Genomic DNA, 57,671 nt, shown 5'->3' with positions numbered 1-57,671 from the left:
CGGTCTCCTCGCCCGTGGTGACCTGCCAGCCCTCCGGGGTGCGCCGCAGTTCGGTGACCGGGGTCCCGGTGCGGATCTCGCCGCCACGCGCGCGTACCGACTCCGCCACGGCGAGCGGGAGCCGGCCGACGCCGCCCTCGATGCCCATGAAGACGGGGCCGGTCTGCTGGTTCTGCGCGGCGCGGGCCTGGATGGCGCGGACGCCCTCGGTGAGCGAGGTGTGCGTGCGGGCTGCCTCGAAGAGCTGCGGGACGGCCGAGCGCATCGAGATGCGGTAGGCGTCGCCCGCGTACACCCCGCCGAGCAGCGGCTCCACGAGGCGGTCGACGACCTCGCGGCCGAGGCGCGCGGCCACGTACTCGCCGACGGCGACGTCGTCGCCGACCTCGGTGGGCGGCAGGTCGCGGTCCTGTTCGATGCGGTGCAGGCCCTCGTCGGAGAGCACTCCGGAGAGGGCGGACGCGTCACCGGGCACGCCCATCACATGGCCCTTGGGCATCGGCCGCAGGGCTCCGCGGGTCCAGATCGCCGCGGTCGCCGTGGCGGGCGGCTGGAGCCGGTCGGTCAGGCCCACCTCGCGGGCGAGGGCGACGGCCTCGGGGCGGCGGGCCAGCATCGACTCGGCTCCGAGGTCGACGCGGACGCCCTCGATCTCGCCGGGGAGCAGCTTTCCGCCGAGCCGGTCGGAGGCCTCCAGGACGGTCACGCGGGCTCCGGTACCGAGCAATCGGTGGGCGGCGGCAAGGCCGGCGATTCCGCCACCGATGACGACGACATGGCCCCTACGTGTGTCCGTTTCGCGCATGCCCCCCACTCTACGAGGCGGCCGCTTCGAGCCGGACGAGTCCTGACCGTGACCCCATCGGGACCGGTCGGCAACCACCGTTCCGGCCCTCCCCGGCGTCAAAGGAGCATCAGCCACCACCAACCTCGGGGGGGTACGTCGAGATGCTCGCGTCCGGCACATCAAGGCACCGCACCGTCCAGGCACTCTCGGCCCTGCTGCTCGCGGCCGCCCTCGCGCTCACGGGATGCAGCGCGGGCGCGGGCGACGGCGACGACGCCGGCGGCAAGGCGGCGGGCTCCGCGCAGCAGGACGCGGACAAGTCCGGCAGCGGCGACGAGAAGGGGGTGGCCGGGGGCGGCCGCGCGGACCAGTCCGGCGCGAAGAAGCCGCCCGAGCTCACCGGCACGCACATCATCCGCACCGCCACCCTGACCGTCCACGTCAAGGACGTGCCGAAGGCCCTGGACGAGGCGCGCGCGGCGGCCGCCGACGCGGGCGGTGTCGTCGGCGACGAGACCACGGACCGCGACGGCCGGGGCCACGAGCGCTCCCGGATCGTGCTGCGCGTCCCGCAGGACCAGTACGAGGAGGTCCTCACGGCGCTCGAAGGAACCGGCAAGCTGATCAAGCGCAAGGCCAAGGCGCAGGACGTGACCGACCAGGTCGTCGACGTGGAGAGCCGCGTCAAGTCGCAGCGGGCGAGCGTGGCCCGAGTGCGGGAGCTGATGGACAAGGCGACCAAGCTGAGCGATGTCGTCGCCCTGGAAGGGGAGTTGAGCTCCCGCCAGTCCGAACTGGAGGCGCTGCTCGCACAGCGGTCCTCGCTCAAGGACCGTACGAGCATGTCGACGATCACGCTCTCGCTGAGCGAGACGGCCGTGAAGAAGGCCGTCCCGGACGATGACGACCCGACGTTCGTGGACGCGCTGTCCGGTGGCTGGAGCGCCTTCGTGACGATGCTGCGATGGGTGGCGGTGGCCCTCGGCGCGATCCTGCCGTTCGTGGCGGTGGCGGCGCTCCTTTTCCTGCTGTGGCAGCGCCTGGTGCGGCCCGGGCTGCGGCGGCGGCCCGCGGTGGCCGCGGCGCCCGCCGCACCGGCGCGCGAAGGCGACGACGACTAGCGGTCCGTCAATTGCCGCCGCGTCGTAGCGTGTCCGTATGAGTAGCGCGAGAGAGCGACTGGTGGTCATCGGGGGCGATGCGGCGGGCATGTCCGCCGCATCGCAGGCACGCAGGCTCAAGGTCCCGGACGAGCTGGAGATCGTCGCGTTCGAGCGCGGCCACTTCACGTCGTACTCGGCCTGCGGCATCCCCTACTGGGTCGGCGGCGACGTCCCCTCGCGGGACGAGCTGATCGCGCGTTCGCCCGAGGAGCACCGGGCCCGCGACATCGACCTCCGGATGCGTACGGAGGTCACGGAGATCGATGCCGGGGGCGGCCGGGTCCGCACCCGGGACCTGGAGTCGGGCGCCGAGGCGTGGACGGCGTACGACAAGCTCGTGATCGGCACCGGCGCCCGCCCGATCCGCCCGTCGCTGCCGGGCATCGACGCCCCCGGCGTGCACGGCGTGCAGACCCTGGACGACGGACAGGCGCTCCTGGACACGCTGGCGGACACGGAGGGCCGCAGGGCGGTCGTCATCGGCGCGGGCTACATCGGCGTCGAGATGGCCGAGGCGCTGATCCAGCGCCGCTACGACGTCACGGTCGTCAACCGCGGCCGGGAGCCGATGTCGACGCTCGACCCGGACATGGGCCGCCTCGTCCATGACGCGATGACCGGCATGGGCATCGAGATGGTCAACGACGCCGAGGTCACCAAGATCCTCACCGGTGACGACGGCCGGGTCAGGGCGGTGGCCACCGAGGACGCGGAGTATCCGGCGGACGTGGTGGTGCTCGGCATCGGCGTGCGCCCCGAGACGGAACTCGCGAAGGCCGCGGGCCTGCCCGTCGGCGAGTACGGCGGGCTGCTCACCGATCTGGCGATGCGGGTGCGGGGGCACGAGAACATCTGGGCGGGCGGCGACTGCGTCGAGGTGCTCGACCTGGTCTCGGGCCGCGAGCGCCACATCGCGCTCGGTACCCACGCCAACAAGCACGGCCAGGTCATCGGCTCGAACGTGGGCGGGAGTTACGCGACCTTCCCCGGTGTCGTCGGCACGGCCGTCAGCAAGGTCTGCGACCTGGAGATCGCCCGTACGGGGCTGCGCGAGAAGGACGCGCGGGCGGCGGGCCTGCAGTACGTGTCGGTGACCATCGAGTCGACGAGCCGCGCGGGCTACTACCCGGGCGCGGCCCTGATGACCGTGAAGATGCTCGCCGAGCGCCTCACGGGACGGCTGCTCGGCGTCCAGATCGTCGGCCGCGAGGGGGCGGGCAAGCGCGTCGACATCGCGGCCGTGGCCCTGACGGCCCGCATGACGGTGGACCAGATGACGGCGCTCGACCTCGGCTACGCACCGCCGTTCTCGCCGGTGTGGGACCCGGTCCTGGTGGCGGCGCGCAAGGCGGTCGCGGCGGTCAGGTCGGCGCGCTAGGAGATGTCCGGGTCCTCCGGGGAGCCCGCTCCGAAGAGGGTCTCGCGCCGCTCCCGCAGTCGCGCGAGGGTCTCGCGGGCGGTGGCGGCGGTGAAGGCGGGGCACAGGAGGGCTTCCGGCGGGGCTCCCCAGCCGCTGGACATGCGCTCGACGTCGTAGACCCGGCGTCCGGCGGGGCTGCTCAGGTGCAGGCCGACCCAGACGGCGTCGGAGCCGCTGCTCGGCAGTCCGGGGTGCCCCTCGTGCGCGCACCGGGCGTCGGAGAGGTGAGAGAGGGCGGCTTCGAGTCCCGCCGCCAGGGCGTCGAGGACCGGCTTCGACCGCATCAGGTCGGAGACGGCGTACCAGGAGACGGCCGCGGCGGCGATGACGAGCCCCGCGCGGTCGTCGGGGTCGGCGGCCCGGCCGAGCGCGTCACCGACGCGGGAGATCTCGGAGTCGACGTCCGTGCCCGGCCGGGGGCAGCCGTGCAGGACGGCGGCGAGGGACTCGATGTCCCGCTGGGTGTCCTCGGGCAGGCGCGGCGGGATACCGGTCGCCGATCCGGGCTCGATGAAGTCCATGGCGATGCGCGCGAACCCGGCGACGTTGCGCGGACAGAGCCACGCGTCGCGCGGGTGCTCGTCCTCGTCCCACTCGGCGCTCTCGTCGACCAGGTCCGCCACGAGGTCGCGGAGCCAGAAGAGGTGGTCCTCCAGCTCGTCCTCGGCGTACGGATGGGCTTCGTGGGCGCACGGCCGCTCCCTGAGCGCCCCGTCGGCCGCCCGCGCCGCGTCGAACACGGCGCCCGGTACGTCGTCGCCCGGCAGCCAGCCGACGTACGGCAGCATCATGACCAGTCCGAAGGTCCACTGATGGGCGCGCTCACCGCCGGGGTCCGCGGCGAGCGCCCGGGCGCATTCCAGGACAATCCGGTCCTTCGCCGCGTCGCGATGGCTCTGGTAGTCGTCCTGGACTCCGCCCCAGGCCTCGACGAGATCACCGATCTCCACCGCGGACACGGCCTCGCCCCCTCCTCACCCGGCATATTCAGGCGAGATTTTCAGCCAACTGTGAACCGGCTCTCTCAGCGGGCGGTCCGCGTGTGGACGTGCTCCACGAGCCGCGTCAGCGCCTCCGGGTCCGTGGTGGGCAGAACGCCGTGGCCGAGGTTGAAGATGTGCCCCTCGAGACCGGACGCGGCGTCCAGGACCTCGTCCGTCTTGGCCTCGATCGCCTCCCGCGTGGAGAAGAGGACCGCCGGGTCGAGGTTCCCCTGAAGGGCCTTGCCGGGACCGACCCGCCGCACGGCCTCGTCCATCGGCACGCGCCAGTCGACGCCGACCACGTCGGCGCCCGCCTCGCCCATCAGACCGAGCAGTTCACCCGTGCCGACACCGAAGTGGATGCGCGGCACCCCGTACGGGGCGACCGCCTCGAAGACCTTCTGCGACGCGGGCATCACGGAGCGCCGGTAGTCGGCGGGGGCGAGGGCGCCCACCCACGAGTCGAAGAGCTGCACGGCGCTCGCGCCCGCCTCGATCTGCACCTTCAGGAAGGCGCCGGTGATCTCCGCGAGCCGGTCGAGCAGGTCGGCCCACAGCTGCGGGTCGCCGTACATGAGCGCCTTGGTGTTCTCGTGGTTGCGGCTCGGACCGCCCTCGACCAGGTAACTCGCGAGGGTGAAAGGCGCGCCGGCGAAGCCGATGAGCGGGGTGGACCCCAGCTCGGCCGTCAGCATGCCGATCGCCTGCGTCACGTAACTCACGTCGTCCGGCGTCAGATCCCGCAGCTGGGCGAGGTCGGCGCGCGAGCGGATGGGGTTGGCGACGACCGGGCCGATGCCCGGCTTGATGTCGAGGTCGATGCCGATGGCCTTGAGGGGGACGACGATGTCGCTGAAGTAGATCGCGGCGTCGACCTTGTGGCGGCGCACCGGCTGCAGCGTGATCTCGGTGACCAGCTCCGGCATCATGCAGGACTCCAGCATGGCCGTGCCCTCGCGCACCTTGCGGTACTCGGGCAGTGAGCGCCCCGCCTGCCGCATGAACCAGACCGGCGTGTGCGGCACCGGCTCGCGCCTGCAGGCCTTCATGAAAGCGGAGTCGTACGTAACTGCGTTCTGCTGGCCCGCGGGGCTCGTGTTGGCACTCACCCGGAAAGTCTCGCACGGGCCCCCGCGACCCCGTCCCGAGGGACACCCCGCCTTGACCGGGGACCCCCTCACGGGTGTCTCTCCCTGCGCGAAGCCGCCGTTCCCCTTAATCTTCCCCGCATGGCTGCGGCTCAGGGACAACGGTCGGACGGCGCTGGCGAGATGGAAAGTACGGAGGGGAAGGTGGCGGAATCGGCTCCGTTGCCCTTTCGGGCGGCGGTCGATGCGCTGCGCGGGGCACGGCTTCGGCCTGAGATCGAGATCGACCCGACGAAGCCGCCGAAGCGCCTGGCCCCCCATGCGTACGCCCTGGAGGCGGCGGTGGTCGAGGGCGACGAGGATCTCGCGGACGGGCGTCTGGTCCTGCTGCACGATCCGGCGGGGCACGACGCCTGGCAGGGCACCTTCCGCCTTGTCACGCTCGTCCGCGCGGAGTTGGAGCCGGAGATGGCGGCGGACCCGCTGCTCCCGGAGGTCTGCTGGTCCTGGCTGACGGGCGCGCTCCAGGCGCGCGGACTGGCCTGCGGCGAGCCGAGCGGCACCGTCACGCGCGCGGGCTCGCACTATTTCGGCGGTCTTTCCGAGCGGACGCCCGCCTCACAGATCGAGATCCGGGCGTCGTGGACGCCGCGCGAAGGGGCGGGCGGGGTGCCGGACACGGCGTCGCATCTTGCCGCGTGGTGCGATCTGCTGTGCCAGATCGCGGGCCTGCCGCCGGTGAACCAGAGCTACGGCGAGGGGTCCGTGGTGTCGCTGCCGCAGCGGCGGGGGCCGCAGACTCCTTGACCTCGTGGCGGGGGCGGCAGATTCCGTCGCCCCTCGGTGGGGGCGGCAGATCCCGTCGCCCGCGGCGGGCCGAAGCGCGCCGGGCGGGGCCGGACGGTCACGCGGATGAGCGATTCTGAACGACTGCGATTCGGGTTGATCTTCGGATGATCGATCACGTGTCCGAATGGTCCGAATTGTTACTCACCAAATCGTGATCATTCTCTAAAGGCGGACGGGTTTGATGCCGAAGAGGTTGGTGACCTAGACAGCACGGTTCGTCCCGGCTTAATCCCCGAGCCGGCTCACGTCCCGCACCCCAGGAGGCCTGGTGTCCGTTCTCCTCGAGCAGCCTGCAAGCCTGGTCGCCTACCGCCCGAACAAGCCGACCGCCATGGTCGTCGTGGCCGACCCACGCGTGCGTTCCACCGTCACCCGCCACCTGTGGGCCCTCGGTGTACGCGACGTGATCGAGGCCTCGTCGATCGCGGAGGCTCGTCCCCGCATCGGCAACCCCCGTGACATCTGCGTCGCAGACGTCCATCTCCCCGACGGCTCCGGCCTGACTCTCCTCTCCGAAACCCGCGCGGCGGGCTGGCCGAACGGCCTCGCCCTCTCCGCCGCCGATGACATCGGCGCCGTACGCAACGCCCTCGCGGGCGGCGTGAAGGGCTACGTCGTCACCGGCACCCGCAACAACGTCGGTCTCCCCACCCGTCCCGGCGCCGCGCCCATCGGCTCGGCCGCCGCCCGAATGCACCGCCGCCCGCCGGGCGCCCCGAGCCACCCCGGTGGCTACCGCGAGCTGTCCGGCCGTGAGGTGGAGGTTCTCCGGCTCGTCGCGGAGGGCCAGTCCAACAAGGCCATCGGCGTCTCGATGGGGCTCTCCGCCCTGACCGTGAAGAGCCACCTCGCCCGGATCGCGCGCAAGCTCGGCACGGGTGACCGGGCCGGGATGGTCGCGGTGGCTCTGCGCACCGGAATCATCCACTGACTGATTTACACCCCTCGCTCGCCCGTCGACGGAACGTTCCGTCGACGGGCGCCGTGCATACACAGATACCCTTGACAGGTGACCGACGCCCAAGAGACCGCAGCAGACAGTTCACTGCGAACCACCGGAGGCGGCCCTCCGGACGACGTCGAAACGGCGCCGATCCCTTTGCTCGAGCCGCGTGATGGCATTCCTCCGGTGGTCGCAGACGAAACCTCGCTCGCCGAGGTGATCGCCGCATTCGCGGCGGGCAGTGGCCCCGTGGCCGTGGACGCCGAACGTGCGTCCGGCTATCGGTACGGCCAGCGTGCCTATCTCGTACAGCTGCGCCGTGAAGGCGCGGGCAGCACCCTGATCGACCCCGTCGCCTGCCCCGACCTCTCGGGGCTCGGCGAGGCGATCTCCGGAGCGGAGTGGGTACTGCACGCGGCCACGCAGGATCTGCCCTGCCTCCGCGAAATAGGCATGATCCCCACCAGCATCTTCGACACGGAGCTCGCCGGGCGCCTCGCCGGTTTCCCCCGGGTCGGCCTCGGCGCGATGGTCGAGGGCGTGCTCGGCTTCGTCCTGGAGAAGGGCCACTCGGCGGTCGACTGGTCCACGCGGCCGCTGCCCGACCCCTGGCTGCGGTACGCGGCGCTGGACGTCGAGCTGCTCGTGGACCTGCGGGACGCCCTGGAGAAGGAGCTCGACCGGCAGGGCAAGCTGGAGTGGGCCCGCGAGGAGTTCGACGCGATCGCCTCCGCGCCGCCCGCGCCGCCGCGCAAGGACCCCTGGCGCCGCACGTCCGGCATGCACAAGGTGCGCCGCCGCCGTCAGATGGCGGTCGTACGGGAACTCTGGACCGCCCGCGACAAGGTCGCCCAGCGGCGTGACGTGTCGCCCGGCAAGGTGCTCAGTGACGGCGCGATCGTGGAGGCGGCGCTGGGGCTGCCGCCCAACGTGCACGCGCTCGCCGGGCTCACCGGCTTCGGGCACCGCATGGGGCGGCGCCAGCTGGAGCAGTGGCAGGCCGCGGTGGACCGGGCCAAGGCCCTGCCCGACTCCGAGCTTCCGCAGCCGGGGCAGGCCGTGTCGGGCCCGCCGCCGCCCCGCTCCTGGGCGGACCGTGACCCCGCTGCCGCGGCTCGGCTCTCCGCCGCGCGGGCGGCGGTCTCGGCGCTGGCCGAGGAGCTGAACATGCCCCAGGAGAACCTGATCACTCCGGACACGGTCCGGCGCGTCTGCTGGGAGCCGCCGGCTCAGGTGGACCCGGATTCCGTGGCGGCGGCGCTGGCCTCGCACGGGGCGCGGCACTGGCAGATCACCCGGGTAACCCCGGCCCTGGTCACAGCCCTCACCGCCCCGGCGGCAACAGCTCCTCCCAAGTAGCCGCCACCCACCTGACGGCCGCACCGCCGCTGCACGATGGCCCCGCAAAGCCGCCGCTGCGCGGCGGATCTCCCCCACCCACCCACCCGTTCACCCCGCATCACGGGGCGAGGGGGCGGGTGGGTGGTTCGCGTTGCGGGGAGGCGCGGGACAGGGGCGGCAGCGGCACACGACGGAGCAGAAACGGGCAACTGCTCGACGCCGGGTGAACGGGTGGGTGGGCGGGAAAAATCCGCCGCGCAGCGGCGGCACAGGGCACGCCCCACCGGCCGGCAGCAGGCTCCCCGCCCGGACGGGCCCAGCAGCCCGACGCCGGGCAGCGGCACCCCCGGCGGACGCCGGGTGAACGGGCGGGCGGGTGGGGAAGATCCGCCGCGAAGCGGCGGGACAGGCACCCGCCCCGCAGATCCGCCGCGCAGCGGCAGGGCACGGGCCGCGCCCCCGGCGAGGGCAGACCCCCAGTGTGACCTTCGCAACCCCGCGGCACCGCGCACCAGCCCTTGGCCGTGTAGTTACCGGCAAGTAGCATGGATGAGGAAAAGCGCCTGCAAGCGCCCCGCACCCTGGAGGAGAGCCATCGTGCCTCGTACCGTCAGGGACGTCGTCTTCGTTGATGGCGTCCGCACCCCGTTCGGCAAGGCGGGCCCGAAGGGCATCTACCACGAGACCCGTGCGGATGACCTGATCGTGAAGGCCATCCGGGAGCTGCTGCGCCGCAACCCGGCCCTCGACCCCGCCAAGATCGACGAGGTCGCCATCGCCGCGACCACGCAGATCGGCGACCAGGGTCTGACGCTGGGCCGCACCGCCGGCATCCTGGCCGGGCTTCCGCAGTCCGTGCCGGGCTACTCCATCGACCGTATGTGCGCGGGCGCGCTGACCGCCGTCACCACGACGGCCGGTTCCATCGCCTTCGGCGCGTACGACGCCGTCATCGCCGGTGGCGTCGAGCACATGGGCCGCCACCCCATGGGCGAGGGCGTCGACCCGAACCCGCGGTTCGTGAGCGAGAAGCTCGTCGACGAGTCCGCCCTGTTCATGGGCATGACCGCCGAGAACCTGCACGACCGCTACCCGAGCATCACCAAGCAGCGCACCGACGAGTACGCCGTGCGCTCGCAGGAGAAGGCCGCCAAGGCGTACGCCAACGGCAAGATCCAGCAGGACCTGGTGCCCGTCTCCGTACGCCGGACGAACGAGGAAGCCGGCGAGACCGGTTGGGGCCTCGCCACCGCCGACGAGCCGATGCGGCCCGGCACCACCCTGGAGAACCTCTCCGGCCTCAAGACGCCGTTCCGTACGCACGGCCGCGTCACCGCCGGCAACGCCGCGGGCCTCAACGACGGCGCCACGGCGTCGATCATCGCCTCCGAGGACTTCGCGCGCGAGCACGACCTGCCCGTCAAGATGCGCCTCGTCTCGTACTCCTTCGCGGGTGTCGAGCCCGAGGTCATGGGCTACGGCCCGATCCCGGCGACGGAGAAGGCGCTCGCCCAGGCGGGGCTCTCGATCGACGACATCGGTCTCTTCGAGATCAACGAGGCCTTCGCCGTGCAGGTGCTCGCCTTCCTGGAGCACTACGGCATCGCGGACGACGACGCGCGCGTGAACCAGTACGGCGGCGCCATCGCCTACGGCCACCCCCTCGCCTCCTCCGGCGTGCGTCTGATGACGCAGCTGGCCCGGCAGTTCGAGGAGCAGCCGGACGTCCGCTACGGCCTGACCACGATGTGTGTCGGCTTCGGCATGGGCGCCACCGTCATCTGGGAGAACCCGAACCACAAGGACGCCGGAGGCGACAAGTGAGCAGCTCCACCACTGAGCTTCTGAAGGGCGCGGCCGAGCTGTTCCCTGACGAGGTCGTCACGCAGGCGCACGTACGCCACCTCGACCTGCCTGCCGGCGCCGGGCGCTTCGCGCTCATCACGCTGGACAACGGCTTCGACCACACCAAGCCGACCACCTTCGGCCCCGGCTCGCTGGCGAACCTGAACACCGCCATCGACCAGGTCGAGAAGGAGGCGGCCGAGGGCACGATCGTCGGTGTCGGTATCACCGGCAAGCCGTTCATCTTCGCGGTCGGCGCCGACCTCAAGGGCGTGGAGATTCTGGGGCGCCACGAGGACGCGCTCGCCATCGGCAAGGGCGGCCACGAGGTCTTCAAGCGGCTCTCGGGCCTTGCCGTGCCGACCTTCGCCTACTACAACGGCGCCGCGATGGGCGGCGGTGTCGAGGTCGGGCTGCACTGCTCGTACCGCACCGTCTCCAAGGCGCTGCCCGCGTTCTCGCTGCCCGAGGTCTTCCTCGGTCTCGTACCGGGCTGGGGCGGCTGTGCGCTGCTCCCGAACCTGATCGGCGCCGACAAGGCCGTCTCGGTCATCATCGAGAACTCGCTGAACCAGAACCGCCAGCTCAAGGGCAAGCAGGTCTTCGAGCTCGGCATCGCCGACGCGCTCTTCGAGGGCGCGGACTTCCTGGAGCAGTCGCTGATCTGGACGGCCTCCGTCCTCAACGGCTCGCTCACGGTGGACCGCCCCGAGATCGACCGCGGCGAGGCCTGGGACGCGGCCGTCGCGCGCGGCCGCGGCATCGCGGACTCCAAGGTGCACGGTGCGGCCCCGGCCGCCTACCGCGCCCTGGAGATCATCGCGGCCGCCAAGGACGGCGACCTGCAGCAGGGCTTCGACGCCGAGGACAAGGCGCTCGCCGACCTCATCATGGGCGGCGAACTGCGCAGCGGCATCTACGCCTTCAACCTCGTCCAGAAGCGCGCCAAGCGCCCGGCGGGTGCCCCGGACAAGAACCTGGCGCGCCCGGTCACCAAGGTCGGCGTCGTCGGCGCCGGTCTGATGGCCTCGCAGCTCGCGCTGCTCTTCCTGCGCCGCCTCGAGGTGCCGGTCGTCCTGACCGACATCGACCAGGCGCGCGTCGACAAGGGCGTCGGCTACGTCCACGAGGAGATCGACAAGCTCCTCCTCAAGGGCCGCGTCAACCAGGACAAGGCCAACCGCCTCAAGGGCCTGGTCTCCGGTGTCCTGGACAAGGCCGAGGGCTTCTCCGACGCCGACTTCATCATCGAGGCCGTCTTCGAGGAGATCGGCGTCAAGCAGCAGGTGTTCGCGGAGGTCGAGGCGGTCGCCCCGGCGCACGCGATCCTCGCCACCAACACCTCCTCGCTCTCGGTCTCCGAGATGGCGTCGAAGCTCAAGCACCCCGAGCGGGTCGTCGGCTTCCACTTCTTCAACCCGGTCGCGATCCTGCCGCTCCTGGAGATCGTGCGCGGCGAGCAGACGGACGACGCCTCGCTGGCCACGGCCTTCGGTGTCGCCAAGAAACTGAAGAAGACCGCGGTGCTCGTGAAGGACGCCCCGGCGTTCGTCGTGAACCGCATCCTCACCCGCTTCATGGGCGAGATCCAGAACGTCATCGACGAGGGCACCCCGGTCGCCGTCGCCGAGAAGGCCGTCGAGCCGCTCGGCCTGCCGATGTCGCCGCTGGTCCTCCTGGAGCTGGTCGGTCCGGCCATCGGTCTGCACGTGTCGGAGACCCTGAACCGCGCCTTCCCGGAGCGCTTCACGGTCTCGCCGAACCTCGCGGCGGTCGTCAAGGCCGGCAAGCGCGGCTTCTACGTCTACGACTCCGGCAAGCCGGAGCTCGACCCCGAGGTCGCCGCGCTCCTGAAGCAGGGCGACTCCGTCCTGACCGAGGAGCAGGTCCGCGACCGCGTGCTCGACGCCGTGGCGCAGGAGATCGGGCTCATGCTCGACGAGGACGTCGTCGCCGAGGCGCAGGACATCGACCTGTGCCTGATCACCGGCGCGGGCTGGCCCTTCCACCTGGGCGGCATCACGCCGTACCTGGACCGTGAGGGCGTCAGCGAGCGCGTCAACGGCAAGCGGTTCCTGGCGCCGGGCGTGGCCAGCGTTCCCGCGTAACGCCTCCGCATACGGCCGATGCCCGGCCGGCCTCCTGGCCGGCCGGGCATCGGCCGTTTCAGGCGCTTTCGGCTTACACCCGGGTCCAGGCGTCGAGCGCGAGGCCCGATTCCGCCTTCTGGCGTGCGACGCGGAGCGTGCCGTCGAGGCCGATCGTCGCCATGACCACGCGGCCCTGCGCGTCGAGGGCCAGCGCGGGGGTGCCCAGACAGGGTTCGCCCGTCTCGGCCCACCAGACGCCCGCCTGCTCGTCCTGCGTCGGGTAGGCCGCGATGACGGGCCGGCCGTCCTGGCCGCGGTGGGCGAGGACCGTGCAGTCGTGGCCCTCTATCGTCGCGCGCAGGGCGGACGTAGGGCCGGGGACGGGGGTACCGCCCAGGGGCCGCACGTCCGCCGTGGTCTCGTCGTCCGCGCCGGAGCGGTGGGCGACGACGCCCTTTCCGCGGGCGTCGGCCGCGAAGTACGTCAGGCGGTCCGGGGCCGTCTCCAGCGCCGTGCCCGAGCCGGGGGCCGGGGGCAGCGGGATGTCGTCGGTGCGCTGGAAGTCCGCGCCCTGCTTCTCCTGGGCCCAGTGCAGCGTCTTGTTCTCGGCGGGGCCGAAGACCTCGACGCGGCCGGTGGACGTGGCGACCGCCGTGATGCCGTCGAGAACCTCGCGGACCTTGAAGTCCTTCCACCCCTCCCACTTGCCGCCCTTGCCCTCGCGCCGCAGCCGGACGCTGTTCACCGCGTCCCGTACGAAGACGTGGACCGTGCCGGACGCGTCCACCGCGGCGGTCGGGGCGCCGAGGTGCGGGGCGCGCTCGACCATCTTGGTGTGGGGGTTGCCGAGCGAGCGCCAGTCCATGAGCGGGCGGCCCGACTGGTACTGGACGGCGTGCACGACGTCGACCTCGGTGCCGCCGCCCTCCTTGGGGCGCGTGCGCAGCGCGATGAAGTGCACGTACCCGTCGACGCCCTGGGCCAGGGTGAGGTGGGTCAGATGCGGCGCCTCGAAGAAGTCCGGGCCGCTCCAGTCCGGGCCGCCGGGGCGGTCCTGGGTCCAGCGCAGCAGGCCGTCGGCCGAGCGGGCGTACGCGGTGAGCCTGCCGTCCTTGCCGCGCAGCAGCCAGTTGCCGGTGGCGAGGGTGCCGCTCGCGGCCTGGCCGGCGGCGGGGGCCGTCGGGCGGGAGGGCTCCCGCCCGGGCCTGGGGGAGGATCTCAGCGGCATGTTTCGGCGCCGACCTTCCTACGAGCGTGCGTTTTCTCCGGCCCGCTCAGTCTACGGTCGCCGGGGACGGCTCCCGGCCGTGGCCCGGCGCCCGGCTGTGCCAGGCTTGCGCCATGAGAACTCTGCTCGTCGTGGACGCCGCCAATGTCGTCGGCTCGGTCCCCGACGGCTGGTGGCGCGACCGCCGCGGGGCCGCCGAGCGGCTGCGGGACGGGCTCGTCACGTACGCGGACGAGGGCCTGCCCGGTCATCCGGGCCCGCTTGAGGTCGTCCTCGTCGTGGAGGGTGCCGCACGCGGCGTGGAGTCCGTGCCCGGCGTACGCGTGGAGAGCGCGCCCGGCAGCGGCGACGACCGCATCGCGGAGCTGGCCGCCGAGGCCGGGGAGCGCCCCTGCCTGGTCGTCACGGCCGACCGTGAACTGCGCCGGAGGGTGGGCGAGTCGGGGGCCCGGTGCGTGGGCCCCCGGACCGTGCGTCCTCGGTAGCCGCCCCTCAGAGCCGCTTCGCGCTGCGCAGCGTGGCGGCGTAGTAGCCGTTCCCGTCGAGACGGGACGTGCCGCCCTTGTCGCCGATCGTGGGGCCGTTGACCTCCTCGCGGCTGGAGATGAAGATCTTGTGGCCGTCGGCGTCGTGGCCGAGGAAGATCCCCACGTGGTCCAGGCGCTCCTTGGTACGGGCGTCCAGCTTGAAGAAGACCAGGTCACCGGGTTGTACGACGTCGATGGACTTGGGGCGGTCCGCCTTGCCGACGCCCTTGAGCTTGATGACGTCCGTGCCCGCCTTGCCGCGCGCCATGCCGTTGGCGGTGCGGGGCAGGCCGTCGCCGGTCTTGTCGTCGGCCATCAGGGGATAGCGGGCGCGGTAGCCGAAGACCGTGCGGATGAACCCGGAGCAGTCCATGGAGCGGGCCCGCATGGTCTCGGGCTGGATGGTCGTACCGCTGCGGAACGTGTACGGGATGCCGAGGTAGTCGAAGAAGTCCGACTGCTCCAGACGCAGGTCGTTGCCCGCGCTGCCGTCGGGGTTGAGCGGACCGAAGTTGGCGTCGCCTGCGTAGGCGATGCCCTCGTCGTCCTTCTTGACCGGCGCGCCCTGCACGTACTGGAACGCCATCGCGAAGAGGTCGTCCTCCTCGCTGCCGGAGAACTCCTTGTACCAGTCCTTGAACCACTTCTCCTTCTCGGCGCCCTCGCGCCAGGTCTCCGGCATCAGCCGCGTCCAGTCGTTCGTGACGACGCGGGACTTGGTGTTCGCGGGCTCGGTGAAGGTGCGGCTCGGTCCGGTCAGCGTGGCGGTGCGGGCGTTGTCCGTGAAGGTGGCGAGGACCTTGCCGCTGTCGGTGCGCAGGACGGAGCGCGCGGGGTTCTTCAGGCGCTCCCACTTCTGCTTCCCGCTCCCCGGCTGCCCGTTGCTGTTCTGCAGGCCGCCGGGGGTGTCGGTGACGGCCTGCACCTTGGGTGCCTTGGCTTCTTCGTCCTTGCGCAGTTCCACGGTCAGGTACGCGCTGCCCGCCAGGAGGGCGAGCACGGTCGCCGCGTGCAGGACGGGACGCTTCTTCTTGGGCGGCATGAATGACTCCTGCGAATCAGGCGGACGGCATGAAGCCGAGGAGGATCCCGGCGGTGAGGACGACGTAGGCCATGAGCGTCACCGAGCCCGTGGCGAGCAGCGTGGGGCCCTTGGGCTGGCGCACCAGCTGGTAGGCGATCAGGCCGGGGACGATGAACCCGAGCGTCTGATTCGCGTACATGAGCGGGAACTCGATCGACAGGACGATCATCACGGTCGCCTGGAGGGTGACGCCGAGCAGCACGACCGCGGCGAACAGGCGCTTGCCGTAGAGGATCACGAACTTCTGCATCGTCAGGGTGCCGACGTAGGTCAGTACGGTCACGCCGAGCACCATGGCCGCGCGCTGCAGGTCCTCGACGAGGGTCAGCGCGAGCCAGCCCGGGGTGATCATGCCGCCGGGCGAGAGGTTGGTCGTCAGATAGCAGACCAGGGAGAAGAGCAGCCCGAGCGCGATGCCGACCGCGGCGATCTCGGGGGTGAGGACGGAGGGAATCAACGGGGCTCTCCTGGGCTGTGCCACTGCTGGTCGTCGTCTTGGGCGGGCGGTACGGGGGCGACCCTCGGCTCGAACATGCCGCGGGGCGCGGGGGGTTGGGGCTGCTGATGCTGTTGGGGCTGCTGCTGTTGGGGCTGCTGGTCCTGTTGGTAGTACTGGTGTTGCTGGTAGTGCTCTTGCGGCGCGTAGGTCTGGGCGTGCTGGTGCGGGGCCTGCTGATGCGGAACCTGCTGGTGCGAGGCCTGCTGGTGCGAGGCCTGCTGATGCGGGACCTGCGGGATCTGGGCCTGCTGGAGCTGGACCTGCTGGAGCTGGGCCGTGGAGTACCGCGACTCGTACGCCTCCGGGTAGTGCTGGTAGGGATCGACGTGCGGCTCGTAGAACGGGGCGGGCTCCTCGGGGGCCTGCTCCTCGCTCTCGTCCGGCGGCAGCTCCGCGAGGTGTTCGAGGAGCAGCTCGCCCTGGCCGTGGATGTTGCCGATCGCCACGAGCGAGGAGTCGGGGCCGAGCTGCGCGAGCATCTCGTGCATGAACTCCTCGGGGTCACGCCGGTCGCCGCCGAGGTCCACCGCGCGCCCGCGCCAGTCGGCGGGGATCGCGTCGATGGCGGACTTGGCGGGGTGACCGATGACGAAGACCTTCTCCGGCTTGAGGTCGGGGATGATCTCGCCCATCTGACCGTTGCGCTCGACGCGGTCGGGACGGCAGTTGATGACCACGTGGAGCGGGCGGTGGATGGCGCCGAGGTCGAGCAGCTGGTTGATGTTCATCAGCGTCGACTCGGGGTCGTTGGCCGCGAAGACGTTGGCGAAGCGCACCTTCTTGCCGTCCTCGGTGGCGTACCGCTCGACCGAGAGGACACCGGGGTCCGGCGGGGCGTCGTACATGCCCTGGAGCGCGACCTCGCGGCCGACGCCGAGGAGTTCGGCGACCTTGAGCGCGATCGACACGTTCTCCTTGAAGGTGAACCAGCTGAAGCCGCGCAGCTCGTCGTCCGTCACCGTCTCGGGGTCGGCGTAGATCAGCTCGCAGTTACGGGCGTCGGCCTCCTCCTGGAGGATGTCGAAACGATCCTTCTCGGCGGTGACGCAGATGCCGTTCTCCGGCATGGAACGGCACAGCGAGCGCGCCACGTCGTCGAGGGTCGGGCCCATCTCGGCGAGGTGGTCCTCACGGACGTTGCAGAGCACGCCGATGGTGGAGCGGATCAGCTTGGACTGGTTGATCTCCTGGAGCGCGGGCATGACCGCCATGCACTCGATGACCAGGGCGTCCGGGTCGTACGCCGCGGCCCGCCGCACGATGCCGATCTGCTCGACGACGTTGGCGATGCCGAACTTGCGGTAGACGGGCTCCTCGGTGGCGTCGGGGTGGATGAACCGGGCCGCGGTGCCGGTGGTCTTGGCGACCGTGTTGAGCCCGCCGCCGCGCAGGGCGCCCGCGCACAGGCGGGTGATGGAGGACTTGCCGCGGATGCCGTTGACGAGCACCCGCGACGGTATGTGCTCCAGGTTGGTGAAGTGCCGTCGCTGTTCGACGATCCCGGCCGCCAGCAGGATGGCGCCGCACACCACGAGCACGGTGTAGAGGAAGAGCACGGGGTTCAGTTCCTTCCGGCGAGGCCGGCCGTGACGCCGTCCCGCTTGCGCTGTGTGCCCGTCGGCAGTTGCTGCCTGATGAGTTCCAGGCTGCGGGTGACGGCGCCGACCTCGTCGTGGTGGCGCGGGTAGAGGACGGTGCGGCGGTCTCCGTCGGCGAGTGCCTCGGCCTGGTCGGCGAGGTGCCGCAGCGGCCGTACGACGACGATGTGCAGCCAGCCGAGACAGGCGGCCGCCGCGGTGATGCCGAGCAGACCGGCGAGGACGGTGCGGTTCTGGAGGCTGTACTCGGGGATGGCGAGGCCTGATGCGGGCTGCCAGGTGACCACGGTCCAGTTGAGGGACTGGGCGACGCCGCCGCCCGCGAACGGGGCCGCCGCCGCGATCCGGACGTCGCCGCCGTCCCGGTGCAGGGCTCCGTCGGCGCGCGGCTTCTCGACGCCCTTGCCCGCGACGGACTTCGCGAGCTCGGTGATACGGCCGCCGGGCAGGTCCTGGAACTCGCGGTAGCCGGTGTTGGCGCCGATCACCCTGCGCTTGTCGTCGACCACGCGGACCTCGCCGAGGCCGGGGCGGGCCAGCAGCGAGTTGAGGAACTCGATGCGGAACTCGCCGACCACGGCGGCGCCCTTGCGGCCCGGCACCTCGGCCGTGCCGAGGATCACCGGCTTCTTGCCGCCCTCGTCGATGACCCGGACCGGCTGCGTGGATGCGCCTTCGCCGGCCGGGCTGCGGGGGTCGTCGCCCGCCCGGGCGAGAACCTTGCCCGAGGCGTCGAGGACGTACAGGGACTCGTAGCGGGTGTGCTGGTGCAGGGTCCCTTCGAGGACCTTGGTCATGTCCGAGGCCTCGGTGCGGTCCCCGATGAGGGTGGCGACCGAGGTGAGGTCGGCGTGGCCCTCGTTGAGGGCGCGGCGCACCCGGTCGGTGAGGGTGTTGGTGCGCTCGCGCTGGTCGGCGACCATCTGCTGCGGGATGTCGACGCCGTCGCCCGCGCGGTTGAGCAGCAGCATGAGGGGCGCGGACCAGGCGAGCAGGAGCACCGCGCAGACCGCGAGGAGCGTGCGGCTGCCCCGCTTGCCCCGGCGGGCGGGCCTGTCCTGCTGGTCGGTGGGCGCGCCGAGCAGCTGGCGGCGCAGGCGTTCGAGGGCGGCGCCGATGCGGGCGGCCTCGCCGCTGCGCGGTACGGAGACCGGCCGTTCGAGGTCGCCGCGGGTGAGCCTGCGGCCTTCCAGGAACAGCTGGATCAGCGGGCGCTGCACGGTGCGCAGGAGCAGGAAGACCGTGACGCCGCCGATGAGCAGCAGGGCGGCCGCGGCGAGCAGCCCGAAGGCGGAGCTGTTGGTGGCCTTGCGGTCCTCGGTGACGGGGACCATCGCGACGACGGAGAGGCCGAGCTCGGTGGCCATGGTGGTCTCGCCCGCTTCGGGCGCGGCGAGGCTCGCGTACCCGGCGACGGTCCGTTTGCCGAGCTGTTCCTCGCCGGTGAGGTGGCCGCTGACGCCCGCGAAGCCGCCGGAGCCCGGCTCCTTGGACATGATCGGGTGCTCGCGGGTCTTCTTGGCGGCGGATGTGGCGAACGTCTTGAGCTGTTCCTCGGCCCGTTTGATCTCCTCGCGGCGGCCGTCGCCGCTGACCTGCTCGGGCTCGGGGATGCCGTCCTGGCTGAGGACGCTGCCGTCATGGCTGACGACGGCGATGGAGCGGGACGCGCCGAGGCTGATGCCGGGGAAGCGCAGGCTGCTCGACGCGACGAGGAGCTGCTGCGGCTCTCCCTTCCAGGTGAGCAGGGCGAAGGAGAGCAGGCGCGTCTCGCCGTTCTCCAGGCGCACCATGCGCGGGGCCAGGCCGTCCTTGTCCGCGAGCTTGCCGCGGTCGATGGCGGTCAGCGGCAGGTTCTCGCCGCGGGCGGCGAGGAGCTTGCCCGAGGAGATCTCGACGACCGCGGTGCCCATCCACTTCTGGTAGACGCTGCCGATCTTGTCGAGGACGGCGTCCGCGGGGACCGGGTCGCCGGCGCTGAAGAGCTCGGCGCTGCGGGTCAGGTCGGTGACGGACTCGTCGATGGAGGCGCGCAGCGCGATGGCGCCGTCCTCGGCGAAGTGCTGCTGGGACGACTTGACCGCCTTGGGCACGGCTTCCTGGCCTGCGCGGCCGAGAGTGAGGGCGGTAATGCCCGCGAGGGCGAGGAGCAGGACCGACAGCACGGCGATCGGTGGACGTATGCCACCGATCAGGGACATGTCGGTCCTTCGGCGGACCTTGTGCCGCCGCTTCGAACGCGAAGCGGCCAAGGGAGGCTCCTCTCCTGGAGTCACGCAGGAACGTGATGTGGTGCGGGGACATGAAGTGGTGCAGGGACGTGAGGTGACGCGGGGGCATGCGGTGGCGCGCGGCCGCGCAAGCGCAGAGTGATGCGTTCCGGAGAGCTTTGACTTACGAGGGAACCGAATGGATGCACGAGATACGGAAAATGTGAGCTAGGTCGCGTCGAACGTCCTACCTCCCTTACATCAGGAGACGCACGCCCCCTCCGCCGGGCGCCGCAGGCGCGCCCTTATCTTCGTAGGACCATGGAGCACCCCCGCACTCCCCCACCGAGCCGATGACGATCGCAAAGAAGCTCTGCGTCCTCGCCGTCACGGCGGCCGGAATCCTCGGCCTCGTGCGGTGCGCGGGCGACCCCTCGGACGAGGACCGGGAGCCCGCCGGCCGCGGCCTGGAGCGCCTGGTCACCGACTACGCCTCCGGCTTCGGCGAGGACAGCGGATACCGCCGTCCCACCCGCGACGACCGGCGCACGATGGCCGCGGGGATCGCACTGCTCCTCGATCGCGAGCGCGCGGCGGCCGAACGGCGGCTCGACGACGTGGACTTCGCGGTCCGTACGATCACCGATCCGGCGGGCGGGCGACGGTTCGCCGAGGTCGCCGATCGCTCCGAGGAGGGTTCGGCGCCGCGCGGCTGGGGGCGCGTCTACATCGACCTGGACTCGCCCGTCCGCTGGTCGGTCCAGGTTCCGCACCCCGTCGCCGACCGGCACACGGAACGGCTGGGCGCGGAGCTCCTGAGCCGCTCACCCGGCGGCGTACTGGTCGTCGCGGGAGCACATCGCAAAGCCGGGCGCGGTGACGAGGCGGATGTGGCGCACCGCAGGGACAGCGTCTTCCACGCCATCTGCGCCGAACTGGCGCGCCGCGGTCTGCCCGGCGTACAGCTGCACGGGATGGACGACCAGTCCGCGCCCAAGCACGATGTCGTCGCCTCGACGGGCCGGGGCAGGGAGGCCGTCGCCGAGGGCCGCGACCTCGCCGACGCGCTGCGCGAGCGGGGCTACGACGTCTGCCGCGCCTGGGCCAGGTCCTGTCCCCTCGCGGGCCGCTCCAATCTGCAGGGCCGGGCGGCGGCGACGCACGACGTGCCGTTCCTGCACATCGAGTTCGGGCTGCGGATCCGCGAGGACCGCGACCGCTCGGCGGAGGCCGTCGAGGCCCTTGCGGACGTCGCAGGCACCTGGCGGCGCGCAGACTAGCCTCCGGCCCGCCCCGGATCAGCCGTCCGCGCGTACACCACCGCTCCCCCGACCCGCAGCACCGGCCGGTAGTCCGCCGCGAGCACCCGCCGCAGCGACGGCACCCGGTGCGGGCCGTACGGTTTGCCCCGCGAGTCGTCGACCACGAGCGCCGGCGGATGGCGCCGCAGCTCCTCGCGGAAGACGGGCCAGGCGCCGTCGACCGCGTACTTCTCCCCCACCTGCGGCCCGTTGCGGCCCCCGCTGTAGTTGGTGAGCAGCCCGGCCGTGAGGTAGCGGCTGGCGGGGGCGCGGTCGGCGAGCCAGTACGTCTCCGGGTGTATCCCCCACACCAGGACCTTGTCCCCCGCTCCGGTACGGGACTCGACCGCGTCCGCGAGCCGTGCCGCATGCGCCAGTTCGGGCCGCGGCGCGAGGAACCCCCAGGTCAGGAACACCGCACACGAGCACCCCGTGACGACGACCGCCCTCGCCGTGCGCTCACGCGGCAGGGTCTGCAGCGCCGCCGTGCCCAACAGGGCGAGCGGCGGCATCAGTTGCAGGTAGTAGTGGCCGAAGAAGTGGAAGCCGACCAATACCGCGGCCGCCGATGAGGCGAGCCACAGCCACAGCTCCGCGGCCCCGGTGCGGGCGACGCGCAGGACACGTACGACCGGCGGGATGATCCCCGCGCAGGCCCCGGCGAGGACCGCCGCGTTCACCAGGCCCCGCCCGAGCACATGGAGTTCGGAGCCGGTGAAGGAGGCGTAGGCGCCCGAACCCGTCACCGTCCAGAACACGAAGCCCGAGGGGTTCGTCAGGACGGCAGCGGCGACGACGGGACCGCACAGGCCCGCCGCGAGGCGCGCCGCGCACCACCGGGCGGCCCCGGCACGCCACAGCAGCCAGGCCACCGGCAGGAGCACCGCTCCCCCGGTCTGCTTGGCGAGGAACGCGCAGGCCACCGCCGCGCCCGCGGCGCCCCATCTGCGGCGGTCCGCGCACCACATGGCGGCGGCCGTGCACGGCAGCATGAAGATCTCGAAGGTGGCCGCCTGGGCGTCCTGCGGGTTCAGGCCGATCGAGATCAGCAGGTAGAGCACGCCCGCGGTACGGCCCGCCCGGTTCCCCCAGCGCCGCCGGGCCAGCGAGGCCAGGAGCACCGCCGTCAGGAGCTGGGCGGTGACGGCGAGCGCCTTGAGCGGCAGGAGCGAGGAGTCGCCGAAGAGCGCGAAGGACCCCTCGTACAGCCAGGGGACGAGCGGCGGCTTGCGGTCGACGACCGTCTCGTAGAGCTCGCCGCCGTGCGCCAATATCCGGGCCTGTACGGCGAGATAGCCCTCGTCGGGGTTCCACAGCGGCCCCCGCAGTGAGGGCAGCCGGGTCACGCACGCCAGGGCGGCGAGCAGCGGGAGCAGACGTGCCCAGTAGGCGCCCCTGCCACCGGGGGCGCGCCCCCCGGACACACCCGGCCCCCGAAGGGTGTTTACGGAACGTAGCGATACGGCGGGCTCGACGAGCATACGGTGCACGCTATCCGGCCCCGCAGTTCCCGCCGGAACGGGACATACGGGGCCGGATGTGAAGGAGTACCGAAGAGTGCCGGAGAGCGGCGACTACCGTGCGTTGTCAGCGTGCGGGTCACGCCGGTGCAGGCGGCTGTGCGAACGCCCGTACGCGAAGTAGATCACCACGCCGATGACCATCCAGACCCCGAACCGCAGCCAGGTCTCCGCGGGCAGGTTCAGCATCAGCCACAGCGAGGCGAGCACCGACAGGATCGGGACGAAGGGCACCAGCGGGGTGCGGAAGGCGCGCGGCAGGTCGGGGCGCTGCTTGCGGAGCAGGACGACGCCGATGGCCACCACCACGAAGGCGAACAGCGTCCCGATGTTGACCAGTTCGGCCAGTTCGTCGATGGAGGTGAAGCCCGCGACGATCGCGACGATCCCGCCGAGCAGCAGCGTCGAGCGGTAGGGGGTGCCGAACTTGGGGTGGACCTTGGAGAAGGTCAGGGGCAGCAGTCCGTCGCGGCTCATCGCGAAGAAGACGCGGGTCTGGCCGAGCAGCAGGATCATGCAGACCGAGGTCAGGCCGACCGCGGCGCCGAAGCTGATCAGGCCCGCCCAGAACGGGTGCCCGACGGCCTTGAAGGCGTCCGCGAGCGGTGCGTCCGTGGAGAGTTCGGTGTATTTCTGCATGCCCGTGACGACGACGGAGACGGCGACGTACAGGATCGTGCAGATGAAGAGCGAGCCGAGGATGCCGCGCGGCACGTCACGCTGCGGGTTGTGCGTCTCCTCCGCGGCGGTGGCGACGATGTCGAAGCCGATGAACGCGAAGAAGACCACGGCCGCCGCGGTGAAGATGCCCATCACGCCGAAGTGCGAGGGCGTGAAGCCGAACATCAGCTGGACCAGGGGCGCCGTGATGCCGCCGCCGCCCTCGGCGGGCTCGGACGGCGGGACGAAGGGGTCGTAGTTGGAGCCGGTGATGAAGAGGGCGCCGACGATGACGACCAGGAGCACCACCGTGACCTTGACGGCGACGATGACATTGGTGACCCGCGAGGACAGCTTCATCCCGGCGACCAGGATGCCGGTCAGGACGATCACGAGCAGGCAGGCCAGGATGTCGAAGCCGAAGGAGCCCTCGTGGGTTCCGCTCAGCGCCTGCGGAAGGTGCCAGCCCGCCGAGTCGAGGAGCGAGCGGATGTAGCCGGACCAGCCGACGGCGACCACCGCGCAGCCGAGCGCGAGTTCCAGGATGAGGTCCCAGCCGATGATCCAGGCGGGGAACTCGCCCAGCGAGGCGTACGAGAAGGTGTACGCCGATCCCGCCACCGGCACCGTCGAGGCGAATTCGGCGTAACAGAGCGCCGCGAGGGCGCAGACGAGTCCCGCGACGACGAAGGCGATGGCGACCGAGGGCCCCGCCGTCTCCTTGGCGATCTTTCCGGTCAGTACGAAGATGCCGGTGCCGATGATGACACCGACGCCGAAGACCGTGAGATCGAGGGCGGACAGGGACTTCTTGAGCGCGTGCTCCGGCTCCTCTGTGTCCCTGATGGACTGCTCGACGCTCTTCGTCCTGAAGAGACTGCTGCTCACGGGCGTACCTCCCACGCTTGTCGTCCCCGACATGATCGAGAGGGCGGGTACCCCGTAAGCCCCGGCGCGAGCCTATTCACGCGAATGGGCCTGCTCGACCACCCGTACAGGGTGGTGAAGCAGGCCCTTCGGCGGTGCGGGTTGACTCAGTCGCGCGCGGGCTCCCCGGCCTCGACGGAGTCGACGGCGGCCGTGCGCTCGTACCGTCCGTCGAGCTTGGCGACCAGGCCGGTCACCTGGCGGGAGATGTCCGGGGCGGTCAGACCGATCTCGGCGAGGATCTCCTTGCGCGAGGCGTGGTCGAGGAAGCGCGGCGGGATGCCGAAGTCGCGCAGCGGTACGTCGACGCCCGCGTCGCGCAGTGCCTGGGAGACGGCCGAACCGACTCCGCCCGCGCGCGAGTTGTCCTCGACGGTGACCACGACGCGGTGCTGCTCGGCGAGCGGGGCGAGCGCCTCGTCGACGGGCTTGACCCAGCGGGGGTCGACGACGGTGGTCGTGATGCCCTGCTTGTCCAGGAGACCGGCGATCTCCAGGCACATGGGCGCGAGGGCGCCCACGGAGACGAGGAGGACGTCGGGACGGCTGGTGCCCGCCTTGCGCAGGACGTCCATGCCGCCGACCTTGCCGACCGCCTTGACCGCGGGGCCCACCGCGCCCTTCGAGTAGCGGACGACGGTCGGGGCGTCGTCGACCTCGACGGCCTCGCGCAGCTGGAGGCGGACCTGGTCGGCGTCGCGCGGGGCGGCGATCCGCAGGGTCGGCACGCACTGCAGGATCGACATGTCCCACATGCCGTTGTGCGAGGCGCCGTCCGTGCCGGTGACGCCCGCGCGGTCCAGGACGAAGGTGACGCCGCACTTGTGCAGGGCCACGTCCATGAGGAGCTGGTCGAAGGCGCGGTTGAGGAAGGTGGCGTAGACGGCGAAGACGGGGTGCAGGCCGCCGGTGGCCAGACCCGCGGCGCTGACCGCGGCGTGCTGCTCGGCGATGCCCACGTCGTAGACGCGGTCGGGGAACTCCTCGGCGAACTTCTTCAGGCCGACCGGCTGGAGCATGGCGGCCGTGATGGCGACGATGTCCTCGCGCTCGCGGCCGAGCTTGACCATCTCCTCGCCGAAGACGGACGTCCAGTCCATGCCGCCCGCCGCGATGGGCAGGCCGGTGTCGGGGTGGATCGGGCCGATGCCGTGGAAGTGGTCGGCGTCGTCCTCCTCGGCGGGCTTGTAGCCGCGGCCCTTCTCGGTGATGCAGTGCACGATCACCGGTCCGCCGAAGCGCTTGGCGCGCGTCAGGGCGGACTCCAGGGCCTCGATGTCGTGGCCGTCGATCGGGCCGACGTACTTCAGGCCGAGGTCCTCGAACATGCCCTGCGGGGCGATGAAGTCCTTCAGGCCCTTCTTGGCGCCGTGCAGCGTCTCGTAGAGGGGCCTGCCGACGACCGGGGTGCGCTCCAGGATGTCCTTGCCGCGGGCCAGGAAGCGCTCGTAGCCGTCGGTGGTGCGCAGGGTCGCCAGGTGGTTCGCGAGGCCGCCGATGGTCGGGGCGTACGAACGCTCGTTGTCGTTGACGACGATCACCAGGGGGCGGTCCTTGGCGGCGGCGATGTTGTTCAGCGCCTCCCAGGCCATGCCGCCGGTGAGCGCGCCGTCACCGATGACGGCGACGACGTGGTCGTCCTTGCCCCGCACCTCGTTGGCCTTGGCGAGACCGTCGGCCCAGCCGAGAACCGTCGAGGCGTGCGAGTTCTCGATCACGTCGTGCTCGGACTCGGCGCGCGCGGGGTAGCCGGAGATGCCGCCCTTGGTGCGCAGCTTGGCGAAGTCCTGGCGGCCGGTGAGCAGCTTGTGCACGTAGCTCTGGTGGCCGGTGTCGAAGAGCACCTTGTCCTGAGGTGACTCGAAGACGCGGTGCATGGCGATGGTGAGCTCGACCACACCGAGGTTGGGGCCCAGGTGGCCGCCTGTCTTGGAGACTGCGTCGACGAGGAAGGCGCGGATCTCGCCGGCCAGCTGGTTCAGCTCCTCCGGGCTGAGCCGGTCCAGATCGCGCGGTCCCCTGATGCGGGTCAGCAGCGGCACCCGTGCCTCCTTGCAGTAGAGCTGTTCGAGCGTTGACCGGATGTTGCCGGGCTTGTTGAGTCTAATGTTCCGCCGCTGCCGACGGCGTCCGGGCCGTGAGTTCCGCGTCACGCGATCGGGTCATGACTGTGCCCGGCGTCACCGTTGACGCCGGGCACAGGGTTCATGCGGGGCTGCTGCCGATCGGATGACGGCAGCGCCCGGGGGCGGGGGTCAGGCGCGGCCCGCCGCCTTCTGGCTCCTGCGGGACACGGAGTCGAGGACCACCGCGGCGAGCAGCACGGCGCCGGTGATCATCGACTGCACGGCCTTGCTGGAGCTGCCCGACATGTACAGGCCCGTCATGATCGACTGGATGACCAGGATGCCGAGCAGCGCCGACCAGGGGGTGCCCCGGCCGCCGAAGAGGCTGGTGCCGCCGATGACCGCCGCGGCGATCGCCAGCATCAGGGTGTCGCCGCCGCCCAGGTTCGAGTCGGCGACGCCGGACTGGGAGGCGATGAACAGGCCGCCCAGGCCGCCGAGGAAGCCGGAGATCGTGAAGACGGAGATCCGGATCCACACGACGTTGATGCCGGCCCTGCGGGCGGCCTCGACGCCACCGCCGACCGCGAAGACCTGGCGGCCGTAGTTGGTGCGGCGCAGCACGAAGCTGGCCAGGACGACGACGCCGACGAAGACGGTCAGGCCGAGCGGCAGGCCGTCCTCCTGGTTCAGGACGAAGGCCACGACGTAGGCCAGGACGGCGACGACCGCGGTCCGCAGGGCCAGCTCGCTGACCGGGCGGTGCGGCAGGTCGGCGGCCTTGCGGCGCAGACGCTGGCTCCACTGGGAGTAGGCGTACGCGGCGACCGCGACGGTCGCCAGGCCGTAGGCGGCGGCGACATCGCTGAAGTAGTAGTTGTTCAGGTTGTAGATGATGCCGTCGGAGATGTTGTTCAGACTCAGCGTGTTGCCGAGGACGTACAGCTGCAGGCCGCTCCAGCCCAGGAAGCCGGCGAGGGTCACGACGAAGGCCGGGACGCCGATCTTGGCGAAGAAGAAGCCGTGCAGGGCACCGATCGCGCCGGCGGCGGCCAGGCCGATGAGGACGGCCAGCAGCTCGTTCACGTCCTGCTTGATCGCGAGGACCGAGCTGATCGCGGCCGTCAGACCGGCGACGGAGCCGACCGACAGGTCGATCTCGCCGAGCAGCAGCACGAAGACGATGCCGGTGGCGATGAGGCCGGGGCCGACGATGTACTGCGCGATGTTGCTGAGGTTGGACGGGTCGAGGAAGCGTCCGGTGGTGATCTCGAAGATCGCCCAGATCACGATGAGACCGGTGACGACCGGTATGGAGCCGAGCTCACCGCCCTTGATCTTCCGCTTGAACTCGGTGAGGTAACCGGCGAAACCCTGCTCGCGGACGAGCAGACGCGGGTCGATGGCCGGGATCGCGGCGGCGGCCGGAGCCTCGGCCTCCACCTTGTCCTGCGGTGGCGTGTTCACGGTCTCACTCACTTCGCGACCTCCGCGTTGCGCGCCTTGCGCCGGGTCACGGCGTTCTCCGTGGCTCCGGTGATCGCGGCGATGATCTCTTCGTTGCTGGTGTCCTTGACGCTGAAGACACCGTTGTTGCGACCGAGGCGCAGGACGGCCACCTCGTCGGCGACGGCCTTGACGTCGGCCATGTTGTGGCTGATGAGGAGCACCGCGAGGCCGCGCTCCCGCAGCCGCTCGACCAGGTCGAGGACCTGTGCGGTCTGCTCGACGCCGAGCGCGGCGGTGGGCTCGTCGAGGATCACCAGCTTGGGGTCGCCGACCAGGGCACGGGCGATCGCGACGACCTGGCGCTGACCGCCGGAGAGCGAGGCGATCGGGATGCGCACGCTCGGGATGCGGATGGAGAGGGTGTCGAGGAGCTCCTTGGCTCGCTTCTCCATCCCCACCTCGTCGAGGACCTTGGCACGGCCGAGCTCACGGCCGAGGAACAGGTTGGCGACGACGTCCAGGTTGTCGCAGAGCGCGAGGTCCTGGTAGACGGTGGCGACGCCCAGGCCCTGGGCGTCGTGCGGGCGCGAGATGGAGACGGGATTGCCGTCCCACTCGATGGTGCCCTCGTCGATGGGGTGGACCCCGGCGATCGTCTTGACCAGGGTCGACTTACCGGCACCGTTGTCGCCGACCAGGGCGACCACTTGACCGGCGTGTACTTCCAGTTCGACATCGGTGAGCGCCTGAACGGCACCGAAGCGCTTGGAGACGCCGCGCAACGCCAGCACGGGCGGAGCGGACATGTGAACCATCTCCTTCGTCCGCCAGGGGCTGGCGGAGGCCGTACGGGCATGGCGTACGGCGGGATGTTGATGTGGGCGAGGCCCCTTCGGAAGGGGGCCTAAGGGGGGAAGAAGCAGAAGCGAGGGTGCGAGCAGGTTCGTACGTACGGCGTCCCGGGCCCCGGCAGCGGGGTGAGTGAGAGGGGGACCGGGACGCCGTACGAGTCCGTTGCCGGCAACTCGCGGCTACTTGATGCCGGCGTCCGCGCAGGCCTTGGCGAAGTCCGGGGTGCAGATCTCGCTCGTCTTGTAGAGCTTGTCCTTGACCACGGTGTCCTTGATGTTGTCCTTCGTGACGACGAAGGCCTGGACGAGGGCCGACGGAATGCCCTTGTCGCTCGGGCTGTCGAGCTTGGCCGTCACCAGGGAGTCGATCTTCTCGCCCTTGAGGAGCTTCACCGCGACCTCGGCGGTCTTCTCCGCCTCCGGCTTGTACGGCTTGTAGATGCTGAAGGCCTGCGTGCCCTTCAGGATCCGCTGGATGCCCGCCAGTTCGGCGTCCTGGCCGCCGACCGGGATGTCCTTGACCTTCGCCGACTCCAGGGCCGCGACGATGCCGCCCGCCATGCCGTCGTTGGCCGAGTAGACGGCGTCGAAGCCGTCCTTGCCGAGGGAGGTGATGGCGGTGCCCATCTTCTCGCCGGCGATCTTCGGGTCCCACTCGCCCGTCTGCTCGTAGACGACCTTCTTGACCTTGCCGTCGATGACGGAGTGCGCGCCCTTCTTGAAGAGGGCGGCGTTCGGGTCGGACTCCTTGCCGTTGATCATGACGACGTTGGAGTCCTTGGCCTTGTCGCCAAGGGCCTCGACGATGCCCTGACCCTGGAGCTTGCCGATCTTCTCGTTGTCGAAGGAGACATACGCGGAGACCGGACCCTCGGCGAGGCGGTCGTACGCCACGACCTTGATGTCCTTCTTCTTCGCCTCCTGGACCCACGCCTTGGTGGCACCGGAGTCGACCGCGTCGAGAATGATGACCTTGACGCCGGAGTCGACGAGGTCGTCGAACTGCTGCTTCTGGGTCGAGACGTTCTCGGAGGCGTTCTTGTAATTGATCTTGCAGTCGGAGCAGAGATCCTTGACCTTCGCCTTGATCAGCGGGTAGTCGAAGGACTCGTAACGCGTGGTCTTGCTCTCGGGCAGCAACAGACCGATGGTCTTGTTGTCCCCGTCTCCCTTGTCACCGCCACCGGCCTCGCCACAAGCGGCAAGGGAAACGGCCATCGCGGTAGCGGTCATGGCTATCGCGGCACGACGCAGATGGGTGTTCACTGTCCAACCTCCCTGACGTGGCCGCGTCGTTGCGGCCGAGGTGGCTCGAAGTCAACTCGGCCGCCACACCAGCGTCAAGGAGTAAATCCTTAACGAGATGACAACGGTGCCATGCGTTATCTAAGTGAAGGCAGGTGCGGTCGCGGGCAGCGAGCCATCCAAAAGGGTCGAATCGCCCATTTCGCTGAGCGCGAGGGCCAGTGCGCCGAGGACCTCCGCACGGCCCCCCAGGGCCCCGGGAAGCACGGACAGCTGCCGGGCCGCGCTGGGGATCGCATAGCGCCCCACGGACTCCCTTATGGGCCCCAGGACCAGCTCACCGGCCTCCGCGAGGTCGCCGCCGAGGACGACCCTGCTCGGGTTCAGGAGGTTGCACAGGTTCGCCACGCCGCTGCCGATGTGCCGGCCGACGTCGGCGATCACGCGCCGGCAGCCGGGGTCCCCGTCGCGCGCGAGGGAGACGACACGCTCCATCGTCAGCTCGGTGCCGTGGCTGGACTGCAGCAGCGGAAGCACGTAGCGGGCCGCAGTGAAGGTCTCCAGGCAGCCGCGGTTGCCGCAGCGGCAGACCGGGCCCGACTCGTCCAGGGTGATGTGCCCGATCTCGCCCGCGGTGCCGCCGGGGCCGCGGTAGATCCGCCCGCTGATCACGAGCCCGGCGCCGACACCGCTCGCGACCTTGATGTACGCCAGGTCCTTGACCCCCCGGCCGCTCCCCCAGACCAGCTCGCCGAGCGCGCCGAGGTTGGCGTCGTTGTCGACGTGCACGGGGACGCCGAGGCGGTCCTTGAGCTCCTCCGCGGGCTTCGTGCCGGTCCAGCCCGGCAGGATCGAGGTGGAGCCGAGCGTCCCGGACTCCACGTCGATGGGGCCCGGCACACCGAGGCCGATGCCCGCGATCTTCGCGCGGTCCACCCCTGTCACCGCGATCAGCCTGTTGACCAGCTGCTCGGCCCGGTCGAAGCCCTGCGCGGCGGACGCGTCCACGTCCAGCGGCTCGGACTCCTCGGCGAGCACCTGGTGGGCGAGGTTGCCGACGGCCACGCGCAGGTGCGTATGGCCGAAGTCCACGCCGATGACGATGCCCGCGTCGCCGCTGAGCGAGACGCTGCGGGCCCGTCGACCGCCTGCCGAGGTGGGCGTGACCTCGACCGTTCCGCCGTCCTTGAGCTCCCGGACGATGTTGGAGACCGTGGCCGCGGACAGACCCGTCGTCCTGGCGATCTCCGCTTGAGTGAGCGACCCGGCGAGGCGTACGGCACGTACGACCCGCTCGAGATTGGCCCGGTGCAGCGACGACTGCGACCCCGGAGTCTCCATTGACTCAGCCACCCTTTTCCGTCTGACGTAACGGCTACTTCGCCGCCCGTACAAGTTGTGAACTCCAAGCTCTGCTGAACGGGTTGGCGCAGTCAAGTCCTTGACCCAAATCGGCACTCTTGAACAGCGGGACAGGCCGGGTCCAAGTGGCGAGGATGCACCCCAAACCACCCAGACCCGGCCTGAGAGGGCCGATCCGTTACTTGACCGATCCCGCGGTGAGACCCGAGACCACGTGCCGCTCGATGAAGGCGAAGAGCACGATGACCGGCACGATCGCCACCACGGAGGCCGCGAAGAGGTAGTTCCACTCCACGGTGTAGGCGCCGATGAAATTGTTGATGCCGACGGTCAGCGGCTGCTTGTCGGGCTCGGTGGTGAGCGTGAGGCCCATCACGAACTCGTTCCACGAGGTGATGAAAGTGAAGATCACCGCGGTGACCACGCCCGGCAGCGCGAGCGGCAGCGTCACCTTCACCATGGCGCCGAAGCGGCTCGTGCCGTCCACCATGGCGGCCTCTTCGAGCTCCGGCGGGATGGAGCTGATGTAGGCCGTCAGAATCCACACGGCGAACGCGAGGTTGAACGCCGCGTTGGTGATGATCAGCGTCCAGACCGAGTTGAGCATGTCCAGCTGGTGGAACTCGCGGTAGAGACCGACCAGGAGGGCGGTGGGCTGGAACATCTGGGTGATCAGGACGAGGAGCAGGAAGGCCTTGCGCCCGCGGTAGCGCATGCGCGCCGTGTAGTACGCGGCGGGCAGCGAGACCAGGAGCACGAGGAGCGTCGCGCCGCCCGCGACGAGCAGGGTCACTTGCAGGTTCTGGCCGAGCTCCGACTCCTTCCAGACCTCGATGAAGTTCGACCACTCCAGGTCCGTGGGCAGATACGTCCGGTCCCGCAGCTCGCTCTTGGGCCGCAGCGCGGTGATCACCATCTCCAGGTACGGAGCAAGGAAGATCGCCGCGAGCGCCCAGGCGACCACCGTGATGACCAGGGTGCGCGGCCGGAAGGTGCGCTTGGGCTTGGGCTGGGGCGCGGAGCCCTTCGGGGACCCCGCGCGGGGCGCCGTCGCGGTGGCCATCAGTCCTCCTCGTTCCACCGGCTGACCTTCAGGAAGATCAGCACGAGCACGACGACCATCGCGAAGTTGACCACGGACATGGCGGCGGATTCGCCGATGTCGGTCTCCTTCAGCTTGTACATGAACACCATGGTCGTGGAGGTGTCATAGCCGGGACCGCCCTGCGTCATGGCCCAGATGATCGGGAAGGAGTTGAAGACGTTGATGAGGTTGATGACCACACCGACGAGGAACGCGGGCCGCAGCATCGGCACGGTGATGTGCCGGTACGTCTGCCAGTGGCTCGCCCCGTCGATCCGCGAGGCCTCGTAGACCTCGTGCGGGATGGTCTGCAGACCGGCGAGCAGGGTGTACGTGGTGAAGGGCAGCGACACGAAGATCGCGACGGCCATCATCCACGGCCAGGCCGTCTCCGGCTTGCCGAGCCAGTCCTTGGACTTGTCGATGAGGCCGAGGTCGAGCATCAGCGTGTTGAGGACGCCCGCGGTCTGGTTGAGCATCCACTTGAAGCCGATGGCGGTCATCAGGACGGATGCCGCCCAGGGCGCGATGAGCGCCCAGCGGGTGACGGTGCGGCCGGGGAACTTCTGGTTGAACAGCTGGGCCAGGGCCAGCGAGAGCAGCATCGTCACGGTCACGACGACGACGGTCCACACGACCGTCCAGAGCAGGACCGCTCCGAAGTCGGTCTCGTCGAAGAGCTTCTTGTACTTGTCGGTCCCCGCGCTGCCGCGCACGATGCCGGCGATGGAGATGTTGAGGAACGAGGTGCGGATCAGCTCGACGACCGGCCAGATGACCACGGCGAGGATCAGCAGAATGACGGGCGCTATCCAGGGCAGCGGGCCGAGCCGTGCGATACCGCTGCGGCGGCTCACCGGCCTGGGTGCGCGCCCGCTCCGTCCCCGGCCGGTGTCGGCCGGGGGCGGAGGGGCCTTCAGTGACACAAGGTCTCCTAGCGAACGGGACTACGACTACTACGGAACGAAGTGCGTCTGCCTGCGTGCTACTTGTTCTCCGCGGCCGCCGTCTCCGCCTTCTTCTGCAGGTCGCCGAGGACCGCCTTCGGGTCGTCGCTGGCGGCCTTGCCACCGGTCTTCTTCATCTCCGCGGAGATGACGTCCCACGAGGTGTCGCCGAGCGGGTAGAACTTGGCGTTCGGCAGGACCTCGAAGAACGGCTCCAGGTCCTTGTGCTTGCCGCTGGACTGCATCTCCTTGAGCGTGTCCTGCGTGACGGGCATCAGGTTGTACATCTCGTCGAACTGCAGCATCTTCTTGGAGTACGTGAAGTCCAGGAACTTCTTCACGCCTTCCTTCTCCGCGCCGCCGTCCTTGAACGCCATCATCCAGTCGGCGACACCGAGCGTGGAGTCCAGCGGGCCCGCCTTGCCGGGGATCGGCGCGACGCCGTAGTCGACCTTGCCGTCCTTGGCCATCTGGATCAGGCTCGGGTGGCCGTTGAGCATGCCGACCTTGCCGGCCGCGAAGTCCGCGAAGGCCGTCTTGCGGTCGGTGGAGGCCGGGTTGGAGTACGTGAGGCCGGGCTTGACCAGGTTCTTCTGCAGCCAGTCGAAGGTCTCGACGTTCTTCGCGCTGTCGATCGTGTACTTGCCGCTCGCGTCGGTGTAACCACCGCCGTTGCCGAGCTCCCACATCATCGTCTCGCCCTGGGTCTCCTCGGGGCCGAGCGGGAGGGCGTAGGGGGTGTCGGCAGCCTTGGAGGACTTGATCTTCTTCGCGGCGGCGGCGAGCTCGTCCCACGTCTTGGGCGGCGTCTTCACGCCCGCCTTCTTCAGGACGGCCTTGTTGTAGAACATCACGCGGCTGGAGGAGACCCACGGGATGCCGTACTGCGTGCCCTTGACCTCGCCGGCCTTGGCGAAGCTCGGGATGAGGTTCTCCTGCGTCTTGGGCGAGAGGACCTCGTCGGCCTTGTAGAGCAGATCGTCCGCGACCTTGTCGGCGTAGCCGCCGGTCTGCAGGAGGTCGGGCTGGTTGCCCGCCTGGATCATGTTCTTGACGGACTTGTCGATCTCGTTCCAGTTGATGACCTGGACGTCGACCTTGTAGCCCTTGTTCTCGGCCTCGAAGTCCTTCTTCACGTCGGCCCAGTACTTCTTGGACGCGTTGGAGGCCTTGTCGCCGTAGTCGGCGGCGACGAGTTTGATGGTCTTGCTGTCGCCGCTGTCGCTGTCACCGCCGCACGCGGTAAGTCCCATGGCCATCGCGAGCGTTGCCGCACCGGTGGCGATCACTCGATTCCTCATGCTGTTCAACCTTTCGACATCGGTGTCGACTTGAACGCGGGCAAAGGTCCCCCCGCGGCGCCGTGGCGCCGACATTACTCACGGCCGGAATTGCCGCAACAGGCCTAGACCACTTTCGTGGCCAAGCTGAAATCACCTGCGGGCAGGGTCATTTGAGAGCGCCCGCGGTGAGGCCCGCCTGCACCTGACGCTGGAACACCGCGTACACGACGAGCACCGGCAGCATCGCGATCGTCAGGCCCGCGAACAGGGCTCCCCAGTCACCGCGGTAGCCCTGCGAGACGGCGAGGGTGGCGAGCCCCTGGGGCAGCACGTAGCTCTTCTCCTCCTCGTTGTTGAGCAGCAGCGGAAGCAGGTACTGGTTCCACTGGCCGAGGAAGTTGAAGATGCCGATGCTGACCAGGCCCGGCTTGGCCATCGGCAGCATGATCTGGAAGAACGTGCGCGTGTGCGAGGCACCGTCGACCATCGCCGCTTCCTGGACGCCGGTGGGCAGCGTGCGGAAGAAGGAGGTCAGGAAGAAGGTGGTGAAGGGCAGCGAGTACGCGATGTACGCGATCATCAGGCCCGGCCGGGTGTCCAGGAGCCCGAAGTTCTCCATCACCGCGAAGAGCGGCACGAGCGCGAGGATGACCGGGAACATCATGCCGCCCGCGAAGAGCAGGAAGACGAACCGGTTGCCGGGGAAGGTGAAGCGGGCGATGACGTACGCGGCCATCGACCCGAGCAGCATCGTGCCGGTCAGCGAACCCGCCAGGATGATCAGCGAGTTGATCGTGTACTGGCCGATGTTGGCCTCGGTCCACGCGTTGGTGAAGTTCTCCCAGTGGAAGGAGTCCGGCCAGCCCATCGGATCGCTGAGGATGTCGACCGAGGGCCGGAACGCGGTGAGGGCGACCCAGATCAGCGGCCCGGCCGCGAGGACCACCCACAGGGCGAGGAACGCGTGCGAGAAGACGTTCAGCGTGGCGCCGCCCTTGGAACCCGTGTCGGGGCGGGGCGCGTCGGCGGGCTCGGTGCGGGGCGCGGTTTTGGCGATGGTCATGATGCAGTGCTCCCGCGGTCTTTAGTATTCGATCCGGTCGCGATTCCCGATCCTCATGACGATCAGCGAGAACGCCATGCTGAGGACGAGGAGGACGACGCCGATGGAGGTGGCATAGCCGTACTGGCCGTCCCGGAATCGTTCGTAGAGGAAGACCGGGGTCACCTTCAGGACGTGCTCGGGCACCATGACCAGGACGATCGCGAACGAGTCGAGCGCCTGGATGCCCATATAGATCCAGCCCGTGCGGACGGTGTCCCAGATCAGCGGGAGCGTCACGCTGAAGAAGGTCCGCCCGCGACCCGCGCCGTCGAGCAGCGCCGCCTCGTAGATGTCCTTGGGGATCGCGCCCATCGCGGCGGAGAAGAGGACCACGTAGAAGCCGACGAAGCTCCAGCAGAGCACGACGAGTACGGCGATCAGGGCGAGGCTGCGGTCGCCGCCGAGCCAGGCGGGACCGTCGATGCCCACCTTGTCGAGACCGCCGTTGATCAGACCGCTGTTGGTGTTGAGGACGCGGCCCCAGACGACGGCGATGATGGCGACGGACAGGACCTGCGGGAAGAAGTAGACGACCTTGTAGAACGAGGAGCCCGCGACGCCCGCGATGGCCTGGCCCTTACGGTGCCGGCCGCCCGAGGTGATCATGTAGGCGAAGAACATGCCGAGCATGAGCGTGAGCACCGGGGCGACGAGCGCCAGGACGACGCTCACTTCCATCGAGTCCCAGAAGCGCTCGTCGTTCCACATCTTCGTGAAGTTGTCGAACCCGATGAAGTTCGCGACCGGGCCGCCGGACCAGTCGGTGAACGAGTAGTAGATCGCCTGGATGAAGGGCGAGATGACGAACAGGGCGTAGAACGCGAGCGGCAGGCCCAGGAAGCCGCTGATGAAGCGGTACTTGTCGAGCGTGCGGTAGCGCCGGTCGTAGCGCACGCTCTGGGGAGTGAAGCGGGGCGGAAGGAGGACCGCCAGGACGAACAACAGCCCGTTCGCCTTCTTGGTCTGCGGCGTCCGTTTCGTCGTCTTCTTCGGGGGTGGGGTCTCCGCCACCCGGGTGTCCGTCGTCATGCTGCTCCGCCCCGCCTCGCTCACATGCCTGAAGTCTCGGTTCCGCTGCCGGTCGTGGTGCTCGTTCCGGCGCCGGTCAGGACTTCTTGATCTTGGTGATGTCGGGGTCGTTCTTGATCCGGTCCGACGCCTTCTGCATGGTCTCCATCGCCTGCTTGGTGCCGATCTGGCCCAGCATGAACTTGGCGATCATGTTGTTGTAGTCCTCGCGGAACAGCTCGTTGTACCAGTCGAAGAACTTGGGGATGACGATGTTCTCGCCGGCCGCCTTGACGGCCGCCTGCACGCTCGTCGCACCGGACGGCAGCTTCTCGCCGTCGATGGCGCCCTTGACCACGGGGATCGAGCCGACCTCCTTGAACAGGTTCAGGGCGGCCTCCTTGCTGTACATCATCCGCAGCCACTCCATGCCGCCCTGCACGTTCTGGGCCTTGGAGGGGACGATGAAGGGCTCACCCGCGGGGGCGTAGAGCGTGCCGAAGGGCATCTTGTCGCTCGAGTCCAGGGACGGGGTCGCCCCGACCGTCATCTCGAAGTCCTTGGGCGTGGTGTCCTTCGCCTCGTTCTCCACCCAGGAGCCGTTGGGCACGAAGACGCACTTGCCGCCCTTGGTCCAGGCGGTCTGCATCTCGGTGTGCGCCTCGGTGCCGTCGAAGCCGGTGAGCACGTACTTCTTGGCGACCAGCTCCTCCCAGGCCTCGAAGACGTCCTTGACCGCGTCGTGCTTCCAGGCGTCCGGCTCCAGGTAGTCCATCGCCGTGATCACGTCGCGCCCGCCGCGCTGGGCGAACATCGCGTACATGCTGAAGAAGACGTAGCGCGGGTGGCCGCCGGGGTAGCTCCAGCCGTGGATGCCCTTGGCCTTGGCCTTCTTGCAGACCGCGAGCATCTCGTCCCAGGTCTTCGGATACTCGCTCTCCAGGCCCTCTTCGAGCAGCTTCTTGGAGTACCAGTTGCCGTAGACCGTCTGGGCGATGTTGAGCTGGTAGACCTCCTTGCCGCCGAAGGTGCCCATCTGCTCGACCACCGGTACGAGGGTCTCGCGCACCGTGACGTTCGGGTCGTCCCAGGAGGGGGCGTCGAGCAGTTCGCTGAGGTCGGCGACCTGCTTGTTGTGCACCAGCTTGCCGGGGTTCATCTGGTCGGCGCCGGAGTTGTTGACCACGTCCGCCGTGGGCTTGCCGCGCACGATCTTCGGCTGCACCTGGGTGGCGATCTTGGTGGTGGCCTTCTGCTCCGCGTCCGACTTCGGGTACTGCTTGTTGTACATGTCGGTGACGAACTGGGCGTACTTGTCCTCGTAGCCGCCGTTGAAGATGTAGACCGTCAAACCGGCGTCGGTCTTCACGCCCAGCGGGTTCTTCTTGGACTTGGTGCCCTTCTCCGCCTTGTTCTCTTCCCCGCCGCCGCTCGCGCAGGAGCTCAGGGCGCCCACGGCCGGTACCGCGAGAAGGCTGGTGGCCGCCGCCCTCTTCATCACGTCACGACGGTTGATGCTGGTGGATCCCATGCTCAAGTCCTCGCCTTCTCCAGGACTCAGGCGGCGTACGGCGCTCCCGACAGCTCGCCAGTGGCGAAGGGCCCGACACCGCGGGTCAGTTGAAGCTTGGTGGTGCTGCACGTGCGTCAACTACATGGCAAGGGCTCGCACCCGCCACTCAGGGTGCCGATAGGTATAGTCCACTTCTCGGCAGCAGAGCAAGATCGAATGCAGCTTGGGCCAGCAGTCTTTCCCGAGTTGAGACCTCGCGGAGACACGGACTGGTTCGTTCACGGCGTGAGCAAATTCAGCCGGGGAAATCGGCGGCGTCGGGACCCGTCGGCGCTTCCCCCTCCCTGATCTTCCCTGGCCCCTCCTCGCTCCTCATTGGACTTTCTCCCCGGCCCCCTTGGACTTTCCCGGGGCCACCTCCGGCCCGCCGTGACTCGCCTCCGCCTCACCTCCAGCACCTCCGGCCCTTTCAACAGCCTTGACACCACCGGCAACTTGACGCCCTACTGGACCTTGCGCAGCCATGTGACAACGTTGTCCATCACTTGCAGGGAGGGGCTCGGGGATGCCGCACAGATCACGCAGACCTCGCTTCAGACACCATCGTTCGGCCGCTGTTCTCGGAGCGGCGGCGTTCACGCTGGTCGCCACGGCGCAGGGCGCCGCCGTCGCCAAGCCGGAGAAACCACCCAAAGCGGCACGGGAGTTCGTTTCTTCGTTCGAAGAAGGCGATGTGCAGCCCGACTGGCTGAACACCGTGGAGACCGGCCCCGACGGCAAGAAGAAGACCGCCGGCGTCAACGGCGCGTTCAGCGCGGGCATCCCCGGCAGTGTGAACGACCACGTCACCGAGGTCCGCGCCAGCGGCGAGAACTCCGGCAGCGGCGAGGTCAAGGAGAACCTGACCGACGGCGAGCCCACCAGCAAGTGGCTGACCTTCGAGCCCACCGGCTGGGTCGAGTTCGACCTCGACGAGCCCGCCAAGGCCATCACGTACGCGCTCACGTCGGCGAACGACCACGACGAGCGCGACCCCAAGGACTGGACGCTCAAGGGCTCCACGGACGGCAAGGACTGGAAGGTCCTCGACACCCGCAAGGGCGAGTCGTTCGACAAGCGCCACCAGACGAAGAAGTACGACTTCGAGAACGACACGGCGTACTCCCACTACCGCCTGGACGTCACCGCCAACAACGGCGCCTCCGACGCCCTCCAGCTCTCCGACGTCCAGCTCTCCGTCGGCGGCAGCGAGAGCCCCGTCCCGGAGGACATGCTCTCCCTCGTGGACCGCGGGCCCAGCGGCTCCCCGACCGCGAAGGCGGGCGCCGGGTTCACCGGCAAGCGCGCGCTGCGCTACGCGGGCACCCACAAGGCGGACGCCCGCGGTTACTCGTACAACAAGGTTTTCGACGTCAATGTCTCGGTGCGGCGTGACACCGAGCTCTCGTACCGGATCTTCCCGTCGATGGCCGAGGGCGACCTCGACTACGACGCCACGAACGTGTCCGTGGACCTCGCGTTCACCGACGGCACCTATCTGAGTGACCTCAAGGCCGTGGACCAGAACGGTTTCGCGCTGACCCCGCAGGGCCAGGGCGCCGCCAAGGGCCTCTACGTCAACCAGTGGAACAACGTCGCCGCCCGGATCGGGCAGGTCGCGGGCGGCAAGACGGTGGACCGCGTGCTCGTCGCGTACGACTCCCCCAAGGGCCCGGCGAAGTTCCGCGGCTGGGTGGACGACGTCTCCCTGAAGGAGAAGGCCCCCGCCAAGCCGAAGGCCCACCCCTCGGACTACGCGGAAACCACCCGCGGCACCAACTCCAGCGGCGGCTTCTCGCGCGGCAACACCTTCCCCGCGACCGCCGTCCCGCACGGCTTCAACTTCTGGACGCCCGTCACCAACGCGGGCTCCCTGAGCTGGCTCTACGACTACGCGCGCGGCAACAACGCGGACAACCTGCCGACGATCCAGGCGTTCAGCGCGAGCCACGAGCCGAGCCCCTGGATGGGTGACCGGCAGACCTTCCAGATGATGCCGTCGGTCGACAAGGACACCCCGTCCGCGTCCCGCACCAAGCGCGCGCTGCCCTTCAAGCACGAGAAGGAGACGGCACGCCCGCACTACTACGGCGTGACGTTCGAGAACGGTCTGAAGGCCGAGATGGCCCCGACCGACCACGCCGCGATGATGAAGTTCACCTATCCCGGTGACGACGCGAGCGTCATATTCGACAACGTCTCGGAGAAGGGCGGCCTCACCCTCGACGAGAAGAACGGTGTCGTCAGCGGCTTCTCGGACGTCAAGTCCGGCCTCTCCACCGGTGCCACCCGCCTCTTCGTCTACGGCACCTTCGACGCGCCCGTCACCGCGGGCGGCAAGCTGGAGGGCGGCGGTGGCGGTGACGTCACCGGCTATCTGCGCTTCAAGCCCGGCAAGGACCGCACGGTCAACCTGCGTCTTGCGACCTCGCTCATCAGCCTCGACCAGGCCAAGGCGAACCTGAACAGCGAGATCCCCTCCGGCACCTCCTTCGAGCGCGTGAAGAACCGCGCGCAGAAGAGCTGGGACGACATCCTCGGCAAGGTCGAGGTGCAGGGCGCGAGCGAGGGCCAGCGCACCAGCCTCTACTCCTCCCTCTACCGCCTCTACCTCTACCCGAACTCGGGCTTCGAGAAGGTCGGCAAGAAGTACCAGTACGCCTCGCCGTTCTCCCCGCAGACGGGCCCGGACACCCCGACCCACACCGGCGCGAAGATCGTCGACGGCAAGCCGTACGTCAACAACGGCTTCTGGGACACGTATCGCACGACCTGGCCCGCCTACTCGCTCCTCACGCCGAAGAAGGCGGGTGAGCTGGTCGACGGCTTCGTGCAGCAGTACAAGGACGGCGGCTGGACGTCGCGCTGGTCGTCGCCCGGCTACGCCGACCTGATGACGGGCACCTCCTCGGACGTGGCCTTCGCCGACGCGTACGTCAAGGGCGTGGACTTCGACTCCAAGGACGCGTACGACGCGGCCCTGAAGAACGCGACGGTCGTGCCGCCGGACAAGGGCGTGGGCCGCAAGGGCATGGAGACCTCCCCCTTCCTCGGCTACACCCCCAGCGAGACCCACGAGGGCCTGTCCTGGGCCCTGGAGGGTTACGTCAACGACTACGGCATCTCCCGCATGGGCCAGGCCCTCTACAAGAAGACGGGCGAGAAGCGCTACAAGGAGGAGTCGGAGTACTTCCTCAACCGCGCCCGTGACTACGTCCACCTCTTCGACGGCAAGGCCGCCGGCGAAGGGTTCTTCCAGGGCAAGAACAAGAAGGGCGACTGGCGCGTCGCCTCGGACAAGTTCGACCCGCGCGTGTGGGGCTACGACTACACCGAGACGAACGCCTGGGGCTACGCCTTCACCGCCCCGCAGGACTCGCGCGGCCTCGCCAACCTCTACGGCGGCCGCAAGGGCCTCGGCGACAAGCTGGACAAGTACTTCGACACCCCGGAGACCGGCTCCGCCGAGTTCGCCGGCTCCTACGGGGGCGTCATCCACGAGATGACCGAGGCACGCGACGTCCGCATGGGCATGTACGGGCACTCCAACCAGGTCGCCCACCACGCCGCCTACATGTACGACGCGGCCGGTGAGCCGTCCAAGACGCAGGAGAAGGTCCGCGAGGTCCTCTCCCGCCTCTACACGGGCAGCGAGATCGGGCAGGGCTACCACGGCGACGAGGACAACGGCGAGCAGTCGGCCTGGTACCTCTTCTCCTCGCTCGGCTTCTATCCGCTGGTCATGGGCAGCGGCGAGTACGCGATCGGTTCGCCGCAGTTCACCAAGATGACCGTGCACCTGGACAACGGCCGCGACCTGGTCGTCAAGGCGCCCAAGAACAGCGCGAAGAACATCTACGTCCAGGGCCTGAAGGTCAACGGCAAGAAGTGGACCTCCACGGCGCTCCCCCACAAGGAGATCGCACGCGGCGGCGTCCTGGAGTTCGACATGGGCTCCAAGCCCTCGTCGTGGGGCACGGGCAAGAACGCCCAGCCCACCTCCGTCACGCAGGACGACAAGGTGCCGTCGCCGCGCGGTGACGCCATCAAGGGTGACGGCGCCCTCTTCGACAACACGTCGGACACGGACGCCACTTCGGCCTCCGTGGAGCTGCCGGTCGCCAAGTCGACGAAGGCGGTCCAGTACACGCTGACGTCGTCCTCCGACAAGGCGAAGGCGCCGCGCGGCTGGGTGCTCGAAGGCTCCGCCGACGGCGAGAAGTGGACCCAGCTGGACAAGCGCTCCGGCGAGTCCTTCGCCTGGGACAAGCAGACCCGGGCCTTCACCGTGGACAAGCCGGGCGCGTACGAGCACTACCGGCTCGTGCTCGACGGTTCGGCGACGCTCGCGGAGGTCGAGCTCCTGAGCTGATCCTTCCGCTGTGTTGATCCGTCTGCTGTGACGAGGGGGCGGGAGTGCCTGTGCACTCCCGCCCCCTCTCGTTTCGCGTGACCGCCGCGTGACCGTCACGACAGGTCCGCTCGGAAGCATCTGAGCTGCGCGGATGCCCCGCGACGGAGACCCAGAAGGAGACCAGCGCATGAACAAGCCTCGCCGCGTCACCCGGCTCGTGCTCAAGCTCGCAGCGGTGGCGGCCGCCATGGTGCCGGCGCTCGCCGTGGCGCCGGGCGCGTCGGCCACGCAGCAGGAAGTGGCCGCGCCCCCCAATGTCCTGACCTGCACCACGGACACCGACGGCTACTGGGGTCACGCCCACTGCACCAACAACACCGGTGTCGTGACGGCCTTCCGCGTCAAGGTGGTCTGCGGGGAGTGGCCGGACGCGCGCGGAGACTGGAAGACGCTGAATCCGGGCGCTTCCGACGTGTCGAGCGCCCGCTGCATGGGCGGCACGGGCGTTGGCAGCGTGAACTGGGAAGAGGGCTGATCGCTCGACAGCACGATGTCGCCGTGCCTAAGATCCACGGCGACATCGCGTGTCGGTCACCGGCTGGGTGAGGCATGGAGGTGTCGGGAGATGCCTTCTGGAGGCATTCCTTGTCAGTCGAGCTGAACCACACGATCATCCACGCCCGGGACAACCGGGAGTCCGCCGAGTTCTTCGCGGATCTGCTGGGCCTTGAGATCACCTCGGAGTGGGGCCCGTTCATCGCGGTGGAGCTGAGCAACAACGTCACCCTGGACTTCGCCGCCATCCCCGCCGACAAGATCACCCCGCAGCACTACGCGTTCCTGGTCTCCGAGGACGAGTTCACGGCCGCGTACGAGAAGATCAAGGCCCGCGGCATCGAGCACTGGGCCGACCCGCATCAGAAGCAGCCGGGCGAGATCAACACCCATGACGGCGGCCGGGGGGTCTACTTCCTGGACCCCTCCGCCCACGCCATGGAGATCATCACCGTGCCGTACGGCGGCTTCCCCGCGTAGTCCCCGGAACGACCGAGGGCCGCACCCCCGTGCAGGGGGTGCGGCCCTCGACTACTGCGTGCCGCCTGCTTACTTGCGGATCAGGCTGCGCAGCACGAACTGCATGATGCCGCCGTTGCGGTAGTAGTCCGCCTCACCGGGGGTGTCGATGCGGACGACCGCGTCGAACTCCACGCCGGTGTCGGTGGTGACCTTGACCGTGCTCGGCGTGGTGCCGTTGTTCAGCTCCTCGACGCCGGTGAAGGAGAAGGTCTCCTCGCCGGTCAGGCCGAGGGAGTCGGCGTTCTGGCCCTCCGGGAACTGGAGCGGCAGGACGCCCATGCCGATGAGGTTCGAGCGGTGGATGCGCTCGTACGACTCGGTGATGACGGCCTTGACGCCGAGGAGCGCGGTGCCCTTGGCGGCCCAGTCGCGGGACGAGCCGGAGCCGTACTCCTTGCCGCCCAGGATGACGAGGGGGGTGCCCTGGTCGATGTAGTTGCGCGAGGCGTCGTAGATGAAGGAGACGGGAGCGTCCTCCTTCGTGAAGTCGCGGGTGAAGCCGCCCTCGGTGCCCGGCGCGAGCTGGTTGCGCAGGCGGATGTTGGCGAACGTGCCGCGGATCATGACCTCGTGGTTGCCTCGGCGCGAGCCGTAGGAGTTGAAGTCACGGCGCTCGACGCCGTGCTCCGTGAGGTACTTGCCGGCCGGGGTGTCGGCCTTGATCGCACCGGCCGGGGAGATGTGGTCGGTGGTGACCGAGTCGCCCAGCTTGGCCAGGACGCGGGCGCCCGTGATGTCGGAGACCGGGGTGGTCTCCATCGTCATGCCCTCGAAGTAAGGGGGCTTGCGGACGTAGGTCGACTGCGGGTCCCACTCGAAGGTGTTGCCGGTCGGGATCGACAGGGCCTGCCACTGGGCGTCGCCCGCGAAGACGTCCTGGTAGGACTTGTTGAACATGTCCTCGCCGATGGAGTTGGCGACGACGTCGTTCACCTCGGCCTCGGAGGGCCAGATGTCCGTCAGGTAGACCGGGTTGCCGTCCTGGTCCGCGCCGAGCGCGTCCTTGGTGATGTCCACCTTCATCGAACCGGCGATGGCGTACGCGACGACCAGCGGCGGGGACGCCAGGTAGTTCATCTTGACGTCGGGGTTGATGCGGCCCTCGAAGTTCCGGTTGCCGGAGAGGACGGACGTCACGGCGAGGTCGGCGTCGTTGACCGCCTTGGAGACCTCCTCGGGCAGCGGGCCCGAGTTGCCGATGCAGGTGGTGCAGCCGTAGCCGACGAGGTTGAAGCCGACCTTGTCGAGGTAGGGGGTGAGCCCCGCCTTGTCGAAGTAGTCGGTGACGACCTTGGAGCCCGGCGCGAGGGTGGTCTTGACCCACGGCTTGCGGGTCAGGCCCTTCTCGACGGCCTTCTTCGCGACGAGCGCGGCGGCGACCATCACGTACGGGTTCGAGGTGTTGGTGCAGGAGGTGATCGCGGCGACCGTGACGGCGCCGTGGTCGATCTCGTACGTCGAGCCGTCGGGGGCGGTGACCGTGGTCGGCTTCGACGGGACGCCGTTGGAGGCGGCCGGGGCGTCGGACGCCGGGAAGGACTCCTTGCCGGCCTCCTCGTCGTCCGCGACGTAGTTGCGCACGTCCTGGGCGAACTGCTGCGAGGCGTTGGCGAGGACGATGCGGTCCTGCGGGCGCTTCGGGCCTGCGATGGAGGGGACGACCGTGGAGAGGTCGAGCTCCAGCTTCTCGGAGAAGTCGGGCTCGGCGGCCGGGTCGAGCCAGAGGCCCTGCTCCTTGGCGTACGCCTCGACGAGCGCGACCTGCTGGGCGTCACGGCCGGTCAGGCGCAGGTAGTTCAGGGTCTCGTCGTCGATCGGGAAGATCGCGGCGGTGGAGCCGAACTCCGGCGACATGTTGCCGATGGTGGCGCGGTTGGCCAGCGAGGTGGCGGCGACGCCCTCGCCGTAGAACTCGACGAACTTGCCGACGACGCCGTGCTTGCGCAGCATCTCGGTGATCGTGAGCACGAGGTCGGTGGCGGTGGTGCCGGCGGGCAGCTCACCGGTCAGCTTGAAGCCGACGACGCGCGGGATGAGCATGGAGACCGGCTGGCCGAGCATCGCGGCCTCGGCCTCGATGCCGCCGACGCCCCAGCCGAGCACGCCGAGGCCGTTGACCATCGTGGTGTGCGAGTCGGTGCCGACCAGCGTGTCGGGGTAGGCCTGACCGTTACGGGTCATGACCGTGCGGGCCAGCTTCTCGATGTTGACCTGGTGGACGATGCCGGTGCCCGGCGGGACGACCTTGAACTCGTCGAAGGCGGTCTGGCCCCAGCGCAGGAACTGGTAGCGCTCCTTGTTGCGGCCGTACTCCAGCTCGACGTTCTGGCCGAAGGCGTCCGCCGTGCCGAACTTGTCGGCGATCACGGAGTGGTCGATGACCAGCTCGGCCGGGGCCAGCGGGTTGATCTTGTCCGCGTCACCGCCGAGCTCCTTGACGGCCTCGCGCATGGTGGCGAGGTCCACGACGCAGGGCACGCCGGTGAAGTCCTGCATGATCACGCGGGCCGGCGTGAACTGGATCTCCTGCGACGGCTGCGCCTGGGAGTCCCAGGACCCGAGCGCACGGATGTGGTCGGCGGTGATGTTCGCGCCGTCCTCGGTGCGGAGCAGGTTCTCAAGGAGGACCTTCAGGCTATAGGGCAGCCGTGCGGAGCCCTCGACCTTGTCCAGCTTGAAGATCTCGTACGACTCGTCGCCCACGCGCAGCGTGCTGCGGGCGTCGAAGCTGTTCGCCGACACGACAGTCTCCTTCAGATTTTTTCGCGCGTTCCGTACATCCTGCCGCCACGACTCCTCGTCGGTCCGCTAAGGTAAGGCTTAGTTAGGTAACCCTTACCGGGTGGCGGCGGCTGGTGCGCCTCGGCAGATATCTCGATGTCGAGATAACTCTAGTACATCACCCGCGAGTACGACGAGGCGCGCCAGCCTGCCCGCACGTCGGGGCAGCGCCGAGTACGGCCTGAGCGAAGCGGGCGTTGCTCCTGAGGACCACCGTCTCCTCCGCCACGTGGCGCGCACGGCTCGCGAGCTTCTTCGCGGCGGCCGGGGTGCGATCGCCCCGGTCGTGGCCCAGTGTGTCGAGGACCACAAGCAGCCGCCGAGTGGGAAGGGCGGCGGGTGGGCGTGCGTCTTTCGCCGTACATGGCCGCGACCGAGCGTTTCATGGTCGACGAGGAGTGGCTCGCCGACCACGACGAGCTGGTGACGGTGCTCGGCGAGCGCCCCCTCGCCCATCTCCACCAGCGCGGCCCCGACCTCGCGGGGCCGCTGATCGCGAACAACGGCTTCGCAGCCGCTTCGCCCTGGGCCGCGACCCGGCCGACGGCGACCCGGCCACGGACTACCAGAGCGGCGCGGCGGGCTGAGCACGCGAGGAGTCGCGCACGACCAGGGCCGCCGGTACGACGACGGGGCAGTCCGATGCCGTGTCGGCGCATCCCTCGACCAGGTCCACGAGGAGTTCCACCGCGGCGCGTGCCGTCCGCTCCGGGGCGAGCGTCACCGTCGTCACGGGCGGCCGGGTCAGCGCGTATCCGGGGTCCTCGCTCGCGCACACCACGCGCAGGTCGTCGGGGACGCGCAGACCGAGGCGCGCCGCGGCGGCCAGGAGCTGGCGGCCGCCGGGGTCGTACGCCGCGTAGACGGCGTCGGCGCGGCCCTTGCCCCGCAGCAGCGCGTCGAACGTCCTTCCTTCGGCGTCCGCCAGGTCGAAGGGGACGACCAGCGGGTCCGCGCCGCGCTCCGCGCACCATGCGGAGTAGGCCGCGGTCACCGTGCGCGCGTAGTGCTCGTCGCCGCTGCCCGACTGGAGGGCGATGCGGCGGGCGCCGGACGCGCGGAGGTGGTCGAGGACTTCGCGGGTGGTCGCCTCGTGGTCGTTGTCGACCCAGTGATCGCCGGGGCGCGGGTCGCCGGGGACGCCGTCGAAGACGAGCGGGATGCCGCGGGCGCGCAGCGCGGTGACCATCGGGTCCCCGCGCGGGCTGTCCATGATCAGCATGCCGTCGACGGCGAGGCCGTGCCACGAGTCGTCCCCGGCGCGGGCGGCGGGCAGCGCGGTGAGGGCGTAGCCCCGTGCGTGGGCCGCGGAGGTGGCCTCCGTGACGACGCGCGAGAAGTAGGCGATCTCCGTGTAGTTCCAGGCGGTGGGGAACGTGGTGACCGCGATGCCGAGGGTCCGCGTGTGCGGGGCGGTGCGGCGGATGCCGTAGCCGAGGGCGGTGGCGGTTTCCCGCACCCTGCGGCGGGTGGCGCCGCCCAGGCGGCCGGTGCCGTTCAGGGCGTGCGAGACCGTCGCGGTCGACACCTCGGCTGCGCGGGCTATGTCGGTGAGGGTGGGCCCTGGCACGGCGGTAATCCTACGGATTCCCTGTCGCAAGAGCCATGTTTCCGCGGAATCCGTCGCGGGCGGGCGGTTCTGGTTAACGGGTTACTCGGTGAGTCTTTGTGCCCGGCCACCCGCCCGATGTCCCCGCGCACCCGATGTCCCCGCGCACCCGATGTCCCAGCGTCACAGCAGCTAGGAGAACCCCATGACCTCTCCGCAGCCCTCCTCCCCCTCTCCCCTCTCCCGGCGCGGGCTCATCGCCTCCGCCGGGGCCGCCGGGCTGCTCGCCTCGGTGGGTGCGCCCGCCGTCGCCGCCGTGCCCGCCGCGCGGCGCCGGTCCGCCGCGCTCGTCGTGCACAACTCCCGTGTCTTCAGCGGCGTCAAGGGCAGCGCCCCCGCGCAGGCCGTCGCCGTCGGGCGGGACGGGAAGATCCTCGCCGTCGGGAGCGACGCCTCGCTCAAGCGGTACATCGGGCGGGACACCCAGGTCGTGGACGGGCGTGGCGGCACCGTCATGAGCGGCATCCACGACGGGCACGCCCACCCCATGGACGCCGCGAACCGCTCGCTGCGGCCGTCCCTGGCCGGCGCCGAGCAGACCGTCGAGGAGTTGCAGAAGACGCTGACCGGCTTTCTCAAGGACTCCGCCGAGCAGGAGCCCGACGGATGGCTCGTGGTGGAGGACTGGAACCCGGTCGGGCTCCTGCCGCGGGGCACCGCCCCGCACCACTCCATGCTCGACGCCCTGCCGACCCGCCGCCCGATCGCCCTGCGCGGCGGCGACGGACACAACCTGTGGGCCAATCAGCGCGCCCTGGACATAGCGAAGATCACCGCGTCGACCCCCGACCCGGTCGGCGGCAAGATCGTCAAGGGTGCGGACGGCAAGCCGACCGGAGTGCTCAAGGACGACGCCCAGCCGCTCGTCTCCCGGCACATCCCCGAGCCCGACGAGGCACAGCTCGCGGACGCCGCCGCCAAGACCCTCGCCGAGGCCGCCGCGTCCGGCATCACGACCTTCATGGAAGCCGTGGTGGGCCGCGGCGAGCTGAAGCTGTACCAGCGCCTCGCCGAGTCGGGACGGCTGCTCCAGCGCATCGTGCCCGCGCTGCGCATCGAGACCGACCAGACCAAGGACCCGGCGGCGGCGGTCGCGTACGCGAAGGCGCTCCGCAAGGACTTCGGTGACGTACGGGGGCTGCGCTTCGGCACCGTCAAGGTGTTCCTGGACGGGGTCATCGAGTATCCGGCGCAGACCGCGGCGCTCCTGAAGCCCTACCTCGACAAGGACGGCAAGCCCACCGACCACCGCGGCGACCTGTATGTGTCATCGGCGGACTACGGCCGGCTCACCGCCGCCTTCAACAAGGAGGGCTGGCAGATGCACGCGCACGCCATCGGCGACCGCGCGGTCCGCACCTCCCTGGACGGGTACGCGTACGCCCTGCGCACCACGCGGGCGCGCGGCCTGCGCAACACCACCGCCCACCTCCAGCTCGTGGACCCCGCCGACCTGCCCCGCTTCGCCGAACTCGGCGTCATCCCCTGCATGCAGCTCCAGTGGGCCACCCGCAACGTCTGGACGATGGACGCCCTGTTGCCCTACATCGGCGCCGACCGCCACCGACTGCTGTACCCGGCGCGCAGTCTGGAGCGGTGCGGTGCGCGGCTCTCCGGTGGCTCGGACTGGCCGGTCGATCCGCTCCAGGTGTGGAACCAGGTGCGTACCGCCGTCGACCGGTCCGGAGCCGAGGGTGAGGGTGATCTGTACCGCGCCAAGGAAGGCCTCGGCCGCTCGTCGGCCCTGCTCATGCACACCGCGGGTACGGCGCGCCAGCTCCGTATGGACCACTTCACCGGAACCGTCGAAACGGGAAAGTCGGCCGATCTGGTGCTGCTCGACCGCGATGTGACGCGGTGTCCGGTGGCCGAAATCAGTTCTGCCGAAGTGCGACTGACGTTGACCGGAGGCACAGTGGTGCATGACGCCGAGTCGACGGCCGGGCGCGCTGCCGCCGCCCGGACGACGCGCGCGGCTGCCGGACCCCGGCCCACGGCGCAGGCCGCGGTGCACGGCGGTCGGCATGCCTCGTGCGGATGCGGCTGACGCGGTGCGGGCATGTGGCGTACGGAAAGGACGTACGGGAACTTCCGTACCGAACAGGACGTTTCACGTATGGCCTACCCCGACGCGTGCGTCATCTCATATCTGAGATAACCTGCGGAACATGGCAGACGATTACCTCGTACGTATCGGCAAGCTCATCCGTGACGCACGTCAGCACCGGGGCTGGACGCAGTCGCAGCTCGCCGAGGCGCTCAACACAAGTCAGAGCGCCGTGAACCGCATCGAGCGCGGTAACCAGAACATCAGCCTTGAGATGATCGCCCGCATCGGCGAAGCCCTCGACAGCGAGATCGTCTCCCTCGGCTATGCCGGGCCGATGCATCTGCGCGTCGTCGGCGGGCGCCGTCTCTCCGGATCGATCGACGTCAAGACGAGCAAGAACGCCTGCGTGGCGCTGCTCTGTGCCTCCCTGCTCAACAAGGGACGCACGGTGCTGCGCCGCGTGGCGCGCATCGAGGAGGTCTACCGCCTCCTCGAAGTGCTCAACTCGATCGGCGTCCGCACCCGTTGGATCAACGACGGGGTCGACCTGGAGATCGTGCCGCCCGCCCGGCTCGACATGGAGGCGATCGACGCGGAGGCCGCGATCCGGACCCGCTCGATCATCATGTTCCTCGGTCCGCTGCTGCACCGCATGGACCGCTTCAACCTGCCGTACGCGGGCGGTTGCGACCTCGGCACCCGCACGATCGAGCCGCACATGATCGCGCTGCGCCGCTTCGGTCTCGACATCGCCGCGACCGAGGGGCTCTACCACGCGGAGGTCGCGCGTGACGTCGTGCCCGACCGCCCGATCGTCCTGACCGAGCGCGGCGACACGGTGACCGAGAACGCCCTGCTCGCCGCGGCGCGCAGCGACTGCACGACCGTCATCCGCAACGCCTCGTCGAACTACATGGTCCAGGACCTGTGCTTCTTCCTGGAGGCGCTGGGCGTGAAGGTCGAGGGCATCGGTACGACCACCCTCACCGTGCACGGCGTGCCGACCATCGACGTCGACGTCGACTACTCCCCCTCCGAGGACCCGGTCGAGGCGATGAGCCTGCTCGCCGCCGCGGTCGTCACGGAGTCCGAGCTGACGGTGAACCGCGTCCCGATCGAGTTCCTGGAGATCGAGCTCGCGGTCCTGGAGGAGATGGGGCTCGACCACGACCGCACGGCGGAGTACTTCGCCGACAACGGCCGTACGCGCCTGATCGACCTCACCGTCCGGCCCTCCAAACTGGAGGCGCCGATCGACAAGATCCACCCGATGCCGTTCCCCGGCCTCAACATCGACAACGTCCCCTTCTTCGCGGCCATCGCGGCGGCGGCGCAGGGCAAGACGCTGATCCACGACTGGGTCTACGACAACCGCGCCATCTATCTCACGGACCTGAACCGCCTCGGCGGGCGCCTCCAACTCCTCGACCCGCACCGGGTCCTGGTCGAGGGCCCGACCCGCTGGCGCGCCGCCGAGATGATGTGCCCGCCCGCGCTGCGGCCCGCCGTGGTCGTGCTCCTCGCGATGATGGCCGCCGAGGGCACGTCCGTCCTGCGCAACGTGTACGTCATCAACCGTGGCTACGAGGAGCTGGCAGAGCGGCTCAACTCCGTGGGCGCACAGATCGAGACGTTCCGGGACATTTAACCTCCGGCTCTCTCGCTACGACTGGGCAACGATCACCGGTCGTCGCTGGAGACGCGCGAGGGCGCGGTGTTGGGGTGGGCGCATGGCAGATCGCACCCTTCTCCCCGGCGCACGCGCCCTCGTCGTCCCCGGCGCACGCGCCCTCGTCGTGCTCGGCGCCTCGCTGGCCCTGCTCGCGGCGGGGTGCGGCGAGCAGGCCTCCGACGGCAAGGGCTCGCGGGGCTCCGGGGGCGGCAACCCCGTGTCGACCCCGACCGCTTCCCGTCCGGTGCCCTCCGACGGCAAGGGTTCCAAGGACCCGGACGACATCAACGGCGACGGACACCGCGATCTGCTCGTCCCGCTGCCCTCCCGCGACGAGAACGCGGAGGGGCGGACCGCCGTCGTCTTCGGCTCGGCCAAGGGGCTCGATCCGTCGACGCACGCCGTGTACGACTACCTCCCCGGCACCGTCACCACCGCCGATCTGGACGGCGACGGCTACCCCGACTTCGTGTCGGACGCCGACGGGTCCACGGAGCAGGGGCAGCCGACCGTGGACTGGGGCGGCCCCGGCGGCCCCAAGCCCGGCGCGGAGCCGACCCGGATCCGGGCAGCGGACGCGGGGCTTTCCGGCCCGGTGCGGGGCGACTTCGACGGGGACGGCCACCACGACATCGCGGCGCTCCGGCAGGACGGGTCCGTGACCCTGCTGTACGGCCCCTTCACCCGCTCCGGTGCGCCGGCCCGCACCGATACCCGGCCCGGCGGGGGCAGTTGGCTGGCCGCGGACGACATCGCCCCGTCGGGAAAGCCGCGCGCGACCGGCCTCCTCGTCCACAAGGGCGACGACGGCGAGCAGACCGGCGGAGTTCTCTACCCGGCGCGCACCGGAAGCGGCCTCTCCCGCACCCCCGTCGAACTGCGCGAGGGCAACGCGGTGGCGTTCGGCGACTACGACGGCGACGGCGCCCGCGATCTGGCCATCGGCGACAACGGAAGCCGCAACAACGAGCCGGACACTGAGGAGGAGCCGGAGACGGTCTTCTCCCTCGCGATCTACCCCGGCAAGGGCGGCGATCCGGTCACGCACAAGATCCCCGAGAGTCGCGAGAACTCCTACTACGGCCCCGGCGACTACACGTCGGCCGACCCGGACGGCGACGGCAGGGACGTCCTCGTCGTCGCCACGGACGACGGGGCGCTGCTGATCGACGGCGGGAAGAAGCGCACCGTCGTACGCCGGGAGGGCCCTTCCCGCCTTGACGGCAAGAAGATCCGGGCGGGGTCGCGGGACGCGCGCCTGTACTCCGCCGCCGACTTCGACGCCGACGGCAAGGAGGAGCTGATCCTGAACTGGGGCGCGAGCACGCTCTTCATGTACGGCGAGAAGGCCACGCACTGGTGGCTCACCGACGGCACCTCGTCCCGGGACAAGACGGCGTTCGCCACGACGTCGTTCACGGGCCGCGGCTGAGGCTCAGCCTCAGTCGAGCACCGCAACGCCGTCCAGCTCCACGAGGCACTCCTCGTCCCAGAGGCGAACGGCGCCGATCACGGCCATAGCCGGGTAGTCGCGGCCCGCCAACCGCCTCCAGATGCGCCCGAGTTGAGGTGCCTGCTCGCGGTAGTCGGCAACGTCCGTGGCGTAGACCGTGACGCGGGCGAGGTCGGCGGGGGTGCCGCCCGCGTGGCGCAAGGCGGTGAGGAGATTGGTCAGGGCCAGCTCGAACTGCTCGGGCAGGGTCGTGCCGGTGACCTTGCCGTCGGTGTCCAGGGCCGTCTGGCCCGCGAGGAAGACGAGACGGCCGCCGGTCGCGGTGACGGCGTGCGAGAAGCCGGTGGCCGGGGAGAGCTCGGAGGGGTTGACGCGTTCGAGGCTCATGCGGAGGTCTCCTCGGGGGTGGTCGGCTGCGGGGTGGCGGACTGTGCGGGGACAGCCGGGTCGGCGTACAACTCCTTGGCGATGATGGTGCGTTGGACCTCGCTCGCGCCTTCGTAGATGCGCGGCGCCCGTACCTCGCGGTAGAGGTGTTCGAGGAGGTGTCCCCGTTGCAGGGCGCGCGCGCCGTGCAGTTGGACTGCGGCGTCCACGACGTACTGCGCCGTCTCCGTGGCCATCAGCTTGGCCATGGCGGCGCGTCGGGCGATGTCCGGTTCGCCGCGGTCGTACGCGGCGGCTGCCGCGTGCACCATCAGGCGGGCCGCCTCGGTCCGCGTCGCCATCTCCGCGACCTGGTGCGCCACCGCCTGAAGGTCCTTCAACTTGCCGCCGAACGCGTCTCGTTGAGCGGTGTGCGCGAGCGTCGCGTCGAGGGCCGCGCCCGCCATGCCGACCGCGAACGCGCCGACGCTCGGGCGGAAGCGGTTGAGGGTGGTCATGGCGACGCGGAAGCCGCGGTCGGGTTCGCCGAGCACGTCGTCGCCCGTGACCGTCACGCCGTCGAAGGCGAGGGCCCCGATCGGGTGCGGGGAGAGCATGTCCAGGGGGGTGCCGGTGAGGCCCGCGCGGTCGGCGGGCACAAGGAACGCGGTGACCCCGCGGGCGCCCGCGCCGGGGGTCGTACGGGCGAAGACGGTGTAGAAGTCGGCCTCGGGGGCGTTCGAGATCCAGCACTTCTCGCCGGTGAGCCGCCAGGCGGAGGCGCCGTCCGGCGCAGCGCTCAGGGCCAGTGCCGCGGCGTCCGAGCCGGCGCCGGGCTCGGAGAGCGCGAAGGCGGCGACGGCGCGCCCCGCGCGGGCCGGGGTCAGCCACTGTTCGCGCTGCCTCGCCGAGCCGTACGCGGCCACGGGATGCGCCCCGAGCCCCTGGAGAGCGAGGGCGGTCTCGGCCTCCGTACAGGCGTAGGCGAGGGATTCGCGCAGGAGGCAGAGGCCCAGGGCGCCCGAGGCGGCGTGCGGGGCCCGCGTCGCGGGGGAGGCACCGGGCCCCTCCCCCGCGAACAGGTGGTCCAGGAGTCCCAGTTCCCCCAGCGCCTCGACGAGGGGGCGGTTCACGCGGCCCGGCTCGCCCTTCTCCGCCAGCGGGCGCAGCCGCTCGTCGGCGAGCGTGCGTAGCTCCGCACACCATGCGGTTTGTTCTGGATTGAGCGAGAATGCCGTCATGCCGGGCCCCTCCTCTATCGCGCACCGTTGACTGTCGTCACCATCACGATACGCTCGTTGTGCGAGCTCACCACAAGCCCGAACGGCAAGGGGGCGACCCGCTGTGGACGCCAAGAGTGCACTGCGACTCCATCCATCGGCCCACGTCGACACCTTCGCCCGGGAGCATCTCCCGCCGCCGGAGCAGTGGCCCGCGTTCGTCCACGACCGGCCCGAGCTGCACTACGCGGAGCGCCTCAACTGCGGCGCCGAGCTCCTGGACCGGACGGTGGAGCGGCACGGCGCCGACCGCCCCGCCTTTCGTACGGGCTCCGGCGACGCGTGGACGTACGGCGAACTCCAGCAGCACGTGAACCGGATCGCGCACGTCCTGACCGACGAACTCGGCGTACGGCCCGGCCAGCGCGTCCTGCTGCGCGGCTCCACCACCCCCTGGCTCGCGGCCTGCTGGCTCGCGGTGATGAAGGCGGGCGCGGTCGCCGTCACCGTCCTGGCCCAGCAGCGCGCGCACGAGCTGACCACGATGTGCGAGATAGCCGAGGTCGGCCACGCCCTGTGCGACGCCCGCGCCGTGGACGACCTGATCAAGGCCGGGATCCCTGGGCTGAGCGTCACGACGTTCGGCGGTGACACGGACGACGACCTCCTGGCCCGCGCCGCCCGGCAGCCCGACGTCTACGACCCCGTCGACACCGCGGCCGACGACGTGGCCCTGATCGCCTTCACGTCCGGCACCACCGGGCGCCCCAAGGGCTGCATGCACTTCCACCGTGACGTGCTCGCCATCGCCGACACCTTCGCCCGCCATGTCCTGAAGCCGGTGCCCGACGACGTGTTCGCGGGGAGCCCGCCCCTCGGCTTCACCTTCGGGCTCGGCGGACTCGTCATCTTCCCGTTGCGGTTCGGCGCCTCGTCGCTCCTGCTCGAACAGGCCGCCCCCAAGCAGCTGTTGCCCGCGATCGCCGAGCACGGGGTGAGCGTGCTCTTCACCGCGCCGACCGCCTATCGCACGATGCTCGACGAGCTGCGGGGCCCGGACCCCTGTGACGTCTCCACGCTGCGGCGGTGCGTCTCCGCGGGCGAGAACCTGCCCGCCGCCACCTGGCAGTCCTGGCACGAGCGCACCGGCCTGCGCATCATCAACGGCATCGGCGCCACCGAACTCCTGCACATCTTCATCTCCGCCGCCGACGAGGAGATACGGCCGGGGACCACGGGACGGCCCGTTCCGGGGTGGCACGCGCGCGTGGTCGACGATGCGGGGGTGCCGGTGCCGGACGGGGAGCCCGGTCTGCTCGCGGTGCGCGGCCCGGTCGGCTGCCGGTATCTGGGCGACGAGCGCCAGCTCCAGTACGTGCGCCACGGCTGGAACGTCACGGGCGACACCTATGTCCGTGACGCCGACGGCTACTTCACGTACGTGGCACGCGCGGACGACATGATCATCTCGGCCGGGTACAACATCGCGGGCCCCGAGGTCGAGGAAGCGCTCATGCGCCACCCCGACGTGAGGGAGACCGCCGTCGTGGGACTCCCCGACGAGCTGCGCGGGCAGAAGGTCGTCGCCTACGTGGTCCAGCGCCCGGGCACGGAGCGCGACCCGGACCGGCTGCGCGAGTTCGTGAAGGGCGAGCTGGTGCCGTACAAGTGTCCGCGCGAGATCATCTATCTGGACGCGCTGCCGCGCACCGCGACGGGCAAACTGCAACGGTTCCGGCTGCGGGAGCCCGGGCCCGTAGAGTGATCACGTGTCCGAGCAGCACACTCCACGGTCCCTGATCGTCACCTTCTACGGCGCCTACGGGCGCGCGGCCCCCGGCCCGGTGCCCGTCGCCGAGCTGGTCAGACTCCTCGCCCCGGTCGGCGTGGACGCGCCGTCCGTGCGCTCGTCCGTGTCGCGGCTCAAGCGGCGCGGGCTTCTCGTGCCCGTGCGCACGGCGGCGGGCGCGGCGGGGTACGCCCTGTCGCCGGACGCGCGCCAGCTCCTGGAGGACGGCGACCGGCGCATCTACGCGGCTCCCCCGGCCGCGCGGCAGGACGGCGGCTGGGTGCTCGCCGTCTTCTCCGTACCGGAGTCGGAACGCCAGAAGCGGCACGTGCTGCGCTCCCGCCTGGCCGGGCTCGGCTTCGGGACGGCCGCTCCGGGGGTGTGGATCGCCCCGGCGCATCTCTACGAAGAGACCCGGCACACCCTGGAACGCCTCCAACTCGCCTCGTACGTCGACCTGTTCCGCGGCGAGCATCTGGGCTTCGCGGCGACGGCGGACGCGGTGGCCCGCTGGTGGGACCTGTCCTCGATCGCCAAGGAGCACGAGGCGTTCCTCGACCGGCACGAGCCGGTGCTGCGGTCCTGGCAGGAGCGGACGGACACCCCTGCGCAGGAGGCGTACCGCGACTATCTCCTCGCCCTGGACTCCTGGCGCCGGCTGCCGTACGCCGATCCGGGCCTGCCGGGGGAACTCCTGCCCGGCGGATGGCCCGGCGACCGGTCGGCCGAGGTGTTCACGGCACTGGACGGACGACTGCGGGACGCGGGGGCGGAGTTCGTCAACTCCGCAGGGTGAGACGGGGCTTGGGGGCGTCCGTGCGGCCGGTCTGCGGGCGGCGGCTGCCCGCACCGTACTGCTGGGGCCAGACGGCTCCGGGTCCCGCGTACCCCTGCTCGGCCGCCGCGTGCAGCGTCCAGTGCGGGTCGTAGAGGTGCGGGCGCGCGAGGGCGCACAGGTCCGTGCGGCCCGCCAGGATCAGTGAGTTGACGTCGTCCCAGGAGGAGATGGCGCCGACCGTGAGGACGGGGACGCCGGTTTCGTTGCGGATGCGGTCGGCGAACGGGGTCTGGTAGGAGCGGCCGTACGCGGGTCGTTCGTCGGAGACGACCTGGCCCGTCGAGACGTCGATCGCGTCGGCTCCGTGCGCGGTGAAGGCGCGGGCGATGGCGACGGCGTCCTGCGCGGTGGTGCCGCCCTCGGCCCAGTCGGTGGCCGAGATACGGACGGTCATGGGTTTACCGGCGGGCCACAGCTCCCGTATCGCGTCGAAGACTTCGAGAGGGA

Annotated in this window: 43 protein-coding genes (2 of these 43 running past the window's edge); 17 read left to right on the top strand and 26 right to left on the bottom strand. The window is 70.1% G+C overall.

Translation table 11 applies throughout. From position 1 onward, the window contains the following. On the bottom strand, nt 1-805 hold the 5' portion of the coding sequence (gene hemG / locus ABZ906_RS01340) for a protoporphyrinogen oxidase (protein ID WP_361375984.1). Its footprint begins 647 nt before the window's first position; 805 of the gene's 1,452 nt are visible here — the first part of the coding sequence; the start codon lies at nt 803-805; its stop codon lies off the left edge, out of view. 143 nt (nt 806-948) lie between these two features. Between hemG and ABZ906_RS01335 the strand changes: the two genes are divergently transcribed. Further along, a complete protein-coding gene (locus tag ABZ906_RS01335; RefSeq protein ID WP_361375981.1) occupies nt 949-1,908 on the top strand; it encodes a DUF4349 domain-containing protein in 960 nt (319 codons plus the stop codon). 37 nt (nt 1,909-1,945) lie between these two features. Further along, on the top strand, nt 1,946-3,328 hold the full coding sequence (locus ABZ906_RS01330; protein ID WP_361375978.1) for an FAD-dependent oxidoreductase: 1,383 nt from the start codon (nt 1,946-1,948) through the stop codon (nt 3,326-3,328). Here the strand turns inward: ABZ906_RS01330 and ABZ906_RS01325 are convergent. Both ABZ906_RS01325 and hemE read right to left on the bottom strand, forming a co-directional pair. Continuing rightward, nucleotides 3,325-4,329: a hypothetical protein gene (locus tag ABZ906_RS01325; protein WP_361375975.1), complete on the bottom strand. Its 1,005-nt coding sequence runs from the start codon at nt 4,327-4,329 to the stop codon at nt 3,325-3,327. The two genes, ABZ906_RS01330 and ABZ906_RS01325, sit on opposite strands and share 4 nt — an antisense overlap. Before the next feature lie 65 nt (nt 4,330-4,394). Next, entirely contained in the window at nt 4,395-5,462 is a 1,068-nt protein-coding gene (hemE, locus tag ABZ906_RS01320) for a uroporphyrinogen decarboxylase (protein ID WP_361194874.1), read from the bottom strand. 120 nt (nt 5,463-5,582) lie between these two features. Between hemE and ABZ906_RS01315 the strand changes: the two genes are divergently transcribed. The 5 genes from ABZ906_RS01315 to ABZ906_RS01295 all read left to right on the top strand — a co-directional run bounded on the left by ABZ906_RS01315 (nt 5,583) and on the right by ABZ906_RS01295 (nt 12,527). Continuing rightward, the gene (locus tag ABZ906_RS01315; protein WP_361375972.1) at nt 5,583-6,248 is read left to right on the top strand and encodes a DUF3000 domain-containing protein; all 666 of its coding nucleotides are present in this window, start codon (nt 5,583-5,585) and stop codon (nt 6,246-6,248) included. A gap of 310 nt (nt 6,249-6,558) precedes the next feature. Continuing rightward, complete coding sequence (locus tag ABZ906_RS01310; protein WP_160507754.1) at nt 6,559-7,221, top strand: response regulator transcription factor; 663 nt, start codon at nt 6,559-6,561, stop codon at nt 7,219-7,221. Nucleotides 7,222-7,299: 78 nt separating this feature from the next. After that, on the top strand, nt 7,300-8,592 hold the full coding sequence (locus tag ABZ906_RS01305) for a ribonuclease D (protein WP_361194879.1): 1,293 nt from the start codon (nt 7,300-7,302) through the stop codon (nt 8,590-8,592). A gap of 579 nt (nt 8,593-9,171) precedes the next feature. Further along, nucleotides 9,172-10,398: an acetyl-CoA C-acyltransferase gene (locus tag ABZ906_RS01300; RefSeq protein WP_361194881.1), complete on the top strand. Its 1,227-nt coding sequence runs from the start codon at nt 9,172-9,174 to the stop codon at nt 10,396-10,398. Further along, nucleotides 10,395-12,527: a 3-hydroxyacyl-CoA dehydrogenase NAD-binding domain-containing protein gene (locus ABZ906_RS01295; RefSeq protein ID WP_361375969.1), complete on the top strand. Its 2,133-nt coding sequence runs from the start codon at nt 10,395-10,397 to the stop codon at nt 12,525-12,527. The genes ABZ906_RS01300 and ABZ906_RS01295 overlap by 4 nt, the downstream gene beginning before the upstream one ends. 73 nt (nt 12,528-12,600) lie before the next feature. On the opposite strand, the gene ABZ906_RS01290 is transcribed toward ABZ906_RS01295, so the two are convergent. Continuing rightward, nucleotides 12,601-13,737 (bottom strand): hypothetical protein, encoded by a 1,137-nt coding sequence (locus tag ABZ906_RS01290; RefSeq protein ID WP_361375966.1) that lies wholly within the window; start codon nt 13,735-13,737, stop codon nt 12,601-12,603. Between the two features lie 113 nt (nt 13,738-13,850). On the opposite strand from ABZ906_RS01290, the gene ABZ906_RS01285 reads away from it, so the two are divergent. Beyond that, the gene (locus tag ABZ906_RS01285) at nt 13,851-14,222 is read left to right on the top strand and encodes an NTP pyrophosphohydrolase (protein ID WP_361375963.1); all 372 of its coding nucleotides are present in this window, start codon (nt 13,851-13,853) and stop codon (nt 14,220-14,222) included. 7 nt (nt 14,223-14,229) lie between these two features. Here ABZ906_RS01285 and ABZ906_RS01280 read toward each other — a convergent pair whose 3' ends face one another. The 4 genes from ABZ906_RS01280 to ABZ906_RS01265 are packed head-to-tail and all read right to left on the bottom strand — an operon-like array spanning nt 14,230 to nt 19,646. Further along, the gene (locus tag ABZ906_RS01280; RefSeq protein WP_361194887.1) at nt 14,230-15,306 is read right to left on the bottom strand and encodes an NlpC/P60 family protein; all 1,077 of its coding nucleotides are present in this window, start codon (nt 15,304-15,306) and stop codon (nt 14,230-14,232) included. A 16-nt stretch (nt 15,307-15,322) separates the two neighbouring features. After that, complete coding sequence (locus tag ABZ906_RS01275; protein WP_361194889.1) at nt 15,323-15,805, bottom strand: poly-gamma-glutamate biosynthesis protein PgsC/CapC; 483 nt, start codon at nt 15,803-15,805, stop codon at nt 15,323-15,325. Continuing rightward, a complete protein-coding gene (gene pgsB, locus ABZ906_RS01270) occupies nt 15,802-17,403 on the bottom strand; it encodes a poly-gamma-glutamate synthase PgsB (protein ID WP_361375960.1) in 1,602 nt (533 codons plus the stop codon). The genes ABZ906_RS01275 and pgsB overlap by 4 nt, the downstream gene beginning before the upstream one ends. A 5-nt stretch (nt 17,404-17,408) precedes the next feature. Then, a complete protein-coding gene (locus ABZ906_RS01265; protein ID WP_361375957.1) occupies nt 17,409-19,646 on the bottom strand; it encodes a HAMP domain-containing protein in 2,238 nt (745 codons plus the stop codon). A gap of 362 nt (nt 19,647-20,008) precedes the next feature. Between ABZ906_RS01265 and ABZ906_RS01260 the strand changes: the two genes are divergently transcribed. Beyond that, a complete protein-coding gene (locus tag ABZ906_RS01260) occupies nt 20,009-20,935 on the top strand; it encodes a hypothetical protein (protein ID WP_361375954.1) in 927 nt (308 codons plus the stop codon). Here the strand turns inward: ABZ906_RS01260 and ABZ906_RS01255 are convergent. The 13 genes from ABZ906_RS01255 to ngcE all read right to left on the bottom strand — a co-directional run bounded on the left by ABZ906_RS01255 (nt 20,932) and on the right by ngcE (nt 37,994). After that, nucleotides 20,932-22,437, bottom strand: coding sequence for a glycosyltransferase family 39 protein (locus ABZ906_RS01255; RefSeq protein WP_361375951.1), 1,506 nt, complete (start codon nt 22,435-22,437; stop codon nt 20,932-20,934). The two genes, ABZ906_RS01260 and ABZ906_RS01255, sit on opposite strands and share 4 nt — an antisense overlap. A 93-nt stretch (nt 22,438-22,530) precedes the next feature. Next, nucleotides 22,531-24,057 (bottom strand): amino acid permease, encoded by a 1,527-nt coding sequence (locus tag ABZ906_RS01250; RefSeq protein WP_361375947.1) that lies wholly within the window; start codon nt 24,055-24,057, stop codon nt 22,531-22,533. Nucleotides 24,058-24,170: 113 nt separating this feature from the next. Further along, the gene (gene dxs / locus ABZ906_RS01245) at nt 24,171-26,105 is read right to left on the bottom strand and encodes a 1-deoxy-D-xylulose-5-phosphate synthase (RefSeq protein ID WP_361194901.1); all 1,935 of its coding nucleotides are present in this window, start codon (nt 26,103-26,105) and stop codon (nt 24,171-24,173) included. A 213-nt stretch (nt 26,106-26,318) separates the two neighbouring features. Then, complete coding sequence (locus tag ABZ906_RS01240) at nt 26,319-27,608, bottom strand: sugar ABC transporter permease (RefSeq protein WP_361194903.1); 1,290 nt, start codon at nt 27,606-27,608, stop codon at nt 26,319-26,321. Continuing rightward, entirely contained in the window at nt 27,605-28,393 is a 789-nt protein-coding gene (locus ABZ906_RS01235; protein ID WP_361194905.1) for an ATP-binding cassette domain-containing protein, read from the bottom strand. The genes ABZ906_RS01240 and ABZ906_RS01235 overlap by 4 nt, the downstream gene beginning before the upstream one ends. 216 nt (nt 28,394-28,609) lie before the next feature. Then, nucleotides 28,610-29,695, bottom strand: coding sequence for a substrate-binding domain-containing protein (locus ABZ906_RS01230; protein ID WP_361194907.1), 1,086 nt, complete (start codon nt 29,693-29,695; stop codon nt 28,610-28,612). Nucleotides 29,696-29,815: 120 nt separating this feature from the next. After that, on the bottom strand, nt 29,816-31,015 hold the full coding sequence (locus tag ABZ906_RS01225; RefSeq protein WP_361194909.1) for an ROK family transcriptional regulator: 1,200 nt from the start codon (nt 31,013-31,015) through the stop codon (nt 29,816-29,818). A 199-nt stretch (nt 31,016-31,214) separates the two neighbouring features. Next, nucleotides 31,215-32,099, bottom strand: coding sequence for a carbohydrate ABC transporter permease (locus tag ABZ906_RS01220; RefSeq protein ID WP_361194911.1), 885 nt, complete (start codon nt 32,097-32,099; stop codon nt 31,215-31,217). Next, nucleotides 32,099-32,977 (bottom strand): sugar ABC transporter permease, encoded by an 879-nt coding sequence (locus tag ABZ906_RS01215; protein ID WP_361194913.1) that lies wholly within the window; start codon nt 32,975-32,977, stop codon nt 32,099-32,101. Before ABZ906_RS01215 ends, ABZ906_RS01220 begins: the two co-directional genes overlap by 1 nt. A 128-nt stretch (nt 32,978-33,105) precedes the next feature. Further along, a complete protein-coding gene (locus ABZ906_RS01210) occupies nt 33,106-34,368 on the bottom strand; it encodes an extracellular solute-binding protein (RefSeq protein WP_361194915.1) in 1,263 nt (420 codons plus the stop codon). Nucleotides 34,369-34,516: 148 nt separating this feature from the next. Continuing rightward, complete coding sequence (locus tag ABZ906_RS01205) at nt 34,517-35,413, bottom strand: carbohydrate ABC transporter permease (protein WP_361194917.1); 897 nt, start codon at nt 35,411-35,413, stop codon at nt 34,517-34,519. A gap of 21 nt (nt 35,414-35,434) precedes the next feature. Next, on the bottom strand, nt 35,435-36,484 hold the full coding sequence (locus ABZ906_RS01200; RefSeq protein WP_361375944.1) for a sugar ABC transporter permease: 1,050 nt from the start codon (nt 36,482-36,484) through the stop codon (nt 35,435-35,437). 76 nt (nt 36,485-36,560) lie between these two features. Beyond that, the gene (gene ngcE, locus ABZ906_RS01195; protein WP_361194920.1) at nt 36,561-37,994 is read right to left on the bottom strand and encodes an N-acetylglucosamine/diacetylchitobiose ABC transporter substrate-binding protein; all 1,434 of its coding nucleotides are present in this window, start codon (nt 37,992-37,994) and stop codon (nt 36,561-36,563) included. Nucleotides 37,995-38,541: 547 nt separating this feature from the next. On the opposite strand from ngcE, the gene ABZ906_RS01190 reads away from it, so the two are divergent. The 3 genes from ABZ906_RS01190 to ABZ906_RS01180 all read left to right on the top strand — a co-directional run bounded on the left by ABZ906_RS01190 (nt 38,542) and on the right by ABZ906_RS01180 (nt 43,404). Then, on the top strand, nt 38,542-42,387 hold the full coding sequence (locus tag ABZ906_RS01190; RefSeq protein WP_361375941.1) for a GH92 family glycosyl hydrolase: 3,846 nt from the start codon (nt 38,542-38,544) through the stop codon (nt 42,385-42,387). Nucleotides 42,388-42,556: 169 nt separating this feature from the next. Next, on the top strand, nt 42,557-42,904 hold the full coding sequence (locus ABZ906_RS01185) for a hypothetical protein (protein WP_361375939.1): 348 nt from the start codon (nt 42,557-42,559) through the stop codon (nt 42,902-42,904). A gap of 110 nt (nt 42,905-43,014) precedes the next feature. Continuing rightward, on the top strand, nt 43,015-43,404 hold the full coding sequence (locus tag ABZ906_RS01180; RefSeq protein WP_361375936.1) for a VOC family protein: 390 nt from the start codon (nt 43,015-43,017) through the stop codon (nt 43,402-43,404). Nucleotides 43,405-43,473: 69 nt separating this feature from the next. On the opposite strand, the gene acnA is transcribed toward ABZ906_RS01180, so the two are convergent. Beyond that, nucleotides 43,474-46,188, bottom strand: a complete 2,715-nt coding sequence (acnA, locus tag ABZ906_RS01175) for an aconitate hydratase AcnA (protein ID WP_361375933.1) — start codon at nt 46,186-46,188, stop codon at nt 43,474-43,476. Between the two features lie 601 nt (nt 46,189-46,789). Beyond that, nucleotides 46,790-47,797, bottom strand: coding sequence for a LacI family DNA-binding transcriptional regulator (locus ABZ906_RS01170; RefSeq protein WP_361375930.1), 1,008 nt, complete (start codon nt 47,795-47,797; stop codon nt 46,790-46,792). 184 nt (nt 47,798-47,981) lie between these two features. On the opposite strand from ABZ906_RS01170, the gene ABZ906_RS01165 reads away from it, so the two are divergent. From ABZ906_RS01165 to ABZ906_RS01155, 3 genes are all read left to right on the top strand, one after another. Continuing rightward, on the top strand, nt 47,982-49,883 hold the full coding sequence (locus ABZ906_RS01165; RefSeq protein WP_361375927.1) for an amidohydrolase: 1,902 nt from the start codon (nt 47,982-47,984) through the stop codon (nt 49,881-49,883). A 121-nt stretch (nt 49,884-50,004) separates the two neighbouring features. Continuing rightward, complete coding sequence (locus tag ABZ906_RS01160; protein ID WP_361194936.1) at nt 50,005-51,534, top strand: UDP-N-acetylglucosamine 1-carboxyvinyltransferase; 1,530 nt, start codon at nt 50,005-50,007, stop codon at nt 51,532-51,534. Between the two features lie 82 nt (nt 51,535-51,616). Further along, nucleotides 51,617-52,990, top strand: a complete 1,374-nt coding sequence (locus ABZ906_RS01155) for a VCBS repeat-containing protein (RefSeq protein ID WP_361375924.1) — start codon at nt 51,617-51,619, stop codon at nt 52,988-52,990. A 9-nt stretch (nt 52,991-52,999) separates the two neighbouring features. On the opposite strand, the gene ABZ906_RS01150 is transcribed toward ABZ906_RS01155, so the two are convergent. Together ABZ906_RS01150 and ABZ906_RS01145 are read right to left on the bottom strand one after the other, a co-directional pair. After that, complete coding sequence (locus ABZ906_RS01150) at nt 53,000-53,398, bottom strand: RidA family protein (protein WP_361194939.1); 399 nt, start codon at nt 53,396-53,398, stop codon at nt 53,000-53,002. Next, nucleotides 53,395-54,618 carry an acyl-CoA dehydrogenase family protein gene (locus ABZ906_RS01145; RefSeq protein WP_361375921.1) on the bottom strand — a complete coding sequence of 408 codons (1,224 nt, stop codon included), beginning with the start codon at nt 54,616-54,618 and terminating at the stop codon, nt 53,395-53,397. Before ABZ906_RS01145 ends, ABZ906_RS01150 begins: the two co-directional genes overlap by 4 nt. A gap of 103 nt (nt 54,619-54,721) precedes the next feature. Between ABZ906_RS01145 and ABZ906_RS01140 the strand changes: the two genes are divergently transcribed. Both ABZ906_RS01140 and ABZ906_RS01135 read left to right on the top strand, forming a co-directional pair. Further along, nucleotides 54,722-56,362: an AMP-binding protein gene (locus tag ABZ906_RS01140; RefSeq protein ID WP_361375918.1), complete on the top strand. Its 1,641-nt coding sequence runs from the start codon at nt 54,722-54,724 to the stop codon at nt 56,360-56,362. A gap of 4 nt (nt 56,363-56,366) precedes the next feature. Continuing rightward, nucleotides 56,367-57,182 carry a PaaX family transcriptional regulator C-terminal domain-containing protein gene (locus ABZ906_RS01135; protein WP_361375915.1) on the top strand — a complete coding sequence of 272 codons (816 nt, stop codon included), beginning with the start codon at nt 56,367-56,369 and terminating at the stop codon, nt 57,180-57,182. On the opposite strand, the gene ABZ906_RS01130 is transcribed toward ABZ906_RS01135, so the two are convergent. After that, nucleotides 57,166-57,671 carry the 3' portion of a bifunctional salicylyl-CoA 5-hydroxylase/oxidoreductase gene (locus tag ABZ906_RS01130; protein ID WP_361375912.1) on the bottom strand. Its footprint extends 1,798 nt past the window's final position, so 506 of the gene's 2,304 nt are visible here — the last part of the coding sequence; its start codon lies off the right edge, out of view — the gene reads right to left on this strand; its stop codon occupies nt 57,166-57,168. The two genes, ABZ906_RS01135 and ABZ906_RS01130, sit on opposite strands and share 17 nt — an antisense overlap.

Origin of the sequence: Streptomyces sp. NPDC046925 (assembly GCF_040644915.1) — a bacterium.
Classification (GTDB): Bacteria; Actinomycetota; Actinomycetes; order Streptomycetales; family Streptomycetaceae; genus Streptomyces.
Note: the sequence above shows the minus strand (reverse complement) of the source record. Positions and strands in the feature narration are given on the sequence as shown.

Excerpts from the sequence above, each read along its gene's own strand:
- ABZ906_RS01250 (WP_361375947.1), bottom strand. The coding sequence starts at position 24,057 with ATGTCGGGGACGACAAGCGTGGGAGGTACGCCCGTGAGCAGCAGTCTC.
- ABZ906_RS01220 (WP_361194911.1), bottom strand. The coding sequence starts at position 32,099 with ATGGCCACCGCGACGGCGCCCCGCGCGGGGTCCCCGAAGGGCTCCGCG.
- ABZ906_RS01155 (WP_361375924.1), top strand. The coding sequence starts at position 51,617 with ATGGCAGATCGCACCCTTCTCCCCGGCGCACGCGCCCTCGTCGTCCCC.
- ABZ906_RS01265 (WP_361375957.1), bottom strand. The coding sequence starts at position 19,646 with ATGTCCCTGATCGGTGGCATACGTCCACCGATCGCCGTGCTGTCGGTC.
- ABZ906_RS01150 (WP_361194939.1), bottom strand. The coding sequence starts at position 53,398 with ATGAGCCTCGAACGCGTCAACCCCTCCGAGCTCTCCCCGGCCACCGGC.
- ABZ906_RS01185 (WP_361375939.1), top strand. The coding sequence starts at position 42,557 with ATGAACAAGCCTCGCCGCGTCACCCGGCTCGTGCTCAAGCTCGCAGCG.
- ABZ906_RS01330 (WP_361375978.1), top strand. The coding sequence starts at position 1,946 with ATGAGTAGCGCGAGAGAGCGACTGGTGGTCATCGGGGGCGATGCGGCG.
- ngcE (WP_361194920.1), bottom strand. The coding sequence starts at position 37,994 with ATGGGATCCACCAGCATCAACCGTCGTGACGTGATGAAGAGGGCGGCG.
- ABZ906_RS01205 (WP_361194917.1), bottom strand. The coding sequence starts at position 35,413 with ATGACCATCGCCAAAACCGCGCCCCGCACCGAGCCCGCCGACGCGCCC.
- ABZ906_RS01315 (WP_361375972.1), top strand. The coding sequence starts at position 5,583 with ATGGCTGCGGCTCAGGGACAACGGTCGGACGGCGCTGGCGAGATGGAA.
- ABZ906_RS01280 (WP_361194887.1), bottom strand. The coding sequence starts at position 15,306 with ATGCCGCCCAAGAAGAAGCGTCCCGTCCTGCACGCGGCGACCGTGCTC.
- ABZ906_RS01190 (WP_361375941.1), top strand. The coding sequence starts at position 38,542 with ATGCCGCACAGATCACGCAGACCTCGCTTCAGACACCATCGTTCGGCC.
- ABZ906_RS01200 (WP_361375944.1), bottom strand. The coding sequence starts at position 36,484 with ATGACGACGGACACCCGGGTGGCGGAGACCCCACCCCCGAAGAAGACG.
- ABZ906_RS01145 (WP_361375921.1), bottom strand. The coding sequence starts at position 54,618 with ATGACGGCATTCTCGCTCAATCCAGAACAAACCGCATGGTGTGCGGAG.
- ABZ906_RS01225 (WP_361194909.1), bottom strand. The coding sequence starts at position 31,015 with ATGGAGACTCCGGGGTCGCAGTCGTCGCTGCACCGGGCCAATCTCGAG.
- ABZ906_RS01235 (WP_361194905.1), bottom strand. The coding sequence starts at position 28,393 with ATGGTTCACATGTCCGCTCCGCCCGTGCTGGCGTTGCGCGGCGTCTCC.
- ABZ906_RS01260 (WP_361375954.1), top strand. The coding sequence starts at position 20,009 with ATGACGATCGCAAAGAAGCTCTGCGTCCTCGCCGTCACGGCGGCCGGA.
- ABZ906_RS01210 (WP_361194915.1), bottom strand. The coding sequence starts at position 34,368 with ATGAGGAATCGAGTGATCGCCACCGGTGCGGCAACGCTCGCGATGGCC.
- ABZ906_RS01335 (WP_361375981.1), top strand. The coding sequence starts at position 949 with ATGCTCGCGTCCGGCACATCAAGGCACCGCACCGTCCAGGCACTCTCG.
- ABZ906_RS01285 (WP_361375963.1), top strand. The coding sequence starts at position 13,851 with ATGAGAACTCTGCTCGTCGTGGACGCCGCCAATGTCGTCGGCTCGGTC.
- ABZ906_RS01255 (WP_361375951.1), bottom strand. The coding sequence starts at position 22,437 with ATGCTCGTCGAGCCCGCCGTATCGCTACGTTCCGTAAACACCCTTCGG.
- ABZ906_RS01160 (WP_361194936.1), top strand. The coding sequence starts at position 50,005 with ATGGCAGACGATTACCTCGTACGTATCGGCAAGCTCATCCGTGACGCA.
- ABZ906_RS01290 (WP_361375966.1), bottom strand. The coding sequence starts at position 13,737 with ATGCCGCTGAGATCCTCCCCCAGGCCCGGGCGGGAGCCCTCCCGCCCG.
- ABZ906_RS01165 (WP_361375927.1), top strand. The coding sequence starts at position 47,982 with ATGACCTCTCCGCAGCCCTCCTCCCCCTCTCCCCTCTCCCGGCGCGGG.